Raw genomic sequence first — 46,757 nt, 5'->3', positions numbered from 1 at the left:
CCAAATTAAATAAAAAGAAAAATAAAGAAAATAGTCAAAATAAAAGAAAAAGTCTTATCAAAGTGAATGAATAAGAAATAATCACTTTAAATGATAAGACTATTTTAGTATGATAATAGCTGGAAAGGAAAAGGATAAAGCCTCTCACACCAATGCTAGCCTTTATCCTCTGTTCATAGAACACTTATATGATAACCTATTACTCAGACACATTCAATCAAAACTTTTCTAAAATGCAAACATTTTATAATGAATGTCTTGAAGATCTTAATATCGCTTCTCTAGAATGTTCATGTCATCACAAAGGACATCTTATCAAGCATGGCTTTTATACGCGTAAAATAAAAACACCAGATGGCATCATTCCCCTTAAAATCCAAAGATTCAAATGTAAGCATTGTAATCATACACATGCATTTTTACTATCTATCATTATTCCTTATAGTCAAATTCTATTTCATGACACTCTATCCATTATTCGCTCAAATACTATGCAGGATTTAAATCAGCTTATGATTGAAAATCCAAATATAGATGAATCCAATATTTCCTACATAAAGAAACAGTATACGATGCATTGGAAACAAAGACTACTATCTGAAAATATTCAATTAGATAGTTCTTTGGTTTTTCAGTGCTTTTTTCATTTTAAAAGACAGTTTATGCAAATTAAATGCACACCAAATATTCTATATAATCTTACCCACATAGCCTAACTTTCGAATACCTTAAACTTCATATACAATGGCAGCTGTATAAGGAGGAACAAGGCAAATGAACGCAAAAAAATCAACAGATATCGCTTTATTTCGATATGGAATCATAGCCCCGCTGGTCACTGGGACAATTGATGATAATTTATCCAAGTCAGCATTTTTTAATCAGGCAGCTTCCAGGGTATATGAGCATCCAAATGGTGAGGACTATAAGATAAGTGCATATACGATTGCAAGATGGTATCGAGCATATATGAAAAATGGCTTTGATGGATTGAAGCCACAGTCAAGAAGTGACAAGGCGACATATAGAAAGGTAGATGAGGATATCATGACTCAAATATCCTATTTAATTAAGGAATATCCTAGGCTACCCGCAACACTCGTTTATCAAAAGCTAAAAGATAATGGTACCATCAGGTCAAAAGAAATATCCCTATCCACTGTCAATAGAGTCGTCAATCGACTCAAAAAAGAAGATACACCTACAAGAAACAGGGATATGCGAAGATATGAAAGAAAACATATCAATGAAGTCTGGTGTGGGGATTCGAGTGTAGGACCATACCTCAAAATTGATGGAAAAAAAGAGCGAACATATATTATCGCATTAATAGATGATGCCTCAAGATATATCGTTGGCATAGATATATTCTTAAATGATAATTACATAAATCTGATGAGTGTCATTAAAAGTGCGGTAAAAAAGCATGGAAAACCAAAGATATTTAACTTCGACAATGGTGCAAATTACAGATGCAATCAAATGACATTATTAGCAGCACGAATGGGAACAGTTATCAATTACTGTGCCGTAAGGACACCTACATCAAAAGCCAAGATAGAAAGATGGTTTAAAACGATGAAGGAACAATGGATGTCAGGACTTCATATGAATGATTATAAGAGTCTTGATGAATTGAGGGAATCATTAATGCAGTATGTACAACGATATAATCAAACCATCCACAGGTCCTTGAACAAAAAGACACCACAGGATAGATTCTTTGAAGAATCATCACTCATCCAAAGATATGATGATGAAAAGATAGACAAAATATTCCTTATAGAAAAAGAGAGAAAAGTATCTAACGATAACGTCATCATGATAGATCAAAAAGAATATGAGGTCAATTACAGATATGCAGGACAGAAACTGCTTTTAAGATATTCACCAGATTTATCTAAAATTTATATCGTCGATAAGGAAACAGGTGAACTGGAAGAAATACATCTGCTTGACAAACAGGCAAATGCAACTGTTAAACGAAATAAAATAAAATTTACGGAGGAAAAATAACATGAACTATACCAGCAGATATGGACTGGAATTCAATCCATTCATCAAGAATTCAAAAGATGTCCTAGTAGAAACAAATGATTATAAGGAACTGATATTCAGATTGAACTATCTTGTACAGACAAAAGGATTTGGTGTCTTAACTGGAGGGCCAGGTCGAGGCAAAACAACCATGATAAGGCATTGGGTCAAGAGTCTTAATCAATCAGCATATAAAGTTATCTATATACCCATGTCAACATTAACAGTGATGGAATTCTATAGACAGCTGGCAGAAGCATTGGGACTGGAAGCATATCATCGAAAAAGCGATAATTTCAAGGCCATTCAAAAAGCCATAGAAAGATATACCATCGAAAAAAGAATGACACTGATTATCATTCTCGATGAAGCAAACTATTTAAGAAATGGAATACTTAACGATTTAAAAATACTCTTTAATTTTGAAATGGATTCAAGTGATCAGGCAGTCGTTCTGTTAGCAGGACTGCCGCAGCTCAATAATACGTTTAATCTGGCGATACACGAGCCATTAAAACAGAGAATAGTCATGAACTATCATATAGAAAATCTTAACAAAGAGGAATCACGAAAATATATTCAGGAGAAGCTTAAAGGAGCTGGATGCCATCAACAGGTATTTGAAGCAAGTGCCATAGAGGCAATTATAAATGCATCAAATGGTGTACCACGATTGATCAATCAATTGTGCAATAAAAGTCTATTGGCAGGCAATAATAGAAATCAGAATATCATAGATACAGATACTGTCATGATGGCCTTTAATGATAATGAGTTGGGATAAGAAAATGGATTATATATATAAAAATAAAGATGAGGTCAAATGTGTTGGTACAATCAGGAGCATGGAAACGTTCGCTTATTATTCATTTGATATCGTCATTGATAATCGAAGTGAATGGTGTCGTTTAATAGAGAATGAGCTTGACTGGGAAATATGTTTCGTTATGAGAGATATGACAATAGGGCTTGCCCACCCAACGGATATATTCTGGAATACAGAGGCAATATACGAGGTGTTCGAAGATTTAGATATAAGTCTTAGAATTGCATATGGAATTAAATCGGTGTTTGAAAACTATAACAAAAAAAGTGCATCCTAGATGCATTTTTTAGTTATCTCACGTAGCAAATAATATGAATAGCCAGGACAATTTAATTTGAATATTATAGTTATCTCACCTTGTATCCTAACCAAATAAATTGAAGAACTATTTATCATTTAATTTGGCATTCAACAGGATAACCGGATACGCTCCGTAATCCATTTCTGCTTTATCTGCCGTATCTCATCCTCCGGCACTTGGCTGACTAAGGCTCGGTCTACTTCGTGATTCCACTGCATACGCACCTCATTATCTTCTTTTATCTGTTCCGCTTTGGGATTATTCTTACCGATTTTCTTGGTAGCAAGATACAATCCGTTTCTATCGAATACATGGAGCTTGTCTTTATCATCTTCTATCAGAAGATTGATAAGGTCGGTATAGAAGCGTTTTGCCTCGTCCAGATAATGCTCCTGCTTGAACAGCTTGTTCTTGGCGGTAAATAAGGTTCGCTCATAAACTTCGCCCTTCTTGACAATCTTACAGCCTTTGCGGACATTCCCGCTATCATCCAGTATCTCTTTCTTGGTGCGTACATGCTTACCTTGTTCGTTGTAGAACATATTGCGTGTGGCAATCTTTTCTATGGGTTCCGGTAACAGTTCCCTTTCGGAAAAGATGAGATGGATATGATAGTTGGTCTTGCGTTTGTTATGGTGCAGGGCTGATACACATTCCACACCATATTTTTCCTTAAAGCGGTTGGTAAACATCTGTAACAGCTTGTCGGGGTTATATAGGTCGGGGAAGGATTCCGGCAGGGCTATAATCAGTTCCCTTGCCTCGATACATTTCCCTTCCGTACCGCTTTTTTGAAATTCCTGCTGATTAAATCTGGCAAGCTCCGTCCAGTAGTGTCGGTCTGTGGTTTCATAAACCGCATACAGATTTTCCTGCTTGGCGTGATTGGATATATAAGTAATCCTGCCACGGACATTGTGGAGCTTGCTCATCTGAATAAATGAATTTCTTTCGATAGTGCTTCCTCCTCTCGTAAATGTTACTTAGGGAAAGAGGTGGAAGGATTATATAAGTGAGTGGACACTTAGTGTGTCCAAAGGATGTTGCACATCCTCGTACGAACACAATGCCGTGTCCGGCATTATCTCAAATGCGACAGCATTTGTATAAGTCACGCAGGCGTGACTTTGCTCCCTGCAAGGGCGAAATACCCAGAGTACAAATCGGAGATTTGTGCGAAGGGTGTATTTCGCTCTCAAACGCCGAGGGCTTGCAAAAGAATTGCACTAAAAGGTCTGTACCACTCACTTCAATATGAAATTGTCCTGTAAAATTCCTGCTCCTTTCCCGTAAGTTTTGGTTGATACCAGAGGAAGCACATGATATAATCTATTTGCGTGTAGGTATATCATGGCTTCGGTCTGATACATACCAAAGGGTGGTTTCGTAGGAAGCCACCCTTTTAAGTTACAGCAGTTTTTCTGCTAACTGCTCTGACAGTATTCTTATCCCTTAAGTCCCTGCCCTCGTTGGCTTCCATGAACTGCTCCAGTATATCAGTCTTTATCAGAACCTTTCGTCCTACCTGAAGTACCGGGAGCTTCTTCCACTTTACCAAATCTCGGAGCGTATTTCTTCCGATACCGGTATAGTCGGCTGCTTCCTCAATGGATAAGGCAATTTTCATTTCTGTCATTAAATCACCTCCTTGCAAATTGCATTATGCAATTTCCGAACTAAGCCTACTATAAACCTTTTATATCTTCTTGTCAAGCGTTACGAAATTCTAAAAATAATTATTAACTTGCATATTGCAATTACAAAAGATGTGTGTTATAGTAGTACCATACCGAAAAAGGAGGCGTATTAAGATGAAAGATAAAGAATTACGCAAGCTAATCGGTAGCAGGGCAAAACAGCGAAGATTGGAATTAGGATTGAAACAGCCTTATGTAGCTGAAAAGATGGGAGTGACAGCTTCCACCATTCAGAGATATGAAGCCGGAACAATCGACAATACCAAGAAGCTGGTGCTGGATGGACTTTCAGAAGCACTTCATGTATCTGTGGAATGGCTCAAAGGCGAAACAGAGGAATACGAAACAGACATTACGGATAAAAGGGAATTACAGATTCGTGATGCAATGAGCAGTATTTTAAACCGTTTACCCTTTGACCTTAATAATGAGGAAGCTGACTTCTCGAAAGACCTACTGCTACTGATATTACAGGAGTATGAGTTGTTTATGGATTCGTTCCAGTTTGCCTGCAAGAACTTCAAGGGCAACACGGAGAATGCAGACATAGCAGCCACCATAGGTTTTGAATCGAATAAGGAATACAACGAAATCATGTTTCTTAGGGAGATTACCCACACAGTCAATGCCTTTAATGACATGGCAGATGTGATAAGGCTCTATTCCAAGAAACCGGAAACAGCCACACAGAGGCTTGCAAATCTTTTATCGGAAGATTCCGAATCGGTATAGTTAGACAACCGGAGTTATGATATACTTACACGCAAGAAGCATTTCATCAGTTCCGATTGTCGATATCGAAAGGAGAAACGATTATGGCAAAAGGTTCTGTAAGGAAAAAAGGCAAGAAATGGTATTACCGCTATTATGTGGAGGATGCCAGTGGTAACTTGGTTCAGAAGGAATGCGTAGGAACAGAAAGTAAGTCGGAAACGGAAAAACTGCTCCGTAAGGCTATGGAAGAATACGAAAGTAAGAAAATCGTAGCCAAAACGGAGAACATCGCACTGGGAGAGCTTCTGGATGTGTGGGTGGATAAGGAATTAAAAGTCAGTTCCCTTAGTAATAACACTGTAACCCTTTATCTCGGGGTGGTGAAGATTATTAAGAGACACCCTTTAAGCAAAAGAAAGCTTCGGACAGTCACAAGTGAACACATGCAGGAATTTATGGATTATTTAAGCTTCGGTGGAACGGCTCCCGATGGTACGGAAGCAAAACCATTAAGCATAGACCGTATCCATTCATTTTCAGCAGTGTTACAGAGGGCTTTCCGGTATGCGGTGTTTCCAAAGCAGTATATCAGTTTCAACCCTATGCAGTATGTAGTAATCAGAAGACCGACGCAGGAAGTGGATTTGTTCGCTACCGAAGATGAAGATTTTTCGCAGGAAAAGACCATTACCCACCAGCAGTACAATGAAATCATAGCTTATCTTATCAAAAAGAAAAGCTCCTCACTGCTGGCAGTGCAGATAGCATATTATGCAGGTCTGCGAATTGGGGAAGTGACTGGATTATCCTGGGATGACATCAACCTTGAAGAACAGTATCTGACGGTGCGTAGGAGCTTAAGCCGGAACAATGCAAGGCATAAGCTGGAGTTAGGACCTACCAAGCGTAAAAAGGTCAGAATCGTGGATTTTGGCGATACTCTTGCTGAAATCTTACGAAAGGCGAAAAAGGAACAGCACAAGCAACGCTTTCAGTACGGACAGCTTTATCAGAGGAATTACTACAAGGAAGTCAGAGAAAAGAACAGAGTTTACTACGAACTGTATTCATTGGACGGAACGCAGGAAGTGCCGGAGGACTACACAGAGATTTCGCTGGTGTGTGTCAGACAGGACGGAATGTACTTAGGAAGGGAAGCGCTGGACTGGATGTGCAGGTCAATCAGAAAGCACCTGAAAGGATTTGAAAACTTCCACTTCCACTCATTAAGACACACTTACACAAGCAATCTGTTAGCAAACGGAGCACCACCGAAGGATGTGCAGGAACTCTTGGGACACTCGGCAGTAAGTACCACAATGAATATTTACGCCCATGCTACAAGGGAAGCCAAGAAGAATTCAGCAAGGCTTCTTGATAAGGTAGTAGGGAACGATTAAAACGAAAACAACACTTTTTCCCTTATAGATTCCTCACAAGGGAAAAAATAAGGGAAAAGTGCAAATTACATAGATGCTGATGGGCGGGAAAGCCCGTAAATACTGGAAAGTTGAGAAAATACACGAGCAATTTTGAATTTAGTCTTGTAAATTCATTACAATCTATAAAAAAATGAAATTCACTTGAAGTTCATTATATACACAAACACAAAAATTAAAAATATAAATTATGCCATTTCCAAGATTAAGTTCTACTTATCAATATTTTTTAAGTAGAACTTAGTCTTAAAAAAAGTGGAATTTACTTTTCAAATTAAGTATTTTTAAATTAAAAATCAGACTCATTAAATAAGTCTGATTCTTAATGATCTTCACTTTGACAAAGTCATCTCATCACCAAAAGAAATTCCCATCAGTTTGGCATTTTTGACAGTATCACCTTGTACATCAACATATTTTAATTTTCCAGCAGTTTCTTCTAATGGAATAGCATCAAGACGATGATTGACAAAAACAACCAGTTTTCCAAAATCCTTATTCATAATCAGTTTGGCACCTTCAATACCAAATAATGTTGATATTTCTCGATCATATGCACAAGGCTGTCCACCGCGTTGAGCATGTCCGGCACAAGATACACGTATTTCTTTATCAATATAATGTGATAACTTATTGGCGATTTCATAAACAACAGAATGTCCTTCTCGCGTTGCGACTTTCAATTTATAATGTTTCTTTGAAAGCAGTGATTCTTCTTTAGAAATAGCCCCTTCTGCACAGGCAATCACAATATGTTTTTTTCCTGCTTTCACTTTCTTTTCAATCTCTCCCGCAACAACTTCGATATCATAAGGAATTTCAGGTAATAGGATAATATCAGCACCAGCGGCAATCCCAGCTGATAAGCAGATATGTCCAACTTTATGTCCCATGATTTCCACAACAAACACACGGCTATGACTGGCAGCAGTTGTTTGAATTTCATCTAAATATCTTGTTGCGATGTCAATAGCTGACTGAAAACCAAATGTATAATCTGTTCCCCATGTATCATTATCAATGGTTTTAGGCAACCCAATAACATTCAACCCTTCCTGTGATAACAGATTGGCAGTTTTTAATGATCCATTACCACCAAGAATGGCTAAACAGTCTAATTTTAATTTTTGATATGTTTTTTTCATAGCAGCCACTTTATCAAAACCATTTTCAATCACACGCATTTTTTTAAATGGACATCTTGAAGTCCCTAAAATAGTACCACCAAGATTCAATATATCTTCAAAATCTTCAGGTTTCATAATGCGATAGTTTTCATACATAAGACCTTTATACCCATCTAAAAAACCAATAATTTCAATATCTTTTTTCTGTTGATAAAGTGTTTTAGCCAGTCCACGCATTGTCGCATTTAAAGCCTGACAATCACCACCACTTGTTAAAATACCCACTCTCACAATATCATGACTCCTTTACATCAATTCCTTTTTTAAAAAAGTATTCCTGACTATTCATTGCAGTCTGTTTATTTTTAATATGTTTATAACTTCCATCTCCCAATAATTCACAAGCTTTCACATTATCATTCAACATAGTATTAAACATTGAACAAATGATATTTTGAATCTTTTTATCGAAAATAGGTGTCGCAACTTCAACACGGCTTTCTAGATTTCTTGTCATTAAATCAGCTGAAGAAATATAAACTTTTTTGTCTTCGCCAGTTCCAAAAATATAAATACGTGAATGTTCCAGATAACGTCCTACAATAGAAATCACACGGATATTATCAGTATAACCTTCAACATGAGGAATAATACAACAAATTCCTCTGACAATCATATCAATCTTAACACCAGCCTGACTGGCTTCAATTAACTTATTAATCATTGTTTTGGATGTCACAGAATTACATTTAAATCCAACATAAGCTTCTTTACCTTCTTTAGCTAATGCAATTTGTTCATCAATATATTCACAGATTTTTGACAACATACAGTGTGGTGCCACCATCAAATGCTCTGTATGTGACATGGTTTCCCCTAAACTTAAATGATTAAAGACATCATTAATTTCTTCACCTAATTCATGATGATGTGTCATTAAAGATAAATCTGTATAAAGTTTAGCGGTATTTTCATTATAGTTTCCTGTTCCAATTTGTGAAACATATTGAACACCTTGACTATTTTTATAAGTAATCAGACATAGTTTTGAATGAACTTTATAACCATCCAATCCATAGATCACACGACATCCAGCAGCTTCTAGACGTTTTGACCAGTCAATATTATTTTCTTCATCAAAACGCGCTCTTAATTCCACCAAAACAACGACTTCTTTTCCATTATCAGCTGCTCTAATCAAAGATTTAACAATCTTAGAATTTTTAGCGACACGATACAATGTCATCTTGATACTTGCAACATGTGGATCACGGCTGGCTTCATCTAATAGTCTTAAAAATGGTGACATAGATTCAAAAGGATACGCAAGTAAAATATCTTTTTTACTAATCTGTTTAATCATAGGCACAGCATTTTCAACCATTGGACTATTTCTTGGCTCTAATTTCTTATAAAATAACTGTGGATGTAACATACGTAAATGATCTCTTAATGTCCCAATAAAACCTAAATCTAAAGGAGCCTGTGATAAAAAAACCTGATTTTTCTTTAAATTCAAGAAGTTCATCAACATCATAATCTCCAAATCTTCCAATCCTTCTGAAATTTCCAAACGAATTGGACATAATTTACGACGTTGTTTAATCAAAGTTTCCATCATTTCACGATAATCATCATGTCCTTCCAAAGAATGATCATCTTCATCAATATCTGCACTTCTTGTCACACGAATAAAACCTTTATTTTTAATCGTATATTTACTAAAGACTTTAGATACAAAATGTAAAATAATATCTTCTACTAAAATAAACTGACCTTGCATACTTGGGACTGCCAACATTCTTTCATCAATAGCGTTACCACAAGAGACAATCCCCATTTTACGTTTTCCTTTTTTAGATTCTAACTGAACAATAATATATAATTCCTTGTTATTTAAAAAAGGAAATGGCTGTCTTTTAGATACAACCTGTGGTGAAATCAAAGGTAAGATTTCTGAATCAAAATAGTTTTCAAAATATTTACGATCCTCTTTATTCTTTAATTGATGATATTTGACAATACCCCAACCATATTCTTTTAAATCATCCATAATACGTGTATAGATACGATCTTTTTTACGATTTAAAAAACCAACTCTTGTTAAACAGGCTTTTAATTGTTCTTCTCCTGTCATTTGTGTTTTATTATCTTTAGAAGATGGGTAAAATAACATTTGATCATATAATGTTCCAATGCGCACCATAAAAAATTCATCCATATTGGATTGAAAGATAGATACAAAGTTTAACTGTTCTCCTAAAGGTACTTTTTTATCCTTTGCCTGCATTAAAACACGGTCGTTGAATTTTAACCATGATAATTCTCTATTTTCTCTACAACCTCTCATAATTTCCTCCTTATATATGTTAATAAAAAAATAATATGTCTTATTCATATAATCAAGCTTATTTATCTTATCTACAAAAACTTTAGGTTTTCTTTACATTGATTTTATATTTTTATTTTACACTTTTTTATCATGAAAATAAACATTTTTTGTTTTACGCATCGACATTGATTTTTCACTAGGATATGACTATAATGAATAGAGACATTGAAAGGAGTTCAAAGTATGGAAATAACAAAAGATATCAGATATGTAGGTGTTAATGACCATCATATTGATTTATTTGAAGGACAATACGTTGTCCCAAATGGTATGGCTTATAATTCTTATGTGATTTTAGATGAAAAGATTGCGATAATGGATACTGTAGATATTCATTTTACACATGAATGGCTAGATAATATTGATGAAGTTTTACAAGGGCGTCAGCCTGATTATTTAATTATTCAACATATGGAACCTGACCATTCTGCTAATATCTTAAACTTTATGAAAGTTTACCCTAACACAACATTAGTGGGGAATGCTAAAACATTTATGATGATAGAACAGTTCTTCGCTTTAGATGAAAACTATCAAAGATTAGTTGTGAAAAATGGTGAAGAATTATGTTTAGGTCAACATACATTATCATTTGTATTTGCGCCAATGGTACATTGGCCTGAAGTAATGATGACTTATGATCAAAAGGATAAGATTTTATTTTCAGCAGATGGATTTGGAAAATTTGGAGCTAATGATGTCAAAGAAGACTGGGATGATGAAGCACGTCGTTACTACATTGGTATTGTTGGGAAATATGGTGCACAAGTCCAGGCAGTGCTTAAAAAAGCTGCAACTTTAGATATTCAAATGATCTGTCCATTACATGGACCTGTTTTAAAAGACAATCTATCACACTATTTGAATCTTTATCAGACATGGTCATCTTATAGTGTGGAAACAGATGGTGTTATGATTGCTTATAATTCTATTTATGGACATACTCAAAAAGCAGTTGATTTATTGGCATCAAAATTAACAGAAAAAGGATGTCCAAAGGTTGTTATGCATGATTTAGCACGTGATGATATGGCTTTATGTGTAAGCGATGCTTTTCGATATGGTAAGCTTGTTTTAGCTTCAGTGACTTATAATGCAGATGTTTTCCCATTCATGAAAGAATTCATTCATCATTTAACGGAAAGAAATTTCCAAAATCGTACAATCGCATTAATAGAAAATGGATCATGGGCTCCGATGGCTTGTAAAGTCATGAAAGGCATGTTAGAAAACTGTAAAAACATAACTTGGGCTGAAAATCATGTCACTGTTAAATCAGCATTAAATAGTGAAAGTCAAGAAGCCATTGACCAATTAGCGGATGAATTATGTCGTGACTATATTGCCAAATCTAATGATAAAGCAAATAAACATGATATGAGTGCTTTATTTAAAATTGGTTATGGACTTTATGTTGTGACAAGTCATGATGGTAAACAAGATAACGGATTAATTGTTAATACTGTCACACAAGTCAGTGATAATCCAAATCGTGTTGCGGTGAATATTAATAAACAAAATTATTCACATCATGTCATTAAACAAACGGGAAAAATGAATGTCAACTGTTTATCTGTTGATGCTCCATTTAGCATTTTTGAAAGATTTGGTTTCCAAAGTGGTCGTACAGTTAATAAATTCGATGGTTTTGAACCATTATATGCTGATAACGGTTTAGCTTTCTTACCTCGTTATATTAATGCTTTTATGTCACTTGAAGTTGAAGAATATGTAGACTTACAGACACATGGTATGTTTATATGTAAAGTAACAGAAGCGCGCGTCATTTCTGATTTAGATACAATGACTTATACATATTATCAAAATCATGTCAAACCAAAACCTCAAACAGAAGGCAAAAAAGGATTTGTATGTAAAATCTGTGGTTACATTTATGAAGGAGATGTTCTTCCAGAAGACTACATCTGTCCATTATGTAAACATGGTGCTATTGATTTTGAACCAATTCAATAAAGATGCAAAACGAATGATTTATACAATCATTCGTTTTTTTGTGCCGTATCCTGTATGATTTGTCCATCTTCAATACGTAAGATACGATCAGCTACATTAGCAATCATTTCATCATGTGTCACCATAATTACAGTTTCATGATATTTTCTTTGTGCTATTTTTAATAATTGAATCACTTCCTGTGAACTCTTCGCATCTAAATTTCCAGTTGGCTCATCGGCAAAGATAATTGCTGGTTTAGAGGCCAGTGCTCTAGCAATTGCGACACGTTGCTGTTGTCCACCTGAAAGTTCATGAATAAAGGCGTATTTCTTTTCCTTAAGTTTCAATAAATCAATAATCTCATCCACATATTCTTCATCCACCTGTCTATTATCTAAATGAATTGGTAAAACAATATTTTCAATCACATTATGAGTTGTAATCAGATTAAAGAATTGAAACACAAATCCCATTTTTCTCCTTCTTAAACGCGTTAAACGATCATCATTCATATCATAGAGTGATTCTCCCTGTAAATAAACTTTTCCAGCATTTGGCTTTACCAAACCAGCCAATACATGCAATAAAGTACTCTTCCCACTACCACTGGTTCCAACAACAGCCACAAAAGAACCTTCTTCAATGTCTATTGAAATATTCTTAATCGCATCTACCTTGTTTTCAGCATATCCATAAGTTTTTCTTAAATTCTTCCCATCTAAAATGATCATGATAATCCACCTCCATTATCAATATTCATTAAATCATTCCATAAAACATATAATGGCATCATATAAATAACCACACATACACCTAAACATATGAAACTCATCACAAGGAATTCCACTATAGGAATATAGACAATCTGAAGATAAGATTCTACCAATAAAATCAAAGTTATATTCATAATATTAATAATGACAAAAGAATAAAAACCTTTTTCTACTTCTTTGATTAACATTTCTCTTTTTGTCATTCCCACAATTCTCATCATCATATAATCTCTTTGATGATTGATGAGATAATTTTTATTTAAGTAATAACATAGAATAAAAAACATAATGAGACCAACAATCATCATTTCATTATCTACAAGAAGTGGTATTTCTTCAATTGACCCATTATATCGTGTAAATTCTTTCAATCCCATATCATAGATAGATATTCCTCCAATATCATTATCTTCAATCATTTGGACGACCACTATTATTTTTATAACTTTCATCAATATAACATCATCATCCTATACCACAATTCAAATATGAAATCCTATTAAAAAGGCATAAACCTAAGAGTATATCTTAAGTTTATGCCAATGGATGAGAAATACTCATCTTAATCTACCATAACAACAGCACCTTTATATTCATCTTCTACAAATTGTTTTATTTCATCAGATTTTAAGACTTCAATCAATGCTTTAATCTTTTCATCATTTTCATGACCTTCTTGTACTGCAACAATATTCACATATGGATTATCAGCATCTACTGTTTCAATAATTAACGCATCATCTGTTGGATTTAATCCAGCCTGCAGGGCATAGTTTCCATTAATGGCAACTAAATCTCCTTGATTATTTTGATAAGCAGTTGCAAGTAATTCTGGTTTAATTTCTTCAAATGATAAATTCTTTGGATTAGATACAATATCCTCTGTTGTTGCTTCAAGACGTTCGACATCATCACTTAATTCAATCACTCCAGCATCTTCTAGAATGCCAAGAATTCTTCCATGGTCAGCTACAGAGTTAGAAATAATCACTTCCCCATTTTCAGGAATATCTTTAATATCTTTTATTGTCTGAGAATAAAATCCAAATGGTTCTAAGTGAATACCAGCTTCCTCTACAATTTTATATCCATGCTCACTAAGTTCACCTTCAAAGAATGGACGATGTTGGAAATAGTTAGCATCTACTTCTCCTGCATCTAAAGCTTTGTTGAAAATATAATAATCATCCAACACTTTAATTTCTAAATCAATGTCATATTTTTCTTTCAATATAGGTTTAGCTTCCTCTAAGATTTTAGAATGAGGATCTAATGTTGCAGAAACAGTTAATGTTTTTTCATCACTCGCTGTGTCTCCACCTCCACAACCTGTTAATCCAATAGCTAAAAATAATGCACAAATTCCAATAAATAATTTTTTCATATGTTTTCCTCCCTATCTCTTATCAATTCTTTTCACAATCAAATCACCAATAATCTGTATAATAAAGACAATCACTAAAACAAAGAATGTTGCAGTATACATAACTGGCATATTTTGTCTAGCATATCCATACATATAGGCTAAGTTTCCAAGTCCTCCAGATCCAATACATCCTGCCATAGCTGTATAACCTACTAAAGAAATAGCCATAACAGTCATACTTGAAATTAATGCTGGTTTAGCTTCAGGTATAAGAACCTTTGTAATAATCTGCCAGGAACTCGCCCCCATAGCCTTGCTGGCTTCAATTGTTCCTTTATCAATCTCACTTAAAGCTATCATACACATTCTTGCATAGAAAGGTGCACTTGATAGAATCAGTGCTGGTAAAGCGCCTTTGACTCCTAACATTGTTCCCATGATTTTAATTGTAAACTGTAGAAGCAGGAATATTAAAATAATAAATGGGATAGCTCTAAAAAGATTAATAATGAAATCTAAAATACGATAAATAACTTTATGAGGATAAAGTCCGTCTTCTTTTGTGATATAAAGGATGATTCCTAAAACAAACCCTAATATAACAGCAATCACTAAAGAAACCACTGTCATCAATAATGTTTCCTGGATGGCAACATACATAGCATCCCAATCAATTTGACTTAAAAATTCACTCATCTTAAATCACCTCCACAATAACCTGATAGTCTTTAAATTTTTGAATGACATCTTCATAATCCTGTTGTGTTCCACCTATGACATTGACAATCAATACTCCAAAAGAACTATCAATTGTATTTGTGAGATTTCCTGAAACAATACTTAAATCTAATTTTGTTTCTTTAATGACACGAGAAACAATAGGTTGTCTGGAAATATCTTCATCAAATGTTAATCTTAATAAAATACCATCTGGATAAATCTGTTTAAGATTTTCATTTTGCTTATCATCATCAATCTTACTTGATATATCTCTGACAAAACGTTTGGTAATGTGATGATGAGGATGTTCAAAGATATCTTTGACACGACCTGTTTCTACAACTTTCCCTTCACTCATAACAGCGATACGATGACAGATTTTTTGTACGACTTCCATCTGATGTGTAATCATGACAATCGTAATCCCGAGTTTTTGATTGATATCTTTTAATAAATCTAAAATCTGTTCCGTTGTATCTGGATCCAATGCACTGGTTGCTTCATCACATAACAGAATACTTGGATCATTGGCCAATGCTCTTGCGATACCTACACGTTGTTTCTGTCCACCAGATAATTCACTTGGATAAGCATTTTCACGTCCCTGCAATCCAACCAGTTCAATTAATTCTTTTGCTTTTTGAACACGTTTGCTTTTTTCAACACCAGCAATCTCTAATGGCAATTCAATATTTTTTTGTACTGTTCTGGACCACAATAAATTAAAATGTTGAAAAATCATTCCCATCTCTGTTCTTTTCTTTCTTAAATCTTTAGCATTGTATAATGAAATATCTTCACCATCAATAAAGACTTCTCCACTTGTCTGTTTTTCAAGCTGATTAATAATACGAACAAGTGTTGACTTCCCAGCACCACTATATCCAATAACCCCAAAGATTTCACCATTCTGGATTGTTAAATTAACATCCTGACAGGCATGAATATCTCCTTTAGGTGTATGGAAAACTTTTTGAATATGTTTTAATTCAATCATGAAATCCCTCCTATAAATAAAAAAACCCGTCCCGCTAAGGACGAGTATATAACCCGTGTTACCACCTTAATTCATCGTTACATCACTATAACAATCTCTTCGAGTACCAACATACTCTAGTACGATAACGGGTACACCCGCCATTAGCTAAATCATTCACTAATGAAACTCCAAGACCATCTTCATTTATGCCTCAATATTCTTTTCCACCAACCAAGAACTCTCTATCAAATCATCATAAACTACTCTTCTCTTCACTGTTGTTAATAATATATTATCTTGTCTATAAACATTTGTCAAACACTTTTTATAAAAATGCATGATCTATCTGTATCACACAAAAATAGTGTGAATTGATCTGTTGAATCGCTTCTGTGATTTTTTGCTTCAACTCCTGATGTGAAATTTCATCATCAGCAGGCAATAAAACATCAAAAATGAGATTAATATGTGTTGGTCCTTTGACCAGTCGAAAATCATGAATACTATAGTTTGGATTCAATGCCTGAACAATATTTTGAACTTCCTGTTTTAACTGATTTGTAAGTTCATCCATTGTATCAATAGGATCCATATGGATTGTTGTTAAAATATTAAACTTTTCTAATAAATCTCTTTCAATAACATCAATCTGATCATGAGCAGTCATGATATCTTCATGACAATCCACTTCAGCATGAAAAGTCATATATTGACGTCCAGGCCCATAATCATGCAACATAAAATCATGAATACCTAAAACCTGATCAAATGATAGAACATACTCATAGATGTCATTAACCAGTTCTTTATCAGGCGCTTTTCCTAATAATGGATCAACAGTATCCTTAAAAATATCAATTCCTGACTTAAACACAACAATGGAAACAATAACCCCAATTATTCCATCCACAGGAAATGAGGTTACTAAACTCAAACATAAAGAAACCAAGGTTGCAAGAGTTGCACAGACATCATTTAAACTATCTTGTGAAGCTGCTTTTAAAGATGTGGAATCAATGATTTTTCCAGCTTTTCTATTAAAAGAAGCCATCCATAATTTGATAAAAATAGATACCACCAAAACAATGAGGGCACCCCATGTAAAAAGAAGGGCTTCAGGTTTGATAATTTTCATCACTGATTCTTTAAAAGAGGAAAACGCTACTAATAAAATTAAAAAAGAAATGATTAATCCTGCAATATATTCATAACGACCATGTCCATAAGGATGGTCACTATCAGGATGTTTTCCTGCTAATTTAAAACCAAAAAGTGTTGCTAAATTGCTCCCCATATCTGATAGATTGTTAAATCCATCAGCCTGAATAGCTACTGAATGTGTCATAAATCCAAATAATAATTTAAAGATGACCATGACACAGTTACATATAATAGAAAGAACACTACATAGTGTTCCATACTTTTCTCTTATTTCAGGTGCTTGTGTATCTTGATAATTTGGAATTGTTTTTTTAACAATCAAATCAAACATAATAACCTCCTAAAAGATATTAGAAATTTTTTTCAAATAAATATTTCTACCTTTTCTTTGAGCAAGTCCACAATCTTCTAATTCTTGAATATAACCATCAATTTTTTGCTGATCAACATTTTTATGAGCTAAGTCTTTTAAAACTTCAATCATTTGAGGATGATCATCTTTAATATAAGCAAATCCATCATAATCATATAATGGTGTTTTCAACATAACATTCAAACATGCAACATAAGCCCATTTGACTTCCAAACGGACAAGTTTGTATTGCATTGTATCAAACAATGCATTTGGCATATAATATTTATCTTCATGATTTTTTAAATCCTTTATATCATTTTTATCATAACAGATCATTTTTATTCCTCCCTCTATGTTTTTTCATTATAACATAGAATATGAAGATTTGGTAAATAATATTATGATTTTCTTATCAATGACACGCAAAAGATTTATCATATTCTTTGCTTTTTTAGCCTATACTTTCTATAATGAGGACAATAAAAAGGAGGTTTTCAGATATGAAAATTTATCACAGTATTCAAGAGATGGTAGGACAAACACCTATTCTACAATTACATCATATAGAAAAGCAGGAACAAACTCAGGCCCATTTATTCGCCAAGCTGGAATATTATAATCCTGCTGGCAGTGTCAAAGATCGTGTTGCAAGAGGTATGTTATTAGATGCTTTAGAATCTGGAAAACTACAACCTGGTGCAACAATTATAGAACCAACAAGCGGTAATACGGGTATTGGATTATGTGCCATTGGTACGGCTTTAGGTTTTGAAGTCATTATCGTAATGCCTGATACAATGAGTGAAGAAAGAAGAAAACTCATGAAAGCATTCGGTGCCAAGCTTGTTTTAACACCAGGTCAAGAAGGAATGACTGGAGCCATTAATAAAGCTAAAGCTTTAGCAAAAGACATTCCTCACAGCTTCATTCCTAGTCAGTTTACCAATCCAAGCAATCCAAAAGCCCATTATCTATCAACTGGTCCAGAAATTAATGAACAGATGGATGGAAAAGTAGATATCTTTGTTGCTGGAGTTGGAACTGGTGGGACAATCAGTGGAGTTGGACAATATTTAAAAGAAAAGAATCCACAGGTACAAATCATTGCGGTAGAACCAAAAGATTCTCCACTCCTTTCAAATGGACAAACAGGTTCCCATCAGCTTCAAGGTATTGGCGCAAACTTTGTTCCTGAAACTTTAGATACACATATTTATGATCAGATAATAACTGTTTCTACTGATGAAGCTTTTGAAGCAGCTAGACAGCTTGCTCAAAAAGAAGGAATTCTTACTGGTATTTCTTCAGGTGCTGCTTTATATGCTGCTAAAACTTTAGCTAAACAGCCTGAAAACAAAGATAAGAATATTGTTGTTTTATTACCTGATGGTGGCGATCGTTATTTATCAACAGCATTATATGAATAAAAAAGGGAAGTTATTTCAAAACTATGAAATAACTTTTTCTTTTCAATCAAAAAGCGAGTCATTCAACTCGCTTATCTTGATTTTTCTTCAATTTGTTTTAAGACCATATCTACAAATTCATCTAATGATACAGTGATTTGTTTGTGTTCACCATATTGACGATAAGTCACAGTTCTTTCATCTCTTTCTTTATCACCTAAGACTAGCTGATATGGAATCTTCTTCATCTGTGCTTCACGAATACGATAACCTAATTTTTCTTCACGATCATCTAATTCCACACGAATTCCTTTGTCTTCTAGAAGTTTATAGACTTCTTTTGAATATTCTAAATGATATTCATTTTTAACTGGAATCACTTTGACTTGTGTTGGTGCTAACCATAATGGGAATGCCCCTGCAAAGTGTTCAATCAAAATACCAATAAATCTTTCAATAGAACCAAAGATCACACGATGTAACATAACTGGTCTCACTTTTTCACCATTATGATCCACATATGTTAAATCGAATCTTTCTGGTAAGTTCATATCTAATTGGATTGTTCCACATTGCCAAACTCTTCCTAAAGAATCTCTGACATGGAAGTCAAGTTTTGGACCATAGAAAGCCCCATCTCCAGGATTGACTTTAAAGTCTTTTCCAGCTGCTTGACATGCTGCTGCTAAGGCTGCTTCACTCTTTTCCCAGATTTCTAAATCTCCAATATATTTTTCTTCTGGACGAGTTGATAATTCAATATCATATGGTAAGCCTAAATTAGAATAAACACGATCAATAAATGAAATCAAACGTACAACTTCACTTTCAATCTGATCAGGTGTCATAAAGATATGTGCATCGTCCTGTGTAAAAGTACGTACTCTAAATAAACCATTTAAAGCACCACTGGCTTCATGTCTATGCACTTGTCCAAGTTCTCCCATACGAAGAGGTAAATCTTTATAAGAATGTAAACCATTTTTATAAACAAGCATACTTCCTGGACAGTTCATTGGTTTAATTGCAAATTCACGCTCATCAATTTCACTTGTATACATATTTTCTTTATAGTTATCCCAATGTCCTGAAGTTTCCCATAACTCTCTTGACATCATGATTGGTGTTTTAATGAACTGATATCCTTCTTTGGCATGTTCTTCATACCAGTATTGTTCTAATGTATTTCTTAATAACATCCCATGTGGTAAGAAAAATGGCATACCTGGTGCATATTCACTCATCATAAATAAATCAAGTTCTCTTCCTAATTTTTTATGATCTCTTTTTTTAGCTTCTTCTAAAAAGTCTAAATGTTCCTGTAACTCTTCAGCTGTTGGGAAACAAACACCATAAATTCTTTGTAGAACTTTATTGTTTTTATCACCTTTCCAGTAAGCTCCAGAATGTTTTAATAATTTAAAATTCTTACATAATTTGACAGTTTCTACATGTGGCCCTCTACATAAATCGACGAAGTCTCCTTGACGATAACATGTAATATGTCCATCTTCTAAACCTTGAATTAAATCTAACTTATAAGGATCATCTTTAAACATGTCTAAAGCTTCTTCTTTAGAAATGTCTTCTCTGATAATTCTTTTTCCATCTTTACAGATTTTCTTCATTTCTTTTTCAATTTTAGGTAAATCATCATCAGTAATCACCTGATCACCTAAATCAATATCATAGTAGAATCCTTCGCTCACAACTGGTCCAACCCAGAATTTAGCTTGAGGATATAAATGCTTAACTGCCTGTGCCATCACATGTGCACATGAATGATTTAAAGTATTTAAAGCTTCTTCATTAATAAAATCTCTCATTATTTCTTTCCTCCTATCCAAAATCTTAAAATATCATCATATTGATTTTCAAAAACACCACCACTTTTTTCAATGGTCTTTCTTGAAGCCACATTATCTTGATGACAAGTGATTAATACGGGTTCAATTTCCCATTGTTGACAAAATTGAAGTGCCTGTTTCAACATATCTGTCGCATATCCCTGCCTACGATAATCGGGATGAATGGAATAGCCAATATGTCCACCATGTTTGAATAAAGCCTCATTTAAGCAATGACGGATATGAATACAACCAATCACTTGATTATTGACAACATATAAAAACTCTGTCCCTGGAACAAAACCATCTTCTAATTCAATACCTAAATGATTCTTCTTTTCTCTTGAAATCCATTCCTGATAACTTGAACAGCTTTCAAAAGAACCTGCTCCATTGACACCAAAAGGATTATGATCATCTTTCATAGCTTGAATCAATGCCTTCATTGATTCTTCATGATGATAATCAGGAAATTCTAAATGTCCTTTTTCCATATCTGCCCCCCTTAATAAAAAAGAGATTTCATCCAAAGGACGAAATCTCGTGGTACCACCTTTATTCATTATCTATCAGATAACCTCAAAACTTTAACGCAGTTCTACGACAATCTCTTTCGAGTGTAGCCTATTAGGGAGTATTTCTATAAGCTATCAAAGATTTTCACCAACCATCTTTTCTCTAAACAATCACTTATAAAAACATATCCTAAATCATTGCTTGTAAAGTTATTTTACATCATTATTCTCATTTGTCAAGATATCTGTATCTTTTGTTTTTTTCATTTCATAATATTCAATAATTTCTGCAAATCCATAGATGATTAATGAAAGCAAAAAGGAGATAAAACAAGACCACAACATCATCAGCATAGATTCTACTCCCATTAGCTCACCAGTATTTAAATAAGATGTATTCATCGCTATTGTATATCCTTGTTGTAAGATACTCCCAACTAAGAAAATATAAGCACAGACTTTTAAAATTTTAGATACTTTATAAGTCACGTTTTGTACCCCCCCCTGTCATTTTTTGAGTTTATAAAATATTCTTATTTTCATATAATTTCACTATATAGCTACAGCCATAAATCAATAATGACACAATGAATGCAAAGACGATATCTTTTGAAAAACTGAATAAATTTTCAATTGACAATATATATTGTAATCGAAAAATGAGTGATTTCATTGTATAGAAAATCATAAATAAATAGGAACAAATCTTCAGTTTATCTCCTGCTTGATGAAACATATTTCAGCATACCTTTCTCTTTATTTCTTTTCTATATTTAAAATATCATATTTTTGTGTATAAAATATGAAAAAATCTCTAAAATATAAATTTTACATAAAAAAGCATCACTTTGAAAGTGATACTTTTCTCATGAATAGAAATTGATTGAAAATTTATTTAACAGTGATTAATTGTAAGTAGCTTGTTGTTCCACGAACACCAGGAGTTCCTCCAGTAACAAGGATTGTTTCCCCAGCATTAACACCGTTTTCTTTTGCAATAACTTCAGCTAAGTTTAATAAACCTTCTGTTGTATCCATGTGTTTACATATTACAGATTTAACACCCCAGTTAATTGCTAATTTCTTAGTTGTTTTTTCATATGGAGTTGCCGCAATGATTGGACATTCTGGTCTATATCTAGACATTTTCTTTGCTGTAAATCCAGATTCTGTAAATGCAACGATGGCAGCAACATTGAATTTTGTTGCAATTTCAGCTACTGACATACAGATAGCTTCAGAAGGATCATCAGATGCAGTTCTGACAGCTTTTCTATGTAATGAAGAATAATCTAATGTAGATTCTGTTTTAATTGCAATTTTGTTCATAACCATAACAGCTTCTTCTGGATATTTACCTTGTGCAGATTCACCAGATAACATAATAGCATCAGTACCATCATAAATAGCGTTTGCAACGTCGCTGACTTCAGCACGAGTTGGTCTTGGATTTTCTTGCATAGATTCAAGCATTTGTGTTGCAGTAATAACAATTTTACCAGCTGCTTTACATTTTCTGATTAATTCTTTTTGAATTAATGGTACATCTTCAGCAGGAACTTCAACACCTAAATCCCCACGTGCAACCATGATACCATCAGCAACTTTGATAATATCATCCATTTTTTCAACACCTTCGCTATTTTCAATTTTAGCGATGATTTGAATATCAGGTTTTCCATTTTCAACTAATATTTTTTTAACATCTAAAACGTCTTGAGGACGACGCACAAATGATGCAGCAATGTAATCTACATCTTGTTGACATCCAAATTCTAAGTCAGCTCTATCTTTTTCAGAAATGAAATCAAATCCAAGTTCGATACCAGGAACATTGATTCCACGTTTATTTTTGACTTTACCATCATTTGCACAAACACAAACGATATCAGTTCCTTCAACATGGTCAACTAATAATTCAACTTGACCATCGTTCACTAAGATAAATCCACCAGGTTTAACATCTTTGTATAAATCTTTATAAGTGATTGTGAAACGATCTGCAGTCCCTACGATATCTTCCACACAGATTGTAGACACTTGTCCTTTTTTAAATTCAGTAAATCCACCTTCAAAATCACCAGTTCTAATTTCAGGCCCTTTTGTATCTAATAAAATAGCACAGTTTGTCCCAAGTTCAGCATTGACATCACGCATTGTTTGCATTTTTTTACCATGTTCTTCATAATCACCATGAGAGAAGTTACAACGCATAACATTCATACCAGCTAAAACTAATTTTTTTAACATTTTTGGATCTTCAGATGCAGGTCCAATTGTACAAATAATCTTTGTTTTCTTCATCTTATCTTTCATTCTCAATTAATCTCCTATAACTTAGTTTATATTTAACGAAGTTTTAATACATCTTCGTAAATACCTTGATTGACTTGACGTTTATGTCCTAAGACTTCTTGAATTGGTAGTCCAACAATTTCACCTTTAACATCACTGATGCAAAGACCACCTTTACCTTCTTCTAATAATTCAACAGCTTTGATTCCCATACGAGTAGCTAAAACACGATCTCTAGCAGATGGACGTCCACCTCTTTGCATATGTCCTAAAACATTAGCACGTGTTTCAAAACCAGTTGCTTCTTCAACACGTTTTGCAAGTTCATGAACATCAGTAATATGTTCAGTAATAACAACCAAAGCATGTTTTTTATCAGAAGCTTTTGAACGTTTTAAAGTTTCAATGACTTCTTCTTCATCAAAACCACTTTCGCTTGTCACAATCATTTCTGCTCCACAGGCAAGTCCTGCATGAACAGCCAAGTCACCACATCTTCTTCCCATAACTTCAAGAATTGTACATCTTTGATGTGAGCTTGATGTATCTCTTAATTTATCTAAAGCATCTACAATTGTATTTAAAGCCGTATCAAATCCAATTGTAAAATCAGTATCAGGAATATCATTATCTATTGTTCCAGGAATACCAATACAGTTGATCCCCATTTCGGTTAATTTTAAAGCTCCATTATAGCTTCCATCTCCCCCAATAACAACCAAAGCTTCCATTCCAACTTTTTTCATTTGTTCAATGGCTTCTTCTCTGACTTTAGGGTCTTTAAATTCAGGAAAACGTGCAGATTTTAAGAATGTTCCCCCAATGTTAATAATATTACGTGTACTATGCCTATCGAATTCAATAAATTCACCATCATGAAGTCCTTTATATCCTAATCGCACCCCATAAATTTTAATTCCCTTGTTTAAACAAGTTCTTGTTACAGCACGAATAGCTGCGTTCATTCCTGGCGCATCTCCACCAGAAGTTAATACTCCAATGCATTTCACCATAACTACTCTCCTCTCGCTTTTTTCGTTATTATTTTATCATAAAATGACGTTGTATTCTATACTTTCGAGTACATTCTATATCGTCATTTTGGTTCAGTCAAGCATTATTTCAATGCTTAACGCTTTCAACTTTGAAATAATTGTATTTGCACGAATTTCATCACCTTTTTTTAGAGTATAGACTTTTTTTAATTCATGATAACCATACATGCTTGTAAAAAAAGTGGGTAAATGATTCAATAAACGATAAGATAAAATGGTTAATAGAATTTCATCACGTGACCACGCTGTGATATTTTCTTCACCTAATTCATCCAACAGTAAATAATCAACCTTCAACAACTTATCCATAGCGTATTCATTATCACCAGAAGAAAAACTGGCTTTGAGGTCAATCAGATAAGTTGGAAAATGAATAAATCCAATCTGTTTATCTTTTTTAGCTAAACTATTCATCAAACCAGCCAACAATGTTGTCTTTCCACTTCCCATTGGACCATGTAAGAAAAGTCCTTGTGAAGTGGGTGTCTGTGAATACTTAAGAATATGTCCTAAAGCATTTTGATGATTAGCTGAAAGTTTCGCCGCATTTTCAACAATCTTGAGTGAAGACAAATCTGTCAACATTAAATCTTCACTGACATTGCTCATCACAAAGTGATCAAGAAGTTTTCTCTTCTTTTCCATTTCTTTACCAAAAGGACAACTTTGCAGTTCTAAAACAATTTCACCATCATAATATTTTAATATTTTTTGCATACCAATGGTATCTTTAGGACACTGATTTAAAGATTGACATGACTGACAAACATGAAAATCATCATTATAATCTAAAAATTCTACCCAGTAATCATCCATAACAGATGGATCTAAATGATTCTGTTTTAAAAAAGCTTGAATATTTTGTTCCTTTAATAATGCATACTGGCTTTCTTTTTTTAACTTTTCAATATCATCTTTGACGATCATATCAGATATTTTGATCATAATTGTCCCTCCTTCAATTGATTAAGTAAGTCCATCAGCTCTTGTGATGACACTTGACTTTGTGATGAAGATGATGAAACCTCTTCTTCTTTGGATTGTTCTGGTGTGGATTGATTCATCAATTCACGATAGGCATCCATAGCCGTCTGAATATTCTTACGGGCCCATGAAGCACCAATCGCTTCACAATAACGTTTTGACAAACGATTATTATTCTTACCTAAGACATATTCAATCAAAACATTCACCACAGCAGGTTTTAAACCTAATTGAACCATTAACGTTTCCACAATCATTAAATCATGATAGACAGGTTCTTTGCCGCCCTGTTTATCTTTTAAAAGATCATAGGGTGTTAAGGAATCTAAATATTTCATATGTAAAACAAGTGGTGATGAAGTCTGATCTGATGTTTGAAACTGGATAGGCTGCTTATGATAAACTTCCTGCAGTTGAGATGTTTGAGATACATCAAAATATTTTTGAATTGCCTGCTTCATACGACTGCGATTGATTCCCTGTGATTCCATAGCATCTTTCATAATGCCTGCCAGTGTTAAAGCATCAACATGATAAACATAAGCCAGTTCTGTCGCATAATTCAAATCATCCTGGCTCAGTAAAGAACGATTCACCTGATAATCTGCTAAACTCTGATACAATAAATCATAATCATAATCTATTTTGACATCCTGTGTTGTTTGATGGATCAAATCTTCATTGTATTTTAAAAGACGTGTTTTTTGGGGAGAATGCTGGATAGTAAAAACATCTTGAAATCTTGCTGTAATATCTTCATAACCATCTAGACTTTCTAAAGAAATCTTAAAATATTGCACTGTTTTTTGAAAATCATCTTCAGATAAAGATAACTGTAATAATGAAGATAAAATCTGATTTTTAAAGAATGCTTTTAAAGATAGAGGGGCATAAAGGCGATAAATATATTGGGTTATATCATTTTCATGTTTGACATAGGTTTTCACCAATCCTATTGCTTCTAAACTACGTAAAGCTTTTTCCATATCCATAACACTCATTGACATATAAGATGTTAAACGTGAAAGTGGACAAGGTGCAATAAAACGGCGCATACGTTTTCCTTCCATGACAAGCATCATATACAAATGCATTGCCTCCATGCCAATCAAAGGCTGATACAGATAATATAATGTATCTATTTGTACGTCATCAAGCGGATAACGCATTTCTACACGATATAAATCAGTCACATACAGTTTCATCTTTTAAATCCTTTAATACCCTTTCTATATTTTGATATAACTCTTCAAAACCATAACGATTATCAATGATATAATCTCCCATGTCTTTTTTTCTTTCGATAGATATTTGTTGACTCATTAAATGTTGAGCCTGTGTTTCATCAATATGATTGCGTGCCATCAGACGTTTCATTTGAGTCATTTCATCAACATAAACAACAATGACACTATCACACATTTCATCCATATGCGTTTCATATAATAATGGTACATCTAAAAAGATCAGCGGTTCTTGAGAAGTCTCAATTCCCTCCTGTAATGTTGTTTTCACATAAGGGTGAATAATACTTTCTAATAAAGCTTTCTTTTTGGCATCATGGAAAACAATCTGTCCCAGCTTTTGGCGACTGATATTTCCATTTTCATCTAAACAGTCAAAGTGAGCAATGATCTGATGATAACATCCACTGTTCTTTTCTAAAGCCTGATGTGAAATCTCATCAGCATCCAAAACACAATAACCATGTGTTCTTAAATATTGTGTCACACTGCTTTTTCCCACTGCAATTGACCCCGTAATTCCAATGACTCGACTCATTTTTCACACCCCTTAATAACGTTTCTTTTGACATTGTGGACAAAAATAAGTGCCACGCTGATGAACCATGACTTTTTTAATATCATGATGACAGACTGGACAAACCTTTTGTCCATGAACTTTAAGCTGAACCTGAAACAGACCATGTATACCATTAGCATCAAAGGAATGAATCGTTGTGCCACCCTTTTCAATGGCACTTTGTAATACCATAATCGCAACCTTTCTTAATTCATCCACTCTTTTTCGAGATAAACGAGAAGCTTTGGTACGTGGATCGATATGCATATAAAAACATATCTCATTGGCATAAATATTTCCTATCCCACACATTATGCTTTGATCAAGCAAGGCTGTTTTAATAGGCAAAGAACAATGATGCAAACGTTCATATAAAGCTTCTGTTGTGATTTCAAAAGGTTCTGGACCTAATTTCTTTAAAGGCAACTGTTCACGATAACCATCCAGACTTACCAGTTCCATACGTCCAAACTTTCTTGTATCTATATATCTTAAATCCTGATGCCTATCCATATGAAAAACAACATGTGTATGTTTACTGACAGGCTCATCACTTTCAACAATATGGAATTTTCCTTCCATACGCAAATGAGAAACAAATGCATGATTTTGACATTTAAAAATCAGATATTTTCCAACACGATCAATATCACAAAAGATTTCATGTTGAAGACTTTCGACAAATAATTGTGTATCTCCCTGAATGATACGATCATAATAAACATCAATGCCTAAAATAGGGCGTTCTAAAATAAAATTCTTTAAAGTACGCCTGACGGTTTCTACTTCTGGTAATTCTGGCATATAATCCTTATTTTAAATCATACCAGTTGGTCGCATAAGTTCCATCTACTTTTAATGGAACTTCCATTTGGAAGGCATTTTCCATAGCTGATTTGATAATCGTCATCATTTCATCCAATTCTTCTTTATAAACATCAAAAATCAATTCATCGTGTACCTGTAAAATCATTTGTGATTTCATTTTCTTTTCTTTCATTAAACGATCTACCTGAATCATCGCAAGTTTTAAAATATCAGCACCGCTTCCCTGAATTGGAGAATTCATCGCAAAACGTTTTGCCTGTTCACGCACCATAAAATTCTTATCATTAATAGTTGGAATATAACGTTTACGATTCAATACCGTAGATACATAACCATTATGTTTACAGTCTTCTACAACACGATGCATATATTGTTGAATTTCAGGATATTCTTCAAAATAACGACGAATGAATTCTTTAGCTTCAGATAATGTCACACCAATCTGTTTAGATAAACGGAATTCTCCCATACCATAAATGATTCCAAAGTTAACGGCTTTGGCCTGACGACGCATTTGTGGTGTGACATCCTCATCTTTGACTTTAAAAACCAGTGCCGCTGTATGTGTATGGATATCTTTATTTTGATGGAAAGCGTCAATCAATGATATCACTTGAGCCAAATGTGCTAAAATACGCAATTCAATCTGTGAATAATCAAAAGATATTAAATAATCATGACTCGCTACAAAAGCCTGTCGAATCAGTTTTCCTTCTTCTTGGCGAACAGGAATATTTTGCAAGTTAGGATCAATAGATGATAAACGTCCTGTCTGTGTTAAAGCCTGATTAAAAATGGTATGAATTTTACCATCAGGAAAGACTTGTTCCTGTAATCCTTTGACATATGTAGATGATAACTTTGTCAACATACGATATTGTTGAATCAAAGGCACAATTGGATGTAAGTCTTCAATTTTTTCTAAGATATCCTGTGATGTAGAATATCCACTCTTTGTTTTTTTACCATTCGGTAAACCTAATTTATGAAATAAAATATCACCTAACTGTTTAGGAGAAGCGATATTGAATTTTTCACCAGCCAGCATATAAATATCTTCTTCAATTTCTTTAATCTGCTGATCAAAATTCTGTTCCAGTTTCTTCAAGACATCAACATCTATCTTAGCTCCAACATATTCCATTTGAGCCAAAATATAAGTCACTGGTAATTCTAGATTCTGATACAAATCATACTGTTCTTCCTGTTTTAGTTTTTCAATGGCCTGATCTTTTAAATCATAGATAGCCTTCGCTTTAGAAATAGTATGTTTGGCTAATAAATCTAATTCAGGAATATGTTTCTTTGTATTCTTTCCAAAAACCTCTTCTTCATATTGTAGAGATGTATAACCATAATAATCTCCAATATATTTCATTTCATCTTTTAAACTTGGATTTAAAATATAAGAGGCTAATTGTAAATCAAAGTCCATACCTTTGATTTCAATGCCATTCCATTTGGCTGATAAAATTTGAGCTTTGATATTATAACTGTATTTATGATAATGTTCATCTTTTAAATAGTCTAAAAACTGCTGATCTTTGAGAGCATCTTCAAAAGTAATGAAATAAGCCTGATGTGCATTATATAAAGCATATCCTAAAACAATGGATTTATGATAGTTTTGATCATAAATAGCCCCTAAAACACTACTGTCTTCTTGAATCGGTGGCATTTTTTGAACAACTTCATATTGAAAATCTGTTTTTGATGTTGGACGTGATTCAACAGAAATCTTTTTCAATAATGAATTCATATCATAATGTGTATAAAAAGCCTTGAGCTTTTCAAAATCATATCCATCATAACGGGCCTGATTTAAATCCAATGTCACAGGAACATCCCTTAAAATCGTAGCTATTTTCTTAGACTGAAGTCCAATATCAATATTTTCACGAATCTTTTCACCCATTTTTCCTTTGATTTCATGCATATGTTCCTTTAAGTTTTCAATCGTTCCATACTCATGAAGCAATTTTAAAGCTGTTTTTTCACCTACACCTTTAATTCCAGGAATATTATCAGCACTATCTCCCATAAGTCCTAGAAAATCACGAATCTGATCAGGAACCAACCCATATTTTTCCTGAATCGTTTCAGGTGTATAAACATCAAGCTGAGTGACACCTTTCACAGTACGATAAACTGTTGTCTGCTTAGAAACAAGCTGAAAAGCATCTTTATCTCCTGTAAAAATAGACACGCTTAAACCTTGTTCTTCCCCTAGCCTTGATAATGTGCCAATTAAATCATCACCTTCATATCCCTCTAATTCATAATAAGGAATAGAATAAGCATCTAGAAATTCTCTGACCATCGCAAACTGACATTTTAATTCATCAGGCGTCTCTTTTCTTGTGGCTTTGTATTGTTCCAATAAATCATTTCTAAATGTCTTTTTACCATAATCAAATGCCACAACAATATAAGCACTTTCACGTTCTAATATCTTTTGTAACATATTCGCAAAGCTAAAGACTGCATTGGTTGGTATCCCATCTTTATTCACCATTAAATTTCCCATTGATGCTGTTGCATAATAAGCTTTAAATAACAATGAATTTCCATCAATCAAAATTAATTCTTCCATATCTATTCAACAACCCTTGCCTTATCCACAATCAAAGATAATTTATCTTTCATATCTACTTTTCCCTGAATAAGACAAATATTTCCTTTCTTTAACATCATTCCTATGTTTTTATAACTTGAAGCAAAGACAACACCATCCATACTACCTGTTTCATCCATTGCTTCAATAAAACACATTTCCTGACCTTTACGATCAGTAATATTTTTAACACGTTGTAACTGCACAACCACATTGACTGTCTTTTGGATATATTCATCCAAATCAGCCACATTAACATAAGCTGTCTGAATCTTTTGTTTCATCAGTTCAATAGGATGCATCGATAAATACACACCTAATACAGCTTTTTCTCTTGCGAGTTTTTCTTCCTGCTGATCTTTATAAATCGTTAAAACTGGTTTTTCATCAATCCCCAGATTTTCTTTTAAATGTCCATAATCCCTAATTGCATCCAGATTCTTTAAAATGGTTTGACGTGACATTCCAAACTCATCCAAAGCCCCTGCATCAACCAATGATTCTAACATTTTTTTAGATAAATGTGAATTTTCCATACGCATCATAAAATCATAAATATCTAAAAATAATCCTTTTTCACGTTCTTCAACGATAGCTTTATAACCCGCATATCCAACATTTTTAATGGCTAATAAAGAATAGCGAATATGCCCATCTTCCACCATAAAACGAGCCTGAGAATAATTGACTGACGGTGGTAAAATCTGGACATGATAAGCTTTACACTCCTGAATACAATGCACCTTTGTATTTTCACTTGATAATTCATTAGATAAGATCGATGCAAAAAAGTATAGTGGATAATTGGCTTTTAAATATGCCAACTGATAAGCCACGTATCCATAAGCCACACTATGTGACTTATTAAATCCATAATCGGCAAACTTTTCAATCAGGCCAAAAACTTCAATAGCTTTTTCTTGAGTGAAACCATGATCTAAACAACCTTGAATAAATTCTTCTTTCATGGACTGCATCAGCTGTGTTTCTTTTTTAGATGTTGCCTTTCTCAGTATATCAGCTTTCATAAGTGAAAAACCTGCCATTTTTTGGGCAACCTGCATCATTTGTTCCTGATAAACCATGATGCCATAAGTCGATTTTAAAATAGGTTCTAACTCCTTTAAAGGATATGTAATCTTTTCTTGATGACTGCGACGTTTTAAATAAGTCGGAATATTTTCCATAGGTCCTGGTCTAAACAAGGCAATGGCTGCCACAATATCATCAAAACAGTAAGGTTTCATCTGTCTTAACAAATGACGCATCCCATAAGATTCTAACTGAAAGACACCAAAAGTATCTGCTTTGGAAATCAGACGATATGTCTTTTCATCATCTAATGGCAATTGATTCAATGCAATAGAAACCCCTTCATTGTGTTCAATATCTTTACAAATATAATCCAGCATTGTGAGATTTTTAAGAGCTAGAAAATCCATTTTCAGAAAACCAGCTGTTTCAATATAATCTTTAGAATATTGACTCATTAATGTTGAAGTTGGCCCTACAACTAATGGCACAACTTCATGTAAAGCACGTCTAGATAAAATAACTCCCGCCGCATGTGTTGATACATTACGTGGTAAATGTTCAATAATACTCGTTGCTCCAACGATTTTTTTAAGACGTGGATCTTGATTGATCAGAGATTGAAACTGAGCAGAAGTCTGATACATCTGCGTAATCGTTTTTTTGTTTTTAGGAGAAGTCGGTATCATCTTGGCAATTAATTCTAATCGTGCAAGTGGAATTCCCATGACTTTTCCCATTTCTTTGATTGCTACACGAGGTCCATAAGTATTAAAAGTGACAATCTGTGCGGCATGATTCTGACCGTATTTATCAATAACATAACGAATCACTTCATCACGACGATCATCCTGAAAATCAATATCAATATCAGGCATAGAAACACGACCAGGATTTAAAAAACGCTCAAACAACAAATCATAACGTAATGGATCAATATTGGTAATTCCTAAAACATAGGCAACCAGACTTCCAGCCGCACTCCCTCTTCCAGGTCCGACTTGAATTTTATGCACTTTTGCCCAGCGAACATAATCCCAGACAATTAAAAAATAATCATCAAATCCCATTTCATGAATCACATTCAATTCATATTGTAGACGTTTTTTATAAGTGACAGGAATGTCCTGATGACCAAAGCGTTTCTTTAATCCAACCTTACATAAACTTCTTAAATAATCAACAGCTTTTCCCTGATGTGGAACAGGATATGTTGGTAAATATTTTTCATGTAAAGGCACTGTCGCTTTACATGTCACTAACACTTTTCTTGTTTCTTCAATAATCTCTGATGAAAATAACTGTTCCATTTCAGCTTCACTTTTTAAATATTTTTCTTGCGTCAATGGCTCATATTGCACATCTAAGACCGTTCCACTTAAAGAAGCCTGCATCAAATCAACAGCCAAAGCATCCTGTTTTTTTAAATAGCGCACTTCATTAGAACAAATCACTTTGACTTTAACATAACGAGCCAAAGATATGATTCTTTGATTGCGTTGTTCCTGAAATTTTAAACGATGATTTTGTAACATGATATAATAATGATCATGAAAAAGTTCTTGAAATAAACGCATATATTTAATCGCTTCATCTTCCATTTCCTTTGCGACATGACGTTCAATAATGCCATCTTCCAAACCAGAAATGATATAAAGATGTTCATGATACAAAGCCAGTTTATTTAAGGCAATGGCACGATCTTGACTTAAATTAATCTCACAGCAGATTTGAACCAGATCAAAATAACCATGGTCATCAATAGCTAAAAGAATAAACGGATATATATTCCCATCAATCAAGACACTGGCTTCCATGCCCAAAATAGGTTTAATATTATTTTTTAAACATGTTTCACTAAATTCTATTGTCGCAAACATATTATTTTTATCTGTTAAGGCTAAGGCATCTAAATGTTTCTCTTTTGCAGCCATAACCAAATCTTCAATTAAAATTGTACTTTGCTGAAAACTATAACCACTATAAATCTGCAAATGACCAAACATCATAACCGCCTCCTTTATGCTACATTATAACAAAAAAAATCATTATAAGATACAATGAAACGAGAAAAGAATTAACATAATCGCAATATACAGACAAAACACAACATAAATCAAATCTAAAAAATAAAAACTTTCAATACTTAAAACCCATAAACGATAAAAATATAAACCAATTAAATAAAAATGATATTGAAGTTGTATAACTTTAAACCATCTTTGATTAATTATAATAATGATACTCAACAAAACAGCTAAAAAATGAAATGGAATCATCCATTGAAAACATACCAGTTGTAATATTAAAAGAATTCCACATAACAGTTGCATTTTTTTCATTCTACGTATCATCATAGACATCACCTAATCTATCATATGTAGACAACAACTAAAAAAGACAAAAAAAGTAGAACATTGTTTTGTTCTACTGAGCTTGTTTTAATGCTTTTGCAAGTTGATCTGGACAAGATGTTGATTTCGCACCACAGCGAATACCTTCTAATCTGGTAATCGCTTCTTCTTTACTCATCCCTTCAACAAGTCTGGCTACTCCCTGTGTATTTCCTGAACAGCCACCAATAAATTTCACATGTGTTACTTTACCATCTTCAATATCAAAATCAATACGTGATGAACATGTTCCTTTGGTTTTATAACTTTGCATACTTTTCCTCCTATTTCAATCTTGATTTTTCTATTACATAAATATTTTCATTGTCTTTTAAACCATCTGACATTCTGATTTGACCATCTTCTAATAGCCAGATTGCTTCTACACCATCCAATGAATTGATCAGTTTCAATCCATCTTCATAACTCATCAAGAAAACAGCTGAACTCAAGAAATCAGCCAAGCCACTATCTTCTGTAATGATACTGACACTTCTAAAATAAACAGCTGGATATAAAGTATCCGGATCAATCAAATGATGATATCTGATGCCATTATCATCCTGATAGAATCTTTGATAGTCTCCACTTGTGACAATTGATTCTCCCTGAACAACTAAAACAGCTTCATTTTCACTGTCAGGATCATCCACACTTGCTGAATAATTACCATCTTGAGGTGATTCAATACCGACGCAGAATTTATCGGCACATTCATCAAGATAAAAATCGCCTTCTTTTTGAATTTTTCTTTGACCATGGCTGGCCACATTGCCACCACCACTCAATAAGAAATTATCAACACCTTTTTCAATCAGACCATCTTTAATCAATTCAATCGCATAACCCTTAGCAGTGGCTCCTACATCAATTGAAACTTCTGGATCATCAATATAGACAGTCTTTTGCTTTTCATCAATTTGAATACTATCAATACTTGTATGTAAATTAGCTTTTTCTAATTCTTCGCTATCTGGCACTTCACCAACACCACCATTAGCTTCAGCCTTATCACGGTAATCATGCCAAATATTAATGACACTTCCAAAAGCGACATTCACTTTAGAAGAAATCGTTTTATTTCTTTCAATACTTAGTGTCAATAAATCAATTAACGGCTGATCAACCGCAATGGCCTTTTGACCTGCATTATCATTAATTGTTTTGAGATTATTCATATTATCATATGTATTATACTTGTCAAACAGATGATCATAATAATTCAACTGTTCTTCAATATAATCACATTGTTCATTAAATTCTTCTTCATTATTGGCATAAGACATATAAGTCGTAATGGTATCAAATGGTCCCGTAAAATGATGACTCATTAATTCATATTTTTTTTCACATCCAACGACCAAACTCATCATTGATAAAGCCAATAAGCTTAATATTCCTTTTTTCAATTTCATCACCAGTGTTCATTATAGCAATAAACATAAAAAAAAACCACAAAAAAAGTCATGATTTTTATTTCATGACTTTTCCTTCATTTTACTGTAAAGTTTCTCCAGCTTCTGCCATCGCAGCTTGAATATCATCAATAACGATTGTACATCCAGCAGCTAAATCAGAACCAGTATTTGCAGCTTTTCCACCATGGAAATCCATAGTTTCAACATTAGCAACTTCTTCTAATGTTTTTCCATTAGCCCATACTTTATATGCATCAATTTGTTCATTCCATTCTTTACCGATTGGAGATTTACCTTTCATACCATATTTTTCTTTCTTTTCATATTTAGATAAAAGATTATCTCCTGTTGCTTCTGTATCTTGTTGTGCACAATCTACCCAAGACCAAACGATTTTACCATCTTTATCTACTGCAACAGAAGCAGTTGTTGTGTTAACTTTTCCATCAGAAATAGTTGTAACTTCTCCAGCTCCCATTTTATCTGCACTAACATCTGTCATATTTTCTCCAGCTTTAGCAACTGCAGCTTGAATATCATCAATAACGATTGTACATCCAGCAGCTAATTCAGAACCAGTTTTTGCAGCTTTTCCACCATGGAAATCCATAGTTTCAACATTAGCAATTTCTTCTAATGTTTTTCCAGTAGCCCATACTTTATATGCATCGATTTGTTCATTCCATTCTTTACCGATTGGAGATTTACCTTTCATACCATATTTTTCTTTCTTTTCATATTTAGATAAAAGATTATCTCCTGTTGCTTCTGTATCTTGTTGTGCACAGTCAACATCGATATAGTTTACTTTACCGTCTTTATCTAATCCGACAGTAGCCATAGTAGTATTTACCTTTCCATCAGAAATAGTAGTTACCATACCAAATCCTGCTTTTGCATATTTAGCGCCTTCTTCCCCGCTAGTAGTTGTTTCGTTTTTCTTACCGCATCCAACTAAAACAGTAGCCACTAAAGCAGATGCAGCTAAAACTTTTAATAATTTGTTCATAAAAAAATTCTCCTTCCCATTCCTTTTTTGAACTACATATATTATATCTTGAAAGCGTTTATATATCAAGTTTTTTTCGCTGTTTTCCCACTTATTTTTAGGTTCAAAACAAACAGAAAATACAAATTATTTTGAATTCATCAATGTTTTGTGAAAAAATTCATAAGAAAAAAAGAATAAATTCTTTTTAAAATTTATTCTCATTTTCGTTGATACACTTTTCTATTCTTGATTGTACCATACTTGCAACTTCTGTACTGCTCATATCTTTATATTCATCATAATAAATAGGTGTTAAATAATGAATCTGAGCATCTACTTTTTCAATAGAGTTATTATCAAACACCTTATAACAATCAATTAATGCGACTGGCACAATTGGTTTTTTTGCATCCATAACAGATTTAAAAGTTCCACCTTTAAATTCAAGCATTTTGTTTTGTTGACGACATCTTGTTCCCTCAGGGAAGATGACATAGCTTGTACCAGCAGCCATATCTTTTGAAGCTTGTCTAATGACTTTGACTGAAGCACGAATATTTTCACGATCAATGGCTAAAGCATCAACCATATGTAATACATTTTTTAATACAAAGACATGCATCAACTCTTTTTTTACAATAAACTTAAATGGTTTATCATGTGTTCCAAATAAAATCAAGGCATCAAATAATCCCTGATGATTAGGAGCCATTAAATACCCCTGTTCTTCAGGTAAATTCTCTTTGCCATAACAATGAATCTGAACTCTTGATTTTTGATTGACTTTTCTAACCAATTCTTGAATAAAATAGAATCTTTGTGCAAAACTGATGTTCTCTTTATTTTTATTATAACGATGAATAGTTAATAACCATCCAGGTATTCTGTATAATAATCTAAAGATTAAAAATATAATTCTTTTCATTGGGCACCTCTTTGATAAATTTCCAAATCAAATGTTTCAAATGGTTTGACTTCCTTTAAAACAAAACCATAGCCATCAAAATCCGGAAAATAAGTTTCTCCATCATGTGTTCCTTTAATTCTAGAAATCAACAATTGGTCAACATAAGGTAAAGACTGCTTATAGATGGAAGCCCCACCAGAAATAAATAAATCTTTTCCACTCTCTTTATATTCCTGAATCACTTCTTCTAATGATGTTCTCACTTCTACACGATCATCTTCAAATGGTTCAAAGCTCACAACAATAGTATGACGATGAGGTAGTGGTCTACCAATAGCCTGATATGTTGTATAACCCATTAAAATAGTCTGATGAATGGTTGTTTCTTTAAAATGCTTTAAATCTTCTTTGTTGTTCCATGGCATTCCATTTGATGAATCTTTCTTTCCAATCAAACGATTATCATCCATAGCCACAATAATACTAATCATTAGACACTCACCTTCCCATATAATCTTCCATGACTTTGATAATTTTCAATATGTATATCATCAATTGTAAAATCAAATAAAGACTTCACTTCAGGATTTAACTTTAATTGACATAATGGAAGTGGTGTTCTAGAAATTTGTTCTTTCACAACATCAAAATGATCTTTATAAATATGGGCATCCCCAATGGTATGAATAAATTCTTTGGCTTCATATCCACACACCTGCGCTAACATTGCTGTCATTAAAGCATAAGATGCAATATTAAAAGGAACACCTAAAAATGTATCAGCACTTCTTTGATATAACTGACAAGATAAAAATTTGCGATCAGCTGACACATAAAACTGTAAAAAAGCATGACATGGTGGTAAAGCCATCTGATCAACTTCTACAGGATTCCATGCACTGACAATATGTCTTCTTGAAAAAGGATTGTTTTTTAAAGAATCAATTAAATTCTGTAATTGATCAATACCTTGTTCATTAAAATTACGCCATTGTCTTCCATAAACAGGCCCTAGTTCTCCATATTTCACAACAAATGGATCATCAGCAGGCAGTTCTTTTATTTTCGCAACAAATTCTTCTAAACTTTCACCATGAAAATCTTTGGATTTCTTAAAATTTTCATAAGGCCATTCATTCCATATTTTGACATTTCTATCAACTAAATACTTAATATTTGTATCTCCCTTAATAAACCATAAAAGCTCTTCTGCAATAGGTCTTAAAAACATCTTTTTTGTTGTCATCAAAGGAAAACCTTCACGTAAATCATAACGTGTCTGATAACCAAAAACACTACGTGTTCCCGTTCCAGTACGATCATCACGATCTTCCCCATGTTCTAATATATAACGACACATATCTAAATACTGTTTCACATTTTTCACCTCTTGCTTATTATAGCGAATAAAGAAACAAAAGTCATTATTTTTGTATTGCATAAATAGAAATGATATTGATAAAGTCTATTATTTTTAACCAGACTTCAATATATCGTTTATTGCACGAAAAATTCTTTTATACACATATAGCCTTGGTATCTTTTATAAAATATTTCTTTGTAAGCATATATAAAAGTAGACTCATTAATATCAATGCTCATAAAAAAAGAGATACTCAAATATATTTGAAAATCTCATTTTTAAATCGTATGTGATTATTTAATCATCGTCGTCATCGTCATCATCATGGTGTGAACATTGTATACGATAGCGCTCCATCATTTCTTTAAATATTTCCCCATTTGATGGTGGTGTATACGTCACAGCATTCGCTCCTGCTGCAATGACTTCTCTAATTGTTTCTTCATTTGGTCCACCTGTTGCGATAATTGGAAAATCTCGATCAATCTTACGTAATGCTTTAATAATTTCTACTGTCTTTTTACCACCTGATACATTAATGATACTTGCTCCTGAATGTAACATTCTTTCTTCTAATGGTTCATCAGTCGAAACAACTGTTAAAACAATAGGAATATCAATAATCTGAGATAGCTCCTGTACAAATTTTGTCTTAGTCGGTGCATTTAAAACAACAGCTGTAGCCCCATGCAATTCAGCATCTAAAGCGATTTTATTCACTCTTGGTCCTGATGTTGTTCCTCCACCCACTCCAGCAAAAACAGGTTTTTGTGCCACTTCAATAATAGCATTTGTAATCTGCATTGTAGGGGTAAATGGATAAACAGCTATCACGGCATCAGCATTGCAATTTGAAATAACTGCCACATCAGTAGAAAACACTAAAGATTTAATCCTTTTCCCATTAATTGTGATTCCCGATACATCATATATACATTGAGGAACTTTGACAATATGTCTTAACTTAGAATCAACAGTAGGTGTTATTTTTTCCATGAATCATCACCTCTATATTATTATATATTATATTTATGAATTCACTGTGAAGAAATGAAATAAAGCTCCTAATAAATTAGCTTCATTTTGATATTGACATGTGAAAACGGTTGGACGAACTTTCGCATGTGTAAAAGTCTTAAAGATTACATCTAAACGTTGGTTCACTTCATCAAGTAAATCACTTCTTGCACTAATACCGCCACCAATGACTATTTTTTGAGGGTCATAGGCATATTGTAAATTATAAATACCATTAGCTAAAATATAATAATATTGATCAACATATTTTTCATAAATAGGATCATCATGATAATGATCAAAGATGTCCTGACCATTTAATGAGGAAGCATCAATTCCTTTTGCCTTTGCGACATTTTTCACAACAGCAACTGTTGATCCCATTTCAGACCATGTATGCATTTCATGCGTATCAAAGTCAAATTGAGCAATCATATAACCAAACTCTCCACCATGTAAATGTACCCCTTTGTGAATACGGCGATTTTTGACAACGGCACCACCAATACCTGTTCCACTGACAATAAAGCAACAATCATCAACATCACTGGCAGCCCCTTTCCAGACTTCAGCCAATGCCGCACAATTGGCATCATTTTCCATTTCGACACGAACATGTAAACGACTTTCTAAATCTTCTTTAATATGTGGTCCATGAATATAATCAATAGCACTAGAACCACCAATAATTCCCTTTTCACTATCTACTGCACCTGGCATACTTAAAGCAACACCTTCTAAATTATCTTCATGAAAGAAAGCATCAACGATAACCTGGTACATCTCTTCTATTGTTGGAGGAACTTTGACTTTCTTTGTTTCATAAATTGTTCCTTCTTCATCTAATATCCCCATTTTAATGGCTGTCCCACCAACATCTACACATAAATATTTTTTCATTTCATTCACCTTTCTTATTCTTTTTACACTTTATTATACCATTAAATAAACTTCCCTGTGAATAACCAAACCAGAAATATCTTTACAGAAATGATAAAAAAATTATAGCTTATCAATGACTATAATTCTTTTAATTTCAATATTATTTTTGTACATATCTCTTCTAATGTTCCATCATTATCAACATGATAATCACAGGCCTTTAAATAAAGAGGATGTCTTTTTTGATAGAGCTCATAAAGTCTTTGAGCCCCATCTTTCAATAAAGGACGTGATGAAGTGTCTATATCTTCTAATATCAAGGGGATGGGTCTATCAACATAGATAATATAACCATTTTGACGAAGCGCCTTGATATTATCGCATCTTTCAACGACACCTCCACCCGTTGAAATAATCATGTTTTCCATTTTAGAAACATCCAAACAACATTCTGTTTCTTTTTGTCTAAAATAATCTTCAGATATATCAAACATTTCAGAAATACGCATCTGATATTTATCTTCAATATATATATCCATATCAATCCAATTCATTTTTAACTGATCTTTTAACAAACGTGCAATTGTCGTTTTCCCACATCCCATCATACCAATCAAGATAATATTTTTTTTACTTTTTAACATAATTTCCTAATACTCTCATTGTTTTGGTATGAGCTTTCATATCTTCCAAAGCCTGTATCATCGCCACATCTTTTAAACTTCCTTCTAAATCTACATAGAAATAATATTCCCAAGGTGTTTCTAATAATGGGCGTGATTCAATACGTAACATATTAATCGCATAATCATAAATAATCTTCATGACCTGATATAATGTGCCAACTTGATGTGGTAAGGTAAAAACAATACTGATACATGAAGCATCTTCTACAACTTCTAATTGTTTCCCAAAAATAATAAAACGAGTGGCATTGTTTTGAATATTTTGAATATTATCTTGAAGAATATCTAAATCATATAATTGAGCTGCCTGAGAAGAGGCAATAGCTCCAATATGAGGATTCTGTAATGTTGAGACATACTTGGCTGCCATTGCTGTATTTTCATATTCGTGAGGTTGAATATGATGTTTTTCTAAAAACAGAGATGTCTGTAATAAACCTTGAGGATGTGAATAAACCTCTTGAATATTTTCAAGCTTAGACCCTTTGATGCCTAATAAATGTTGTGAAACAGAAAGACTTTGTTCACCAACAATATAAAATCCATAATCTCTAATCGCATCATAATTATCATTAATAGCTCCAGTAGATGAATTTTCTAAAGGAACAATACCATAATCTATTTCATCACGTTTTAAAGCTTCAAAAACATCTTTAAAATGCGTATATTGTTGTCTTTTGGTTTGTTTACCAAAATAAGTATCTAATGCTTTTTGTGAAAAAGAACCTGGTACACCCTGAAATCCAACTGTAATATTATTGATCTTAGGCAAAGCATAAGTCAAGGTTTGAGGATGCGGTAAAAATGTTGTCTGATATGACTTTGAAATATTCATCATAGATGTCAGAAACAGTTTTGCATAAGAATGAAGATCTTCTGACTGGATACGTGAAACATTGTTTTGAATGACCTGAGCTTCGCGTTCACTTTGGAAAATCTCCATATGATGAGCCATCTTATACGTCACAACATCTTTTGCTACTTTCATTCTTCGTTCAAATAAAGCCATCATCTGTTCATCTATTTCATCAATTTCCTGACGACATTGTTTTAAATCCTTCATAATTATCCCAGCATATCCAAAATACCTAAAGCAGCCATGGATTCAACAACGACCACTGCTCTTGGTACAATACATGGATCATGTCTTCCTTTCACTTGAATTTGTGTATTTGTTTGTGTTTGTACATTGACTGTTTCCTGTATTTGTGAAATAGATGGTGTCGGTTTGATACCAACCTGAAAAACAATCGGCATTCCATTTGTGATACCTCCCGTGACTCCACCATTATGATTGGTTTTTGTTTTCACTTGTCCCTCTTGATAATAGTAAGCATCATTCGCTTCATGACCATACATTTCATTGATATTTCTTTGACCAAAGCTGACACTTTTTACCGCTGGTATACTAAAGAGTAATGGCGATAAATGAGATTCAATAGAATCAAAGAATGGATTGCCTATTCCTGCTGGAACATTTATAATCGCACATTCAACAATTCCCCCAACTGAATCTTGTTGAATTCGTGCAGATTCAATGACTTCCTGCATTTGCAAAAAAACATCTTCATCAAGAGTGGGATACATTTTTGATGATAATTGTTCTAATAATGTTTCATCAATATCTACTGGAAAAGGTTGATCTTGAATATGATGAATACTTTGAATATGTGCCCCAACAATAATTCCTTTTTCTTTTAAAATTTGTCTGGCAATACTTCCAGCAAAAACAAGGGGAGCCGTCAGACGTCCTGAAAAATGTCCACCACCACGCACATCATTGAAACCATGATATTTCATATAGGCTGGATAATCGCTATGTCCTGGGCGCATGCAGGCTTTTAGCTCACTATAATCTTTAGAATGCTGATTCTGATTATAAATCATGGCACATAAAGGCGCTCCTGTTGTGACTCCATCTACAAGTCCACTGACAATATGTACCTCATCTTTTTCCTGTCGAGGTGTTGACATTTTATTTTGCCCCGGTGCACGACGTTTCATATACCAGCGAATCTGTTCCATATCCAGGCAAATACCTGCTGGCAAGTTCCCCATCACAATACCAATGGCTTCTCCATGACTTTCACCAAACAGTGATAATTCAATATGACTACCCCAATTCGCACTCATGAAAGTCACCTCCTAACGACTGAAAATCCTGCCAGAAATCTGGATAAGACTTGTCCACACATTGTTCATCATCAATGACAACGGGCTGATCACACACACTTGATGCGATAGCTTCCATCATCGCCATACGATGATCATGATAAGATGAAACATGTCCACCCTGTAATGAAGCAACGCCTTGAATTTCCATAGCGTCTTCAAATTCCTTGGCCTGTCCTCCCAGTTGATTAATCACTTCGACTGTTGCTTTGAGACGATCACATTCTTTGATACGTAAACGACTAATGTTTTCAATTCTGGAAGTCCCTTCACTAACAGCACAAGCTAAAGCCATCACGGGAATAATATCTGGACATTGTGAACCATCAATTGTGATTGCATGCATCTTTTGACAAGACATCCTGTCTCCTTGAGCTGTTCTTTCAAATTGACAACCCATTTGTTTCAACAGTTCAATGACAACCTTATCACCCTGATAAGAATCAATATTCAAATCTTGAAGAAGCACATCATTATGCAAAGCTCCTGCTACCAGATAAAAGGCCGCCTGAGAAAAATCAGCCTCAACACGATAATCACATGCCTGATACTGTTGTCCTCCACGAATGATAAATTCACGATAATCATGATTTTCAATGTGAATACCGTATTTTTCTAACATTTGTAATGTGAGATCGACATAACCTTTTGACTGCATTGGAGAAGTGATCACAATACGTGAATCTTCATCCATTAATGGTAACGCAAACAATAAACCACTTAAAAACTGTGATGATACATCACCTGGTATTTCAAATTCTCCTCCATGCATTCTTCCTCTGATATATAAATCTAAAACATTTTCTCTATATAAATATGATATCCCCTGTTGTTCAAAAATATCATAATAAACCTGCATTGGTCTTTTCCCCAGTCTTCCTTCACCTATATAATGCAGATTACTTTCACAGACAAGTGAGATAGGAATCATAAATCTTAAAGTTGACCCTGATTCAAAACAATTGATTTCACATTGATTTCTCATAAAAGTTGTTGTTCCATCAATTTCTAAATAATCATCATATTCAAAAATCATTGTTCCTAAGCTTTTCATAGCCCCAATAGTTGCACGAATATCTTGAGAATATTCTATATTGGTAATGACACTTCTACCACGTGATAATGATGCACATATAATAGCACGATGTGCCAGGCTCTTTGATGGTGGAACACAGACTGTCCCTGATAATTGTTTAGGTGTTATACTGATTGCCATATTAGACCTCCCTACTTTCATCTATAAATGATAAATCACTTGGATAAATAAAGCAATCACCAATCTTCTTTAATAAAACAAAAGATAGTTTCTGATTGATATTCTTTTTATCTAAAGCCATAGCTTTTTTTAATTCTTCAGTAGGAATATGAGCTATGTAAGGCAAATGATATAAGTCTAATGCTTTTTTAATTTGATCCACTGTTCCTTTTTGGGTTAATCCTTTCTTTTCAGCAATAAGGCTAAGTTGAACCATTCCAATACTAATAGCTTCCCCATGTGAATACTTTTCATAATGATAATACTGTTCAATAGCATGACCTAATGTATGACCAAAATTAAGAGCTAAACGATCTCCAAAATCTAATAAATCTTTTTCCACAACAATACGTTTTAAATCAACACAACGATAAATAATCTCATCAATATCCTGATATAGATCATCAAAAGATGTATAGGAAAGCAATTGTTGAAAGAGTGATTGATCAAAAATACAACCATATTTAATCACTTCACCCATACCATCATTGATATATCTTTGATCCAGTGTCTTTAATGTCAGTGGATCAATAAAGACAGCCCCAGGATGTTTAAAAGCACCAACCAGATTCTTACCCTCAGGTAAATCAACAGCGACTTTCCCACCGACACTGGAATCAACCTGAGCTAAAAGCGATGTTGGAATCTGAATGAATTGCACACCTCTTAAAAATGTACTAGCAACAAAACCTGCTAAATCACCAATCACACCGCCACCTAATGCGATAATAGCATCACTTCTTGTCAAATGAAAAGCAAGTAACTGATGATAAATATCTGGTAAAATATCAAATCTTTTTGATTGTTCTCCATGAGGAATGACAACTTGACCTACACGATAACACTGACTGAGTTGTTGTGTCAGTTTTTGACCATAATGTGAATAAACCTGATCATCAGAAATTATCATGACTTGTTTCCCTTTACATAATGGCTCGATATATTCTAGAATATGATCCAATAATCCTTGTCTGATATATATCTTGTAACTGTCTTTTTGTAAATTGACTTTTAAATCCATCTTTTCACTCCTAAATTTCTTTTCCAACAATATGGGCAATTTCTCCAACCTGTTTCAATAATTTTGTATATTTTTCTGGTTTTAATGACTGTGGTCCATCACATAAGGCATGTTCTGGATCATTATGCACTTCTATCATCAATCCATCACATCCTGCAGCAACTGCTGCCTTAGCCATTGGCTCTACCAGCCACCATTTTCCTCCTGCATGTGATGGGTCTATAATGATTGGCAAGTGTGTCAATCTTTTGATAACAGGTATCGCCTGTAAATCTAATGTATTTCTTGTGTAGGTTTCATATGTTCTGACACCTCTTTCACATAGAATGACATTGGGATTTCCACTGGCCATGATATATTCTGCACTCATGATCCATTCTTCATATGTTGCACTTAATCCACGTTTTAATAAGATTGGCTTTGTACATCT

Annotated in this window: 44 protein-coding genes, 1 pseudogene and 1 other annotated feature; of the genes and pseudogenes, 8 read left to right on the top strand and 37 right to left on the bottom strand. The window is 33.7% G+C overall.

Going from position 1 to position 46,757, the window contains the following annotated elements:
* Positions 1 to 188: 188 nt before the first annotated feature.
* From B5G32_RS14380 to B5G32_RS06375, 4 genes are read left to right on the top strand one after another with little or no spacing between them, the layout of a single operon-like run.
* Positions 189 to 716: a DUF6431 domain-containing protein gene (locus tag B5G32_RS14380; protein WP_479684586.1), complete on the top strand. Its 528-nt coding sequence runs from the start codon at positions 189 to 191 to the stop codon at positions 714 to 716.
* A gap of 58 nt (positions 717 to 774) precedes the next feature.
* Positions 775 to 2,016: a DDE-type integrase/transposase/recombinase gene (locus B5G32_RS06385; protein WP_087936182.1), complete on the top strand. Its 1,242-nt coding sequence runs from the start codon at positions 775 to 777 to the stop codon at positions 2,014 to 2,016.
* A 1-nt stretch (position 2,017) separates the two neighbouring features.
* Positions 2,018 to 2,821: an ExeA family protein gene (locus B5G32_RS06380; protein WP_087305619.1), complete on the top strand. Its 804-nt coding sequence runs from the start codon at positions 2,018 to 2,020 to the stop codon at positions 2,819 to 2,821.
* Complete coding sequence (locus tag B5G32_RS06375) at positions 2,802 to 3,140, top strand: hypothetical protein (protein WP_087936181.1); 339 nt, start codon at positions 2,802 to 2,804, stop codon at positions 3,138 to 3,140. The genes B5G32_RS06380 and B5G32_RS06375 overlap by 20 nt, the downstream gene beginning before the upstream one ends.
* 131 nt (positions 3,141 to 3,271) lie before the next feature.
* Here the strand turns inward: B5G32_RS06375 and B5G32_RS06370 are convergent, their stop codons facing one another.
* On the bottom strand, positions 3,272 to 4,096 hold the full coding sequence (locus B5G32_RS06370; protein WP_239386213.1) for a MobA/MobL family protein: 825 nt from the start codon (positions 4,094 to 4,096) through the stop codon (positions 3,272 to 3,274).
* Between the two features lie 470 nt (positions 4,097 to 4,566).
* Positions 4,567 to 4,800: a helix-turn-helix domain-containing protein gene (locus B5G32_RS06365; protein WP_022432315.1), complete on the bottom strand. Its 234-nt coding sequence runs from the start codon at positions 4,798 to 4,800 to the stop codon at positions 4,567 to 4,569.
* Between the two features lie 175 nt (positions 4,801 to 4,975).
* Between B5G32_RS06365 and B5G32_RS06360 the strand changes: the two genes are divergently transcribed.
* Together B5G32_RS06360 and B5G32_RS06355 are read left to right on the top strand one after the other, a co-directional pair.
* On the top strand, positions 4,976 to 5,593 hold the full coding sequence (locus B5G32_RS06360; protein ID WP_087936180.1) for a helix-turn-helix domain-containing protein: 618 nt from the start codon (positions 4,976 to 4,978) through the stop codon (positions 5,591 to 5,593).
* A gap of 83 nt (positions 5,594 to 5,676) precedes the next feature.
* A complete protein-coding gene (locus tag B5G32_RS06355; RefSeq protein WP_087936179.1) occupies positions 5,677 to 6,975 on the top strand; it encodes a tyrosine-type recombinase/integrase in 1,299 nt (432 codons plus the stop codon).
* Positions 6,976 to 7,346: 371 nt separating this feature from the next.
* Here the strand turns inward: B5G32_RS06355 and B5G32_RS06350 are convergent, their stop codons facing one another.
* Together B5G32_RS06350 and ppk1 are read right to left on the bottom strand one after the other, a co-directional pair.
* On the bottom strand, positions 7,347 to 8,432 hold the full coding sequence (locus tag B5G32_RS06350) for a 6-phosphofructokinase (protein WP_087297990.1): 1,086 nt from the start codon (positions 8,430 to 8,432) through the stop codon (positions 7,347 to 7,349).
* 4 nt (positions 8,433 to 8,436) lie between these two features.
* Positions 8,437 to 10,491 (bottom strand): polyphosphate kinase 1, encoded by a 2,055-nt coding sequence (gene ppk1, locus B5G32_RS06345; RefSeq protein WP_087936178.1) that lies wholly within the window; start codon positions 10,489 to 10,491, stop codon positions 8,437 to 8,439.
* A 225-nt stretch (positions 10,492 to 10,716) separates the two neighbouring features.
* Between ppk1 and B5G32_RS06340 the strand changes: the two genes are divergently transcribed.
* Positions 10,717 to 12,507 carry a flavin reductase gene (locus tag B5G32_RS06340; RefSeq protein WP_087936177.1) on the top strand — a complete coding sequence of 597 codons (1,791 nt, stop codon included), beginning with the start codon at positions 10,717 to 10,719 and terminating at the stop codon, positions 12,505 to 12,507.
* Between the two features lie 26 nt (positions 12,508 to 12,533).
* Here B5G32_RS06340 and B5G32_RS06335 read toward each other — a convergent pair whose 3' ends face one another.
* From B5G32_RS06335 to B5G32_RS06305, 7 genes are all read right to left on the bottom strand, one after another.
* On the bottom strand, positions 12,534 to 13,220 hold the full coding sequence (locus B5G32_RS06335) for an ABC transporter ATP-binding protein (protein ID WP_087936176.1): 687 nt from the start codon (positions 13,218 to 13,220) through the stop codon (positions 12,534 to 12,536).
* A complete protein-coding gene (locus B5G32_RS06330) occupies positions 13,217 to 13,681 on the bottom strand; it encodes a hypothetical protein (RefSeq protein WP_087936175.1) in 465 nt (154 codons plus the stop codon). Before B5G32_RS06330 ends, B5G32_RS06335 begins: the two co-directional genes overlap by 4 nt.
* A gap of 143 nt (positions 13,682 to 13,824) precedes the next feature.
* Complete coding sequence (locus B5G32_RS06325; RefSeq protein ID WP_087936174.1) at positions 13,825 to 14,646, bottom strand: MetQ/NlpA family ABC transporter substrate-binding protein; 822 nt, start codon at positions 14,644 to 14,646, stop codon at positions 13,825 to 13,827.
* A 12-nt stretch (positions 14,647 to 14,658) separates the two neighbouring features.
* The gene (locus B5G32_RS06320) at positions 14,659 to 15,324 is read right to left on the bottom strand and encodes a methionine ABC transporter permease (protein ID WP_087936173.1); all 666 of its coding nucleotides are present in this window, start codon (positions 15,322 to 15,324) and stop codon (positions 14,659 to 14,661) included.
* A gap of 1 nt (position 15,325) precedes the next feature.
* Positions 15,326 to 16,345, bottom strand: a complete 1,020-nt coding sequence (locus B5G32_RS06315) for a methionine ABC transporter ATP-binding protein (protein ID WP_087297994.1) — start codon at positions 16,343 to 16,345, stop codon at positions 15,326 to 15,328.
* Between the two features lie 33 nt (positions 16,346 to 16,378).
* Positions 16,379 to 16,612 (bottom strand) — a binding site (T-box leader).
* A gap of 40 nt (positions 16,613 to 16,652) precedes the next feature.
* Entirely contained in the window at positions 16,653 to 17,819 is a 1,167-nt protein-coding gene (locus tag B5G32_RS06310; RefSeq protein WP_087305458.1) for a cation diffusion facilitator family transporter, read from the bottom strand.
* Positions 17,820 to 17,828: 9 nt separating this feature from the next.
* Positions 17,829 to 18,179 carry a hypothetical protein gene (locus tag B5G32_RS06305; RefSeq protein WP_087243331.1) on the bottom strand — a complete coding sequence of 117 codons (351 nt, stop codon included), beginning with the start codon at positions 18,177 to 18,179 and terminating at the stop codon, positions 17,829 to 17,831.
* A gap of 164 nt (positions 18,180 to 18,343) precedes the next feature.
* On the opposite strand from B5G32_RS06305, the gene cysK reads away from it, so the two are divergent.
* Entirely contained in the window at positions 18,344 to 19,270 is a 927-nt protein-coding gene (cysK, locus tag B5G32_RS06300) for a cysteine synthase A (protein WP_087936172.1), read from the top strand.
* Positions 19,271 to 19,341: 71 nt separating this feature from the next.
* On the opposite strand, the gene thrS is transcribed toward cysK, so the two are convergent.
* From thrS to B5G32_RS06165, 26 genes and pseudogenes are all read right to left on the bottom strand, one after another.
* A complete protein-coding gene (gene thrS / locus B5G32_RS06295; protein ID WP_087936171.1) occupies positions 19,342 to 21,075 on the bottom strand; it encodes a threonine--tRNA ligase in 1,734 nt (577 codons plus the stop codon).
* Complete coding sequence (locus B5G32_RS06290; protein ID WP_158093982.1) at positions 21,075 to 21,590, bottom strand: GNAT family N-acetyltransferase; 516 nt, start codon at positions 21,588 to 21,590, stop codon at positions 21,075 to 21,077. Before B5G32_RS06290 ends, thrS begins: the two co-directional genes overlap by 1 nt.
* A gap of 231 nt (positions 21,591 to 21,821) precedes the next feature.
* Positions 21,822 to 22,100 carry a hypothetical protein gene (locus B5G32_RS06285; protein ID WP_087243336.1) on the bottom strand — a complete coding sequence of 93 codons (279 nt, stop codon included), beginning with the start codon at positions 22,098 to 22,100 and terminating at the stop codon, positions 21,822 to 21,824.
* Between the two features lie 402 nt (positions 22,101 to 22,502).
* A complete protein-coding gene (gene pyk, locus B5G32_RS06275) occupies positions 22,503 to 23,927 on the bottom strand; it encodes a pyruvate kinase (RefSeq protein ID WP_087936169.1) in 1,425 nt (474 codons plus the stop codon).
* Positions 23,928 to 23,959: 32 nt separating this feature from the next.
* Positions 23,960 to 24,919, bottom strand: a complete 960-nt coding sequence (gene pfkA / locus B5G32_RS06270; RefSeq protein ID WP_087304560.1) for a 6-phosphofructokinase — start codon at positions 24,917 to 24,919, stop codon at positions 23,960 to 23,962.
* Positions 24,920 to 25,012: 93 nt separating this feature from the next.
* Positions 25,013 to 25,906, bottom strand: coding sequence for an ATP-binding protein (locus B5G32_RS06265; protein ID WP_087936168.1), 894 nt, complete (start codon positions 25,904 to 25,906; stop codon positions 25,013 to 25,015).
* Positions 25,903 to 27,150 carry a DnaD domain protein gene (locus B5G32_RS06260; RefSeq protein ID WP_087936167.1) on the bottom strand — a complete coding sequence of 416 codons (1,248 nt, stop codon included), beginning with the start codon at positions 27,148 to 27,150 and terminating at the stop codon, positions 25,903 to 25,905. Before B5G32_RS06260 ends, B5G32_RS06265 begins: the two co-directional genes overlap by 4 nt.
* The gene (coaE, locus tag B5G32_RS06255) at positions 27,131 to 27,727 is read right to left on the bottom strand and encodes a dephospho-CoA kinase (protein ID WP_087297963.1); all 597 of its coding nucleotides are present in this window, start codon (positions 27,725 to 27,727) and stop codon (positions 27,131 to 27,133) included. Before coaE ends, B5G32_RS06260 begins: the two co-directional genes overlap by 20 nt.
* 12 nt (positions 27,728 to 27,739) lie before the next feature.
* A complete protein-coding gene (gene mutM, locus B5G32_RS06250; RefSeq protein ID WP_087936166.1) occupies positions 27,740 to 28,552 on the bottom strand; it encodes a DNA-formamidopyrimidine glycosylase in 813 nt (270 codons plus the stop codon).
* A 7-nt stretch (positions 28,553 to 28,559) separates the two neighbouring features.
* Positions 28,560 to 31,169 carry a DNA polymerase I gene (gene polA / locus B5G32_RS06245; RefSeq protein WP_087936165.1) on the bottom strand — a complete coding sequence of 870 codons (2,610 nt, stop codon included), beginning with the start codon at positions 31,167 to 31,169 and terminating at the stop codon, positions 28,560 to 28,562.
* Positions 31,170 to 31,171: 2 nt separating this feature from the next.
* The gene (gene dnaE, locus B5G32_RS06240; protein WP_239386212.1) at positions 31,172 to 34,231 is read right to left on the bottom strand and encodes a DNA polymerase III subunit alpha; all 3,060 of its coding nucleotides are present in this window, start codon (positions 34,229 to 34,231) and stop codon (positions 31,172 to 31,174) included.
* Positions 34,232 to 34,270: 39 nt separating this feature from the next.
* Positions 34,271 to 34,579 (bottom strand): hypothetical protein, encoded by a 309-nt coding sequence (locus tag B5G32_RS06235; RefSeq protein WP_087243346.1) that lies wholly within the window; start codon positions 34,577 to 34,579, stop codon positions 34,271 to 34,273.
* A 70-nt stretch (positions 34,580 to 34,649) separates the two neighbouring features.
* Positions 34,650 to 34,889, bottom strand: coding sequence for a TIGR03905 family TSCPD domain-containing protein (locus tag B5G32_RS06230; RefSeq protein ID WP_087936163.1), 240 nt, complete (start codon positions 34,887 to 34,889; stop codon positions 34,650 to 34,652).
* Between the two features lie 10 nt (positions 34,890 to 34,899).
* Positions 34,900 to 36,024, bottom strand: coding sequence for an FAD:protein FMN transferase (locus B5G32_RS06225; protein WP_370519876.1), 1,125 nt, complete (start codon positions 36,022 to 36,024; stop codon positions 34,900 to 34,902).
* Positions 36,025 to 36,112: 88 nt separating this feature from the next.
* On the bottom strand, positions 36,113 to 37,042 hold the full coding sequence (locus tag B5G32_RS06220) for a hypothetical protein (RefSeq protein WP_087304568.1): 930 nt from the start codon (positions 37,040 to 37,042) through the stop codon (positions 36,113 to 36,115).
* 187 nt (positions 37,043 to 37,229) lie between these two features.
* The gene (locus tag B5G32_RS06215) at positions 37,230 to 37,949 is read right to left on the bottom strand and encodes a lysophospholipid acyltransferase family protein (protein WP_087936161.1); all 720 of its coding nucleotides are present in this window, start codon (positions 37,947 to 37,949) and stop codon (positions 37,230 to 37,232) included.
* Positions 37,946 to 38,422, bottom strand: coding sequence for a dihydrofolate reductase (locus B5G32_RS06210; protein WP_087243351.1), 477 nt, complete (start codon positions 38,420 to 38,422; stop codon positions 37,946 to 37,948). The genes B5G32_RS06215 and B5G32_RS06210 overlap by 4 nt, the downstream gene beginning before the upstream one ends.
* On the bottom strand, positions 38,422 to 39,309 hold the full coding sequence (thyA, locus tag B5G32_RS06205) for a thymidylate synthase (RefSeq protein WP_087936160.1): 888 nt from the start codon (positions 39,307 to 39,309) through the stop codon (positions 38,422 to 38,424). The genes B5G32_RS06210 and thyA overlap by 1 nt, the downstream gene beginning before the upstream one ends.
* Positions 39,310 to 39,591: 282 nt before the next feature.
* Entirely contained in the window at positions 39,592 to 40,290 is a 699-nt protein-coding gene (locus B5G32_RS06200; protein ID WP_087243353.1) for a hydrolase, read from the bottom strand.
* Between the two features lie 33 nt (positions 40,291 to 40,323).
* Positions 40,324 to 41,211, bottom strand: a complete 888-nt coding sequence (locus B5G32_RS06195; RefSeq protein WP_087304571.1) for an ROK family protein — start codon at positions 41,209 to 41,211, stop codon at positions 40,324 to 40,326.
* 119 nt (positions 41,212 to 41,330) lie between these two features.
* Positions 41,331 to 41,837 carry a shikimate kinase gene (locus B5G32_RS06190; RefSeq protein ID WP_087936184.1) on the bottom strand — a complete coding sequence of 169 codons (507 nt, stop codon included), beginning with the start codon at positions 41,835 to 41,837 and terminating at the stop codon, positions 41,331 to 41,333.
* Entirely contained in the window at positions 41,824 to 42,942 is a 1,119-nt protein-coding gene (locus B5G32_RS06185; RefSeq protein ID WP_087936159.1) for a chorismate mutase, read from the bottom strand. The genes B5G32_RS06190 and B5G32_RS06185 overlap by 14 nt, the downstream gene beginning before the upstream one ends.
* A gap of 2 nt (positions 42,943 to 42,944) precedes the next feature.
* The gene (gene aroC / locus B5G32_RS06180; protein WP_087936158.1) at positions 42,945 to 44,012 is read right to left on the bottom strand and encodes a chorismate synthase; all 1,068 of its coding nucleotides are present in this window, start codon (positions 44,010 to 44,012) and stop codon (positions 42,945 to 42,947) included.
* A complete protein-coding gene (gene aroA / locus B5G32_RS06175) occupies positions 43,993 to 45,267 on the bottom strand; it encodes a 3-phosphoshikimate 1-carboxyvinyltransferase (protein WP_087936157.1) in 1,275 nt (424 codons plus the stop codon). Before aroA ends, aroC begins: the two co-directional genes overlap by 20 nt.
* Position 45,268: 1 nt before the next feature.
* Entirely contained in the window at positions 45,269 to 46,327 is a 1,059-nt protein-coding gene (aroB, locus tag B5G32_RS06170) for a 3-dehydroquinate synthase (RefSeq protein WP_087936156.1), read from the bottom strand.
* 10 nt (positions 46,328 to 46,337) lie between these two features.
* A pseudogene (locus tag B5G32_RS06165) lies at positions 46,338 to 46,757 on the bottom strand (3-deoxy-7-phosphoheptulonate synthase); the annotation flags it as partial.

It is taken from the genome of Massilimicrobiota sp. An80, assembly GCF_002159255.1.
Lineage (GTDB): Bacteria > Bacillota_I > Bacilli_A > Erysipelotrichales > Coprobacillaceae > Allocoprobacillus > Allocoprobacillus merdigallinarum.
This window is presented reverse-complemented; position numbering and strand designations above follow the sequence as displayed.

Excerpts from the sequence above, each read along its gene's own strand:
- B5G32_RS14380 (WP_479684586.1), top strand. The coding sequence starts at position 189 with ATGATAACCTATTACTCAGACACATTCAATCAAAACTTTTCTAAAATG.
- B5G32_RS06385 (WP_087936182.1), top strand. The coding sequence starts at position 775 with ATGAACGCAAAAAAATCAACAGATATCGCTTTATTTCGATATGGAATC.
- B5G32_RS06380 (WP_087305619.1), top strand. The coding sequence starts at position 2,018 with ATGAACTATACCAGCAGATATGGACTGGAATTCAATCCATTCATCAAG.
- B5G32_RS06375 (WP_087936181.1), top strand. The coding sequence starts at position 2,802 with ATGATAATGAGTTGGGATAAGAAAATGGATTATATATATAAAAATAAA.
- B5G32_RS06370 (WP_239386213.1), bottom strand. The coding sequence starts at position 4,096 with ATGAGCAAGCTCCACAATGTCCGTGGCAGGATTACTTATATATCCAAT.
- B5G32_RS06365 (WP_022432315.1), bottom strand. The coding sequence starts at position 4,800 with ATGACAGAAATGAAAATTGCCTTATCCATTGAGGAAGCAGCCGACTAT.
- B5G32_RS06360 (WP_087936180.1), top strand. The coding sequence starts at position 4,976 with ATGAAAGATAAAGAATTACGCAAGCTAATCGGTAGCAGGGCAAAACAG.
- B5G32_RS06355 (WP_087936179.1), top strand. The coding sequence starts at position 5,677 with ATGGCAAAAGGTTCTGTAAGGAAAAAAGGCAAGAAATGGTATTACCGC.
- ppk1 (WP_087936178.1), bottom strand. The coding sequence starts at position 10,491 with ATGAGAGGTTGTAGAGAAAATAGAGAATTATCATGGTTAAAATTCAAC.
- B5G32_RS06340 (WP_087936177.1), top strand. The coding sequence starts at position 10,717 with ATGGAAATAACAAAAGATATCAGATATGTAGGTGTTAATGACCATCAT.
- B5G32_RS06335 (WP_087936176.1), bottom strand. The coding sequence starts at position 13,220 with ATGATCATTTTAGATGGGAAGAATTTAAGAAAAACTTATGGATATGCT.
- B5G32_RS06330 (WP_087936175.1), bottom strand. The coding sequence starts at position 13,681 with ATGATTGAAGATAATGATATTGGAGGAATATCTATCTATGATATGGGA.
- B5G32_RS06325 (WP_087936174.1), bottom strand. The coding sequence starts at position 14,646 with ATGAAAAAATTATTTATTGGAATTTGTGCATTATTTTTAGCTATTGGA.
- B5G32_RS06320 (WP_087936173.1), bottom strand. The coding sequence starts at position 15,324 with ATGAGTGAATTTTTAAGTCAAATTGATTGGGATGCTATGTATGTTGCC.
- B5G32_RS06315 (WP_087297994.1), bottom strand. The coding sequence starts at position 16,345 with ATGATTGAATTAAAACATATTCAAAAAGTTTTCCATACACCTAAAGGA.
- B5G32_RS06310 (WP_087305458.1), bottom strand. The coding sequence starts at position 17,819 with ATGTTTGATTTGATTGTTAAAAAAACAATTCCAAATTATCAAGATACA.
- B5G32_RS06305 (WP_087243331.1), bottom strand. The coding sequence starts at position 18,179 with ATGATCTGTTATGATAAAAATGATATAAAGGATTTAAAAAATCATGAA.
- cysK (WP_087936172.1), top strand. The coding sequence starts at position 18,344 with ATGAAAATTTATCACAGTATTCAAGAGATGGTAGGACAAACACCTATT.
- thrS (WP_087936171.1), bottom strand. The coding sequence starts at position 21,075 with ATGAGAGATTTTATTAATGAAGAAGCTTTAAATACTTTAAATCATTCA.
- B5G32_RS06290 (WP_158093982.1), bottom strand. The coding sequence starts at position 21,590 with ATGGAAAAAGGACATTTAGAATTTCCTGATTATCATCATGAAGAATCA.
- pyk (WP_087936169.1), bottom strand. The coding sequence starts at position 23,927 with ATGAAAGATAAGATGAAGAAAACAAAGATTATTTGTACAATTGGACCT.
- pfkA (WP_087304560.1), bottom strand. The coding sequence starts at position 24,919 with ATGGTGAAATGCATTGGAGTATTAACTTCTGGTGGAGATGCGCCAGGA.
- B5G32_RS06265 (WP_087936168.1), bottom strand. The coding sequence starts at position 25,906 with ATGATCAAAATATCTGATATGATCGTCAAAGATGATATTGAAAAGTTA.
- B5G32_RS06260 (WP_087936167.1), bottom strand. The coding sequence starts at position 27,150 with ATGAAACTGTATGTGACTGATTTATATCGTGTAGAAATGCGTTATCCG.
- coaE (WP_087297963.1), bottom strand. The coding sequence starts at position 27,727 with ATGAGTCGAGTCATTGGAATTACGGGGTCAATTGCAGTGGGAAAAAGC.
- mutM (WP_087936166.1), bottom strand. The coding sequence starts at position 28,552 with ATGCCAGAATTACCAGAAGTAGAAACCGTCAGGCGTACTTTAAAGAAT.
- polA (WP_087936165.1), bottom strand. The coding sequence starts at position 31,169 with ATGGAAGAATTAATTTTGATTGATGGAAATTCATTGTTATTTAAAGCT.
- dnaE (WP_239386212.1), bottom strand. The coding sequence starts at position 34,231 with ATGATGTTTGGTCATTTGCAGATTTATAGTGGTTATAGTTTTCAGCAA.
- B5G32_RS06235 (WP_087243346.1), bottom strand. The coding sequence starts at position 34,579 with ATGATGATACGTAGAATGAAAAAAATGCAACTGTTATGTGGAATTCTT.
- B5G32_RS06230 (WP_087936163.1), bottom strand. The coding sequence starts at position 34,889 with ATGCAAAGTTATAAAACCAAAGGAACATGTTCATCACGTATTGATTTT.
- B5G32_RS06220 (WP_087304568.1), bottom strand. The coding sequence starts at position 37,042 with ATGAACAAATTATTAAAAGTTTTAGCTGCATCTGCTTTAGTGGCTACT.
- B5G32_RS06215 (WP_087936161.1), bottom strand. The coding sequence starts at position 37,949 with ATGAAAAGAATTATATTTTTAATCTTTAGATTATTATACAGAATACCT.
- B5G32_RS06210 (WP_087243351.1), bottom strand. The coding sequence starts at position 38,422 with ATGATTAGTATTATTGTGGCTATGGATGATAATCGTTTGATTGGAAAG.
- B5G32_RS06200 (WP_087243353.1), bottom strand. The coding sequence starts at position 40,290 with ATGGAAAAAATAACACCTACTGTTGATTCTAAGTTAAGACATATTGTC.
- B5G32_RS06195 (WP_087304571.1), bottom strand. The coding sequence starts at position 41,211 with ATGAAAAAATATTTATGTGTAGATGTTGGTGGGACAGCCATTAAAATG.
- B5G32_RS06190 (WP_087936184.1), bottom strand. The coding sequence starts at position 41,837 with ATGTTAAAAAGTAAAAAAAATATTATCTTGATTGGTATGATGGGATGT.
- B5G32_RS06185 (WP_087936159.1), bottom strand. The coding sequence starts at position 42,942 with ATGAAGGATTTAAAACAATGTCGTCAGGAAATTGATGAAATAGATGAA.
- aroC (WP_087936158.1), bottom strand. The coding sequence starts at position 44,012 with ATGAGTGCGAATTGGGGTAGTCATATTGAATTATCACTGTTTGGTGAA.
- aroA (WP_087936157.1), bottom strand. The coding sequence starts at position 45,267 with ATGGCAATCAGTATAACACCTAAACAATTATCAGGGACAGTCTGTGTT.
- aroB (WP_087936156.1), bottom strand. The coding sequence starts at position 46,327 with ATGGATTTAAAAGTCAATTTACAAAAAGACAGTTACAAGATATATATC.